We start from the raw sequence: 51,949 nt of genomic DNA, 5'->3' as shown, positions 1-51,949 counted from the left end.
CCTCCGCCTGCCCAGCCCTGGGCAACCCGCACCCAGCAGCTTGCCGTTTCATTGGGTTCAGCGTAGCGATCCCAGGGGAACTGGACCTTGACCCGGCCATGCTCGTCGCAGTGAATCTCTTCGCCGTCCGGGCCGACCACAAAGGCGACCTGGGGCCCATCGACACGGGGCTTGGGATTTGGCGTGGCGCGCCAGGGGGCATCGCCGGGGATCAGCATGACCTGGTTGTGGTAGCGGGTCATCCCGGCAGCGTCACCCTGCGTGATGCCATCTTCTTCCAGCGCCTGGGGCTGTTCGCCGTGGTGAAGAACACTGATGGCCTGCCAGTCGCGGTTGAGGCTGTCAGTGTCGTGGTCAGTCAGTGTAAAGCGCAGGCCGGGGGCGAGTTCGGGCAGGTCGCTTTCGGCACTGGCGGTGATCGCTTCCCGGCGCAGCTGTTCCAGGCGGATACGGGTAAAGGGCTCGCCGGAGGCGTCCTGCTTGTAGCGGCCAGGGTAGTCGTAGTGTTCGTAGTCCACTTGCTGGCCGTGCTGCTCGACGTCCCGGCCCAGGTGGTCGTGGAACTGCGCATAGGCGGGATTTTTAAAGCTGTAGTCTTTCAGCGTGGCGGACGAACTTCCCACCCGGGCGGTGTGGCTGAGCTTGCGTACATGACGTGTGGGTGCGGTGCCGCCAGCGCGGCTGTGGTACGTGCGCTCGCCGAGATGGGTCAGTACCTGCGGGTCGTCAGCAAACACCAGTCGGTGGGCGCCGCCGTCACTATCCTCGAACTCATGAAAGTAAAACAGGCCCTCTTCCGCGGCCAGGCGCTCGATAAAGGCAAGGTCGGTCTCGCGGTACTGCACGCAGTACTCGCGCTCGGCAAGCTCGCGGGTGACCGCAAAGGCCACGTCGCGGATGCCGCGCTCGTCGCACAGGGTATTGATGATGGTGAGCGGGTCGACTTTCTGGAAGATGCGCGAGTTGTGGCGCAGTGAAAGCCGCCATAGCGCCGGGCGCAGCACCAGGGAGTAGAAAGTACGGCGATGGCCGCGGTCGCCGCGGCCAAACTCGCTGACAATACCGTGCACCCGGCGCAGCGGTTCGCCGTCCTGCCAGATGGTGAGTGTTGCTTCACGATCCAGGAGGTCGGCAGCCTCCAGGCTGCCATCACGGCTGGCCAGGTTGAGCGCCAATTCGAAAGGCTGGGAGAACGCTTCGCGGTGGGTGAAGTCGATCACCGCGACATCATCCACCCCCGGTAGCCTTAGGGTGAACTGCAGGCCTGTCTCCGCCCCCATCCTTTCCGACATCATGCCGCTCCCCGGATCGTCAACTACTAATAAAGACGATCAGAATAGCGAGCCAGAAGCGAAGCGCAACCCTTGCAGGGCACGTCACAGCGATCTCTTACACGTGTAGGAGATCGCTTACAATGAGCGCCTTTGAGCCGTTATGTTTCCACTGTCGGCGCGCTGATAAGACGACTCGCCGCCTCGCTCAACGGTGCCAGCTGGTTAGCAATCAGGCGTAACTGGCTCTGGATGGGCCGGTAACGCGTGGCGGCGTTTTCCTCTTTGGCTGGGTCTTGGTCATCGAGCTGTGCGATCAGCGCCTCGGCCTGGGTCGACAGTGGGGTGATCGGCTGGCGATTTTGAAGCTGCTCGGCGAGCTGGTCGAGCAGTTCGCACATGCGCGTGGCGGCGGGCACAGACGCGCTGTCGTCCTCGTCGTCGGCTAGCTGGTGGCGATGGGCACCGAGTGCCGAAAGGTGGCTCAGCAGGGTGTTGGAGAGCACCAGAAAGCGCAGCCCGTTGTCGGCATCCTGCTTACGGTAATGCCCCGGCTCGTGAAGCATATTGGTGAGCAGCGTGGACAACGCCGCATCGGCGTTATGCGCATTGCGCCGTGCCAGGCGATACGCTAAATCGTCCTGCTTGCCTTCTTCGTACTGGTGAATGATTTCTTCCAGGTAGCGGCGATGGTTGGTCAGCACATGCGCGGCCTCGCGATTCAGCCGCCGACCTTGCCAATCGGGCAAAATGAAGAATACCGCCAGGCCCGCGATCAGGGCGCCAATCAGCGTATCGAACAGGCGCGGCCAGATAAGATCGAAGCCGTCACCCACCTGATTGAAACTGCACAGCACCAGCAGGGTGATCGAGGCGGTGGCGATCACGTAGTGCTTTTCGCGGTTGGCGAAGAACGATACCCCCGCGGCGACCGCGATCAAGCTTTGTACCAGTGGTTGCGGGAACAGGCTGATCGACGCCCAACCGACGATCAATCCCAACACCGTGCCCATGATCCGCTGAGAGAGGAAACGTCGTGTGGTGGCAAAGTTGGGCCGACAGACAAACAACGTGGTGAGCAGAATCCAAAAGCCCTGCTGAGGGTCAATCCACTGCATGATCCCGTAGCCGGTCATTAGCGCGATGGAGAGTCTCACTGCATGGCGAAAAGTGGGCGAGCCCAAGGTAAAGTTGAGCCGCACCCGTTTCCAGGCTTCCAGCAGGCTAGAGGGTGAACGGTCGTAAAGCGCGCTGTCACGGCGTTCGCTGCCGGTGTCCGGATTGTGCGCACTGGCAATCTGCGCTTCCAGGGTGGTCAGGTTGTCGGCCAGTGCGTTGAGCGGGCGCATGAGCGGGCGCCACTCGGGTTTTTCCCGGTCGTCAAGGTTATCAATCGAGGCGCGTAGATCAGCCAGGGCCTGCTCGCTTTGTTCGTGGCCGAACGGGCGGTTGAGCAGTAGCGACTTGGCTAGCTGACGGCAGGCACGACCTTGTTGATCAAGCAGCCGCTGGCAGCGAAACAGCACGTCATGGTGAAAAAACGCCTCGGTCAGGGCGCTATACGGGTAGTGAGTGGAGCTTGCGCGCTCGTGGATATCCTGGGCGATAAAGTAGATGCGTAGATACCGGTTGAGCTTCTGGTCACCCCGCTGGCCTTCCAGGCGACGAAAGATCATCTCCTTGGCCTGATTAAGTGCGGTGACGACCTTGCCGTTCTGACGTGCCAGCGCCACACGGCGGGCCTCGACATCCACGCCCCGGACCGGCTCGAACAAGGCCGACTTCAAGATCAGAAATTCCCCCAGCGCCTTGTATACCCGCGCCATGCTCTGCTTGACCGGTTGGCGCGAAAAAAGCGCACACCAGATGACCGAAATAACGCCGTACCAGGCGGCACCCGCCAGGAGCAAAAGCTGGCGGTAGGCGACATCTTCATCCACCCCGCCGTGCTGTTCAATGTTGATCATCGAATAGATCGACAGAATCAGTGTACCGGAGGCGATGGTGGCGTAGCGTTGGCCAATGGCCCCGAGCATGATCAGGGTAAAGGTCGACACTGCCAGCCACAGGGCAAACAGCCACGGCCAGGGGAACAGCCACTGTACGATGAACGACGCCGAGGCAAAGCAGGCAAGCGTCACCAGTAGCGCCTGAAAGCGACCCTCCCAGCTGTCGTCGGTTTCCGACAGGGCGCTGGCGATAATACCCAGAAACAGCGGGATGACCAGCGCGACATCGCCCAGCAGCGCGCTCAGCAGTAGCGCACCGCTGAAGGCGATAAACACGCGCAGGCTGTAGGCGAACTTATCCAGCGTCCAGAGGCGGCGCAGCGGTAAGGCGATGGGCATAGAGACTCTTATAGTTAGATACTAGACTTTAGTATAACGCTGTGGGCGGTGGATGTCGCCACTTCCGCTCCCAACGGTTGAGCGTTCTAAAAAATAGCGCACTAAAGCCCTATGATTGAAACAGTAACCTTTCGATACTCGGAGTGACTCTAAAAAAAACAGGATACTCCTATGGATCTCAAGCTGCTGCTGGACTGGCGTCTGCACCTCACGGTGATTGTGACGTCGATGTTTGCCGAGTGGGTCGGCATCGTACGTATTCCCCTTGGGCCAGGAACACTGCTGTTACTACCGCTGCTCTACGCCTTTGTAATTGGCGTACTGTTCAATCCTCATCTTTTCTCGACAATGGGCAAGGTCATTCCCAAACCGGTCAGCAATGCCGCAGGCCCGATCATTCTGGTCGCTATTTTGCCGTTTATTGCCAAGTTTGGCTCCACCATTGGTCCTGCCATTGAGCAAATTATTGCGGCGGGCCCGGCGCTGATACTCCAGGAACTGGGCAATTTGGGCACCATGCTGATCGCGCTGCCCTTTGCGGTCTTGGTGCTTAAAATGGGTCGGGAATCGATCGGGGCTACCTACTCTATCGCCCGCGAACCCAATATTGCCATTATTTCAGACCGTTACGGGCTAAGAAGTCCGGAGGGTATCGGCATCATGGGTGTTTATGTCGTGGGCACCATGTTTGGCACGCTCTACTTTGCCTTGATGGCGGGCTATATCGCCTCGCTAGATATTCTCGATATTCGTGCTCTGGCCATGGCCTGTGGGGTGGGCAGTGGCAGCATGGTGGCAGCGTGTTCGGCTGCCTTGGCCGAAGCGGCTCCGGCATCCAAGGATGAGCTGCTCGCCTTTGCCGGGGCCAGCAACCTGCTCACCTACGCCACCGGTCTGTATATCTCGCTATTTATCGCGCTACCGGTCACCGAGTGGATGTACAAGCGCTTAAAAGGTTCGCGTCAGGAGGTTAGCCATGAAAACTCATGAGAGTACGGTCGATCAGTTTGATGCCGAAGCGCTAAAAGAGCTGCGCCCGGAAAACCAGCTCGGCAAAACGGCTTTGGTACTGGCCGCCGTGTGTATCGCTGCGTGGTTTAGCAATATCGTCAACGGTTCGCCGCTGTTAGACGCGCTGCCCGGCATGCTGATTCTGTATGTGATGGTCATTATCGGTTTGGTGATTGGCCGTTTTTGCCCATTTTACCTACCCAGCGTGGCCTGGGTGTCGCTGGTGAGCATTATCGCAACGCTGCCCTTTTTTCCGGGTAACGGCTGGATAATCGCCCGATTGGCCGAAGTGGACTTTCTTGCGGTGGTCACACCGGTACTGGCCTACGCAGGGCTGGCGCTTACCGGTCGTGAGTTTGCCATGTTCAAGCAAACTGGCTGGAAGCTGGTGATTGTGGCCCTGCTGGTCTTTACCGGTACCTTTATTGGCTCTGCCGTTGTCGCCCACTTGATGCTTTAAGGACAAGACGATGACTGCTTCAGTAGACTTACCGGAGAATGAAGCGCTAATCGCCTGGCGCCACGATTTTCACCAACACCCGGAAACCGCCTTTGAGGAGCACCGCACCAGTGCGCGTATTGCCGAGCTGCTGACTGAGTGGGGATTTGAGGTAACCACCGGGATTGCCGGAACGGGTGTGGTAGCCGCTCTGGATGGTCAACAAGGTGAAGGTAAAACCATCGGCCTGCGGGCCGATATCGACGCCTTGGATATTCGCGAAGAGACTGCGCTTGCCTACGCGTCGCAAACGCCGGGCAAGATGCACGCCTGCGGCCACGATGGACACACAACGATGCTGTTGGGCGCTGCCTGGGCGTTAAAGCAGCAGCCGGATTTCAAAGGCCGGGTGGTGTTTATCTTTCAACCCGCCGAAGAGAACGCAGGCGGCGGCCGGGTGATGGTTGAAGAGGGGCTGTTTGAGCGCTTTCCCATGGATGCCGTGTACGGCTTGCATAACTGGCCGGGGCTGCCCGTAGGCGTCGCCGCGGTGCACGACACCGACGTCATGGCCGCCTTCGACATCTTTAGCCTGACGCTGACTGGCAAGGGCTGCCATGCGGCGATGCCCCATTTAGGTACTGATACGGTTTTGGCGAGCTGCCAACTGATCGGCCAGCTGCAAGGGCTGGTAAGCCGCGAAACGCCACCGGACAAATCTGCCGTGCTGAGCATTACCAGCATTAACGCGGGGGATACGTTTAACGTAATTCCCGAGCAGGTGGCGCTGCGCGGCACGCTGCGCTGCTTTGATATGACGCTTAAAGAGCACTTGGAGACGCGCTTTAAGCAGGCGATTGCCAGCCTGGCGGAGTTTCATGGCTTGACCGTTGAGCTGGATTACCAGCGCTGCTATCCCGCCACTATCAATACCCCTGAAAACGCGCAGCACTGCGCCTCGGTGCTGGAGCGCTTACTCGGTAGCGAGAACGTGATCCGCAACCCACCGCCCAGCATGGCCTCTGAGGATTTCTCGTTTCTACTTGCCGAGCGCCCCGGCGCCTATATCTGGATGGGCAACGGCGAGGCGTCCGCGTCGCTGCACAACCCGCGCTATGACTTTAACGACGCACTATTGCCGCTAGGCGCACGCTACTGGGTGGAGCTGGTAAGCGCACTGCTCGTCTAAATCGTTACTTTTTTTAACTACAAGCGTTATTCGCTCTCTGATGCCCAATGGGTAGGGGAGCGTCTACGCCAAATATCAACACCGAACACGGCGTTTCGTTACCCAAAAAGCGCTGTAGGGAGTTATAGAATGTCTTTAACCATTACAGTCATCGGGCTGGGGCAGATGGGCGGCAATATGGCGCTCACCCTTAAAGCAGCAGGGTTTGCAGTAACGGGTAGTGATCTATTTGAGCAGGCGCGGTCACGCCTCGCTGCCCAGGGGTTACCCGTCGTGGCGCCCGAAGAACTACCTGCAAGCGATGTATACCTTCTGTCGCTGCCGACTTCCGCCCATGTGCGCGAGGTGATCGAGCAATCACCGGGCTTACTCAGCCTAGCGCCGAAAGGCAGTGTGATTGTGGATACGTCGACAAGTGATCCTCAGGTTAGTCGCGAACTGGCTGAAAACGTCATCTCAGCGGGTCTTCAATGGCTGGACGCCCCCGTTAGCGGCGGCCCTAAAGGCGCTGCCAGCGGCAAGCTAGGGATGCTGTTAGGGGGCGATGAAAGCACTATCGAACGCGTATTGCCGATGCTGGAAGCCATGTCGGCTAAGCGTACCCATGTGGGCGGCCCGGGCAGCGGCCATGTGGTCAAGCTTGCCAATAATTACCTGTGTGCCGCGCACTTGTTAACCACCGCCGAAGCCGTTGCTATGGCAGCCAAGGCGGGTGTTGACCCCGCGGCCTGCTTGGCAGGCCTTAACAATGGTTCTGGGCGCAGCGCGGTCAGCGAGGTGAACTTCCCAGAGTGGGTGTTGAGTGAGCGTTTCGATTCTGGCTTTACCACCGGTTTGATGCGTAAGGATTTACGTTTGGCCCGGGATGCCGCTGAGCAACTGGATATCCCCTCGCCGCTGTTACAAGCCGTGGTCGATGCCTGGCACGCGAACCCCGAACAACCAACCGATAGCGATGATTTTAACCATATCACCACGCCGATATTAGCGCGTGCCAGCCAGGCGGAGGAGCCGTCATGAACGCACTTAGCCAACATGCCCAAGACCACCTTGCCACGCTGCTCGAAGGTTTTGGGTTAACGGCCACCACGCTGCTGAGCAACTGGGTTGATGGCGAATTAGTCGCGGGTGATGGTGAAATGATCAGCCTGATTAACCCAGCCACCGGCGAAACACTGGTGGGCTATCACGACGCGGGTGCTGGGCTTATTGAGCGTGCCACCCAAGCGGCACAGCGAGGCCAACGTGAATGGATGGCGCTCACCGCCAGCGAGCGCGGACGTCGCATGAACGCCGCCGTACGCGGCCTGGCGGGCCATGAAGAGGCGCTGGCTCAGTTGGAAAGTGTGGTGGCCGGTAAGCCGATTCGTGACTGCCGGGCTGAAGTCGGCAAAGTGCGCGAGATGTTCGAGTACTACGCGGGCTGGTGCGATAAGCAGCACGGCGAAGTGATTCCAGTGCCTACCTCGCATCTTAACTATGTGCGCCATGTACCTTACGGCGTGGTGGGGCAGATTACCCCCTGGAATGCCCCGATGTTCACCTGTGCCTGGCAGTTGGCCCCGGCTATTGCGGCGGGCAACGGCGTAGTACTGAAGCCTTCTGAGCTGACGCCCTTCTCATCGGTGGTGATTGCCAAACTACTCGAAAGCGGCGGGCTTCCTAAAGGGCTGATTAATATCGTCAACGGGCTGGGCAAGTCGACCGGCGCAGCACTGACCGACCACCCTGCCATCAGCAAACTGGTATTTGTGGGTTCCCCCCAGAGCGGACGCATGATTGCCGAAGCGGGCGCGAGGCGGCTGGTGCCCAGCGTGTTAGAGCTGGGGGGCAAATCCGCCAATATCGTGTTTGCCGATGCTAAGCTGGATGAAGCCGTTGCGGGCGCCCAGGCGGCCATTTTTGCCGCCGCTGGCCAAAGCTGTGTGGCAGGGTCGCGCTTATTGATTGAGCGCGGAATGTTTGAGCAGGTCACCACCCGCTTGGCGCGGGCGGCGGAGCAGATTGCGGTGGGCCTGCCCAGTGATGAAGCGACCCGGATGGGGCCGCTGCAGAATCGCCGCCAATTTGATCAGGTCACCCGCATGATTGATGCGGCGGTAGCCGCTGGTGCAACGTTGTTAACGGGCGGTAAACGACCAGAGGGATTACCTGACGAGGCTCAGGGCTATTTTATCGCCCCTACCGTGCTGGTCGATGTCACCCCTGATATGAAGATCGTCCAGCAAGAGGTGTTTGGCCCGGTGCTGGTGGCCATGGCCTTCGACGATGAGGCTCAGGCCATTCAACTCGCCAACGAAACACGTTTTGGCTTGGCTGGTGCCGTTTGGAGCCAGGACGTAGCAAGGGCACATCGCGTCGCCGGGCAACTGCGTGCGGGCACGGTATGGATCAATAGCTACAAGGCGATTAGCGTGATGTCGCCTTTTGGTGGCTTTGGCGATAGCGGCTTTGGTCGCTCCAGCGGTTTGGATGGACTGCGCGAATACACGGTGCCGCAAAGCGTCTGGGTGGAAACCGCCCCCGAAGCCAGCGTGGCGTTTGGTTACGGCAGTGGTGTTGGTTGATCGCTTACCGAGCCGGGGTTTCGGAATGCCTGCATCCAGCGCTGCAGGTGGCGTAGCAGCAGAATACTGGCCTTGGGCTGTTGGCGGCCTACCCGCGTGACCATGTGGGCCTGGGAGCGCTGAAAAAGTGGGTTATCTACGGGGCGCGCCACTAACGTGCCGAGCTCTAAATCGTGGGCGACGGCAAAGGCGGGCAGGAGGGTAATGCCCATGCCGCTACGCACATACTGGGCCAAGATCACCATTGAGTTGGTATTCATCGCCATGCGCGGGGCTATACGCGACTGCTGAAAGGCTTGGTCAACCATTTGACGCACCCCATGGGTAGTGTCCCACATGGCCATGGGCTGGTCGCTAAGCTGGGTAAGCGTGAGCGGTGCCGTTTGGCTGGTTAACGGGTGGTCGGGCGGCAGAATGGCCATGAGTGGCTGAGGCTTGGATGCCCAGAAGCGTAGCTGGGGGTGGGTTCGCTCATGGAACATCAAGCCGATGTGCGAGTGATCGTCGACAATGGCGTCAATAATGCCCGAGGTGCCTGCGGTATGGATATCGAGCTGAATGCCCGCATAGCGTTGGGTAAATTCATGCAGCGGGGATGCGACTAGGTCACTGACAAACCCTTCACCGACGGTAAGCGATATCTTGCCGGTTTCCATGCGCTGGTAGGATTCAAGTGACTCAATAAACCCTTCATCAAGGGCGCCGCGGCGTTCGCAGTATTCAAGCAACATTTCGCCTACCGGGGTAGGCGAAATGCCATCGCGATGACGTTCCATCAGGGTGGCTCCCAAGGCTTCTTCCAGCAATGCAATTTGCCGACTAACCGCCGAGGGAGCAATGTCCAAGCGCGCCGCTGCGCGGCGCACTGAACCAGACTCCAGGGTAACGCGGAAGTACACCAAGCGTTGATGAGGAATGTCCATCGATAGCTGTTAGACCCCTGCCGTTAGCTGATCCCCGTACCCTTTTGCCAATCGCGAAATGCTACAAATACTTGAGCAGTTTCTGCAGCTTGTTCATATCGGCGGAGTCGCCTACCAGGCGGACCTCGCCGTTGATCATGCCGTCGAGGAAGGCTTGCTGCGTGGGCTTCTTGAGGATGCGTAAAGCGGCCTCGTCGTCGCGAAAGCGCAGTTCAAGGTCCAGGTCGACCGGCAGTCCCTTACCAGAGGTAATGCTGGTTGGCGTCATCCGGTAATGGCGGGCAGTACCCAAATCTTCTGTGGCAATGCCCCAGTCAAGGCCGCGCATGCGTTCCAATTGTTCACGAAAGCGCGGCTTGCGGCGCAGGGCACGTTTGAGCAGAAAGCCCAACAGCCACAGCGTCAGCTTGAGCTTCATCAGGAAACGGCGTCCTTTAGCGCTTTGCCTGGCTTGAAGGCGACATTTTTGCTGGCCGGGATCTGCAGCGGCGCACCGGTCTGCGGGTTTTTGCCGGTACGCGCCGCACGCTCACGGACGGTAAAGGTGCCAAAACCAATCAGGGCAACGTCTTCGCCTTTGGAAACGCTGTTGGTAATTTCATCAAGGATCACGTTGAGGACTTGGCCCGCTTTGTCTTTGGACAGGTCGGCGTTTTCTGCAATGGCGGCGGCAAGTTCAGGTTTACGCATAAGGAAACTCCCTTTGTTTAATGATCGTGCAAGATACACTGTCGTGTTGTTGGTCAGGACACTGCAGGCCTGGCCGTCATTTCAGCCAAGCCGCCAGCGCCGCGAAATTTAGCCTAGCAGCGTAGGGGCTGCTCTGGAAAGCTCCACTTTCCTTTTCACGCAGCTGCCTGTCAATGCAAATCCAATCAAACGTCCGTCTCCATCTTCAGCGATTGCCGTCATGTCACCGCCTTCGCCTTCGATCCGCCAGCGTTCGGGTGGCTGGACAGGTGGGTAAGCAACCACCGGTAACAGGGGCGTTTTGACGATCACCGGCCATGCCCCAAAGCGCACCGCCGTGGGTGTGCCGGACAGGGTGGCGGCCAGCGCCTGGGCGCTGGCTTGCAGCGGCTGGACGTACATGGCGTTGACGCCATCGACGCAGGCAACGTCGCCCAGGGCGTCGATATCCGGGTGAGAGGTGCGCAGTTGCCGGTCCACCAGGATACCGCTGGCGGAAACCGTGAGCCCTGCTGTCTCGGCCAGAGCGGTACGCGGGGTCAACCCCGTCGCCATCAAGATGACATCGGCGTTGAGCGTGTCGTCGTTATCCAGCGTCAGCGTTACGCCGGGGGCATCATTAAGGGCCATGGTCTGGATGGTTCTGCCCAGGGCAAGATGGATGCCTGCGTCAACAAACGCCTCGCCGAGTGCGCGGCCCAGGGGGGCAGGCAACAAGCGGGAAAGCGGTGTGGCATCGGGGGCTATAACAGTGACGTCATGACCGCCCGCGTGCAGATCGTTGGCAAACTCGCAGCCGACCAGGCCTGCGCCGATCACCGCTACACGCGCGGGCGTTGTCCCCAGGGCATGATGAAAACGGCGGTAGTCGTCAAGGTCGTTGACGGTAAAGCAATGCGCTTTGACGGGGTCGGGTATCGCCATGGGCACCCGCGGTTCGGCGCCGGTGGCCAGCACCAGGCGGTCGTAGCCAAGCGCTTGGCCATCTTCCAGCCGCAGCGAGCGGTTCGCCACGTCAATCTGGCGGACGGGGGTATGAGGGATCACTCGAGCGTCAAGCGATTCGGCAAGCGCCGTGGCGTTGCGCTGTGCGAGCTTTTCGGGCGGCAGGCGCTTGGCGAAGCCGGTGGACAGCAGCGGTTTGGTATAGTCATCGCCGCTATCGGCGCTGATCAAGTGCAGGGTGCGTGTATCGCCTTTGCGGCGCAGCGCACGGGCAAGACCAACGCCCGCCATGCCAGTGCCAACAATAACGAGCTCAGCGTGTGATGAGGGCATCCGGGTATCCAGTGGTCAGTGGGACAAAAGCCTGTAAAGCCCACATGTTACACTAGGTGATCGTTTAATTGCCTGGAGCCTCTGGTGTCGCGTCACTGTGTTGGAACCGCCCCTGATCTGCCATGTTGGCGTCCCATTAGCGCGCTGCGTCCGGCGATGAGCGCGCCGTGGTGGCAATGGGTTGCCTCCACGGACTCACTGACGGCGCGTATTGTCTCCGCAGGGGGCGAGCGGCCTTTTCGCGTGCGTTTGTTGCGCCAGGGTGTCGGCTTTCCCCGGCCGCATGAGGCCCTGGCGCTGGGTATGCCAGCCCGGCGTTATGCGTGGCTCCGTGAGGTTGCCCTGTGCGTGGATGAAACGCCATGGGTCGTGGCGCGCTCGGTGGCTCCCCTCAAGGCGCTCGGGGGCCAGTGCCTGGAACGCCTGGGGGAGCGCTCATTGGGCAGTTGGCTGTTTCGCCAGCCGGACCTGGTGCGTAGCCCGCTGTATGCCACGCGCCATGCGCCTGGTTTTGCTTTCCCTGGCGATGATCGTATTAGCAGCCTGTGGGGGCGCCGCTCGGTATTTCAGAACGGCGGTAAGAATGGCGGGTTATCGCTGCTGGTGCAGGAATACTTTTTATCGACCATGACGGATGATCTTGCGCTGCCTTCGCGCTAGGCTAAGGCAGCGTCTCTTGGATGGGTGAGGTAAGCATGGATCGTTCTTTATTGCGGCCAACCGGGTTGAGTCGGCTGGCGGACTTCATACAGCTGATGCGCCTGGATCGGCCGATTGGCACCTGGCTGCTGATGTGGCCAACGTTATGGGCCTTATGGGTGGCTGCTGAGGGCGTACCCGGTCGCAATGTGCTGTTGATTTTTATCGCCGGGGTCTACGTCATGCGCGCGGCGGGCTGCGTGGTCAATGATTACGCCGACCGTCACGTCGACGGTCACGTCAAACGCACCAAGCATCGCCCCCTGGCCACCGGGCGGATCAGCGAGACCGAGGCGCAGCTGCTGTTTATCGGGCTGGTGGCCGCGGCCTTCATGCTGGTGCTGTTGACCAACTGGTTTACCGTACTGTTGTCGCTAGGCGGCGTGGTGCTGGCCTTCATCTACCCGTTCATGAAGCGCTACACGCATTTCCCCCAGGTGGTGCTGGGGGCGGCGTTTTCCTGGGCGATTCCGATGGCCTTCGGTGCAGTCCTGGGGTACGTGCCGGTAGAGGCGTGGCTGCTGTTCATCGCCAATGTACTGTGGACGGTTGCCTATGATACCCAGTACGCCATGGTGGATCGCGACGACGATATAAAGATCGGCATTAAATCGACGGCCGTGCTGCTGGGTAATGCCGACCGGCTGGTGATTGGGCTGCTTCAACTGGCCACGCTGGCACTGCTGGCCTGGGTGGGCGCGCGCATCGGGCTGGGCGGTTTTTTCTGGCTCGGCCTGGCGGGGATGGCGGCGACCTTCGTCCACCAGCAACGCTTGATCCGTCACCGTGAACGGGATGCCTGTTTTCAGGCGTTTCTGAATAATCACTGGTCCGGCCTGCTGGTGTTTGCCGGTATTGCGCTGAGTTGGTGGCCAGCGGCTGGCTAATCTCCGCCAGTGTCATAGAATTGTCATCAAGTCATGGTGTGATCGTCATGTACCTGTCACTGGATTACTTTCTATCGGACACCGTGAGGCTCTGGAATGACCGCCAAGACCGTCTTGATCGTCGATGATGAAGCATCCATTCGCGAGATGATCGCGGTGGCGCTGGAAATGGCCGACTACCGTGTTCTTGAAGCGGACAACGCTCAGGACGCCCACGCCATGGTCGTTGATCATCAGCCTGACCTGCTGTTGCTCGACTGGATGATGCCCGGTACCAGCGGCATCGAGCTGGCCCGGCGCCTCAAGCGCGAGGAAACCACCGCCGAACTGCCGATCATCATGCTCACCGCCAAGGGGGAAGAAGACAATAAGATACAGGGCCTCGAGGCGGGAGCCGATGATTACATCACCAAACCGTTTTCGCCCCGTGAACTCGTGGCACGCCTCAAGGCAGTGCTGCGCCGTGCAACACCGCGTGGTGTGGAAGATCCCATCGAAATTAATGGGCTGCTGCTTGACCCGGTGGGCCACCGGGTAAGTGCCAACGGTAAAGACCTGGATATGGGGCCGACCGAATACCGGCTGTTACAATTCTTCATGACCCACCAGGAACGGGCCTACACACGCAGCCAGTTACTCGACCAGGTGTGGGGAGGTAATGTGTACGTGGAAGAGCGCACTGTGGATGTGCATATTCGTCGGCTACGCAAAGCCCTGGGTGACGCGCATCAGAACTTGATTCAAACGGTTCGCGGTACCGGCTACCGCTTCTCCGCTCGAGCTTAACCGTGCGTTTGTGGAGCCGTGAACTGTGGCGTTTGCTAGGTTGGGCGCTACTCGGCACCTGTCTGGGCTGGCTGCTTGGCCTGCCGGGCCTGGGGTTGGCCGGTGGCTTCGCGATGTGTCTGGTCTACCATTTGCGGCAATTGCGCGCCGCCTACCGTTGGCTGACGCAGCGCCCGCAGGACGAGCCGCCCGCTGCAAGGGGCCTGTGGGGCGAATTGTTCGATCGTCTGTACCGTTATCAAAAAAGCCAACGCATTACCCAGAGCCGTCTCCGCTCGACGCTTGCCCGCATTCAGGAATCCTCGGAAGCCATGCGCGACAGCGTGGTGATGCTCGACCGCCACGGCGACCTGGAATGGTGGAACAGTGCTGCCAGCAACATGTTGGGGCTGCAAACCGCCCACGACCGCGGTCAACATATTACCAATCTGCTTCGCGACCCGCGGTTCATCAGCTATTTCAACGCCCGCGACTACAGTGAGCCGCTGACGCTCACGTCGCCGATCGATGAGCGTCGCATTCTGCAGTACCAGATTACTCTTTACGGTGACGACGAGCGCCTAGTCATGGCGCGTGATATTACGCGGCTGCATCAGCTAGAGCAGATGCGTCGCGACTTTGTGGCCAACGTCTCCCATGAGCTGCGCACACCGTTAACCGTATTGTCGGGCTACCTCGAAACCTATGGCGAGATGGCTGATCAGCTCCCCCCCCGTTTAGGGCGCAGCATCGGGCAGATGCAGGCCCAGACACAGCGCATGCAAAACCTGGTCAACGACCTGTTGCTGCTGTCGCGGCTGGAAATCGATCAGGGTGGACAGGATCATCAGCCCATGGACGTGACGTCCCTGTTAAACAGTGTCGGGGCCGATGCGCTGGCGCTTTCCGAGCATCAGCACACGCTCACCATTGAAGGCGACTACCCCGCGCAGTTGGTGGGCAGCGAGCAGGAAATCCGCAGTGCCATTTCTAACCTGGCGTTCAATGCGGTACGTTATACGCCCGCTGGCAGCGAGATTACGCTGCGCTGGAAAGCGTTCGGTCAGGGTGCTTGTATCGAAGTGTGCGACGACGGCGAGGGGATTGATCCAGTGCATATTCCGCGTCTTACCGAGCGCTTTTATCGCGTCGATAAAGGCCGCAGCACCGCCACCGGGGGCACCGGGCTTGGGCTTGCCATCGTCAAACATGTATTGCTTCGCCACGACGCCCAGTTGCAAATCGACTCGCATCCGGGCGAAGGTGCCCGTTTCCGCTGTGTTTTCCCCGCGACCCGCCTGAGCACATCTGCCACGCCGCCGCGTAGCGTCCCCACGGTTACATAGTTCGCGGCTGCGCTGCTGGGCATCCGCGTCACATGTGTCATTACGGCACATGCCTAGCGTATCCAAATGACACTCCTTGGCGATCAAGCGGTCTGGATAGAATTATTTAACTCTTTGTTATTATTGATGAATAATCCATTATTTGAATAGCTGGCACAGAGGCTGCTCTCTATTAGGTAAGACAGTATCTGTCACTGTAAGATGCAGAAAACTGTTGATACTTTTCTTTACGAAACAAAGAAAAGTAACTACGCTTAGACAGTAGCCCAATGCTGAGCAAGGATGTTCTGCATTAGCAGGGATGATTCAAGATTCATTGGATGAGTCTAGAAGGCGGTCACACTGCCAGTCAGGGTAACGTCCACGGTTGGAGTCCCGCAAAAGGATTGGAAGCTGGTAAGCACCACCGCCTAAAATGATCACTGTCGAAGACCCCGCCTTGGCGGGGTCTTGTTTTTGTCAGCCTTTCAACAACGTCAGCTTTCCCTTCTTTCAGCCTCTGTATACTGGCCTTGCGCATACGTCAAGAACGCTTGGTCACCGACCGGGCATGGCGATAATGGTCGTCCCACATCAGCACCGCCCCGGCCACGGCACCGGGAATCAAAAACAGGTTGGCCAGCGGGATCCACGTCAATAGCGTGACCAGGCCGCCGTAGCTTAAGCTTTGCCACCAGCGAGCCGATAGGCGACCGCGCATATCGCGAAACGCTACCTTGTTGTTATCCATCGGGTAATCCAGATAGGTGATGGCCATCACCCAGGCGGAAAATAGCGCCCATAGCAGGGGTGCCAACAGGTTAAGCCCTGGAATCCAGCCAATCACGAACAGCAGTGCGGCACGGGGCAGGATATAACCCAGCTTGACCATTTCGCGGCCCAGCGCATCAATGGTCGTTTTGGCCAGCCCCCGATCATCCTGAGGTTCACGCCCGGTGACCTGAACTTCAACTTTAGCGGCCAAGAAGCCGTAAAACGGTGCCGCAATCAAGCTGGTCACCAGCGTGAAGGTAAAAAACACCACGACCAACAGGCTAAGCACGAAAAGTGGCCAGATAAGCCACGACAGCCAGTCCAGCCAACTGGGCACCATACTCATCCAATGCGCCAACCAGCCCTCAAAGCGGCTTATCACAAAGCTGAACATGCTGACGTAGACCAGCAGATTGACCAGGATGGGTAAAAAGACATAACGCCTTAGCCCAGGCTTATAGACACAACGTGTGCCTCGGCTGATGGCAGTGAATGCATCTAGCATGAAAACGTGTGACTCCTCAATAATGACAACGCCCTGGCTGCCGTGCAGCCAGGGCGTATTGCATGAGGAATCAGGGGGCAGGTCAAGACTTTTTCGGTGCTGCCTGCTGGTCCAGTGTCTCAGGGTCGGTATGGCGGATATCCAGCCCCTTGACGAGGTAGACGACGTGCTCGGCCAGGTTGTTGGCGTGGTCACCCACCCGCTCCAGTGCGCGCAGCACCCACATGATGCTGAGTACCGAGGTGATCGAGCGCGAATCTTCCATCATGAAGGTCATCAAGGAACGCATGGCGCTGCCGTATTCACTATCGACAAACTCATCCTCACGCACGACCTGCATGGCCAGTTCGGTGTCGAAGCGGGCAAAGGCGGTCAGCGAATCGCGCAACATTTTACGCACGTGCTCGCTGATATGGCGCACTTCCACCAGCCCGCGAAGGGGGTTGCTGCTCTCGCTCAGGCTGAGCGCATTGCGGGCGATCTTGCTGGCTTCATCGCCGATCCGTTCCAGGTCAGAGGTAGCACGGATGACGGCGAGCACCAGGCGCAAATCCGAAGCGGCCGGCTGACGACGCGCGAGAATACGCGTGCACTCGTCATCAATCTGCAGTTGCAGGTCATTGACCTGACGGTCGTTGTCGCGGACTTTCTCGGCCAGCCGCGAGTCACTTTCCAGGAGCGCGAAGACGGCGTCCTGCACCTGTTTTTCCACCATGCCGCCCATGGCCATCAGGTGGGTCTTGAGTTCTTCCAACTCATGATTGAATTGGCGCGAGATATGCTGGCTGTGAGTATCGCTGGTAATGTCCATGGAGCCCTCCTAACGGGGTTGCGTAAACCTAAGCCATACGGCCGGTTATATAGTTTTCGGTTCGTTGTAGACGAGGATTAGTGAAAACGTGGTCGGTGGGTCCGTACTCTACAAGCTCACCCTGTTGCAGGAAGGCAGTGTAATCAGACACACGGGCCGCCTGCTGCATATTGTGAGTCACCAACACTAACGTTAGCTGAGATTTCAGATTTCGAATCAACTCTTCTATCTTGAGCGTCGAAATCGGGTCAAGCGCCGATGCGGGCTCGTCAAGCAGCAGCACGTCGGGCTGCACCGCCAGCGTCCGCGCGATGACCAGGCGCTGCTGTTGCCCGCCTGACAGCTGCCAGGCAGAGCGATGCAAGCGGTCCTTGACTTCATCCCACAGGGCTGCCGAGGTAAGCGCCCACTCGATGATGTCATCCCGTTGGCGCTTGGCGAGCCGTTTCTGCAAGCGCAGACCAAAGGCGACATTTTCGTAGATCGACATCGGAAAGGGGTTAGGGGTCTGGAACACCATACCCACCCGACGGCGCAGCTCTGTGACGTTCATTTCCGGCGCATGAATATTATGTCCTTCAAGGCTGATCTCACCGCTGTGGCTGACCGACTCATTAAGGTCATGCAAGCGATTGATTGCTCTCAAAAAAGTCGATTTGCCACACCCGGAAGGGCCGATAAAGGCCGTGACCCGGTGGCGCGGGACCTGCAGCGTTAGCCGTTGCAAAGCCGGTTTCCCTGCGTAGGCCAGGCTGAACTGGTCAATCTCCAGACAGCACTGATCCGCTGGGAAATGCGTCACGGGGGCCTGCGTGTCCTGATCGACGTGTCGGGATGTTAGCATTCGCTTCCTCGCTGACGACGTAGATGATGACGCAATAATATGGCAGTTAGGTTAAGCACCAGCACAATCAGCACTAATAACAGGGCCGTGGCATAGACCAACGGGATCGCTGCCTGGACATCCTCGCCATGAAAGGCGGTATCAAACAGATGATAGCCAAGATGCATAAACTTGCGTTCCAGGTGTAAGTAGGGAAATTCACCGTCGAGGGGCATTTGTGGCGCGAGCCTGGCGACACCCACCAGCATCAGGGGCGCAACTTCACCGGCCGCTCGTGCCACGGCCAAAATGACGCCGGTCAACATGGCGGGAGTGGCCATGGGCAGTACGATACGCTTCAACATTTCAAATCGCGTGGCGCCGAGGGCCACCGCCCCTTCACGCTGGGCATCGGGAATGCGCGCCAGTCCCTCTTCGGTGGCGACAATCACCACCGGCAGCGTCAGCAGGGCGAGGGTTAACGATGCCCATAACAGGCCACCGGTACCAAAGGTGGGGGACGGCAGCGCGTCGTCAAAGAACCACGCATCCAGCGAACCGCCGATGCCATAAACAAAGACCCCCAGGCCGAAGACGCCGTAGACAATCGACGGCACCCCCGCGAGGTTACGCACGCCAATGCGTACCAGGCGGGTGAGAGGCCCCTGGTGGGCAATCTCGTTAAGATAGATGGCGGCCAGCACGCCAAAGGGCGTGACAATCACCGACATCAAAATCACCATCAGCATGGTGCCGAAAATCGCCGGCCATACACCGCCGTCGGTGTTCGCAGCACGCGGCCCCTGACTTAAAAACTGCCAGACGTCGCTCCCCCATGCCTTCAATTTCTGGCCGACGTGCATGGCATTGGGCGCTTCAATGCGGAGTACGGTGGAAAGTGGCTGGCGTACGGTATTGCCCTGGGGCGTGCGCAAGATGAGCTGAAAGCGAGCGCGTTGAGGGGCTGGTAGCGGCAGCGCTTGTTGTACCTGCTCCCATGCATCACGGCCGCTGAAACGCTCACCGTTCACCTCAACCGCTTCCAGGTAGCCGATAAAGTCGCCCCAGGTACGCCGTTTCAGACGTAGCAATTCCGCGGGTTGTGTCTGCTGTTTGATAGTGTCGACAGGGACCCAGCGCCAGCGGGCGTCGTCGACATCGCGATTGCCCGTAAAGTAGAGGCGCTCGCTACCTGCCCGGTTGGGAAGCGGCAAGTCGCGGACCGCCTCGCCCGCCACCACATCGCCATTTTGCAGGGTGACTTCGTCCAATGCCGACGGCCAGAAGTGGCCCAGGCCGCGAGTCAGCAGTAACGCCAGCAAGGCACCCAGCATGAGCAATGAGAGGGCCACACAGCCCGCGCAGAGCCACGGCCAGATGCCCTGCTGCATGGCGCTTTTCAGCCACTTCATGACGTATTCCCCAGGTGCTGGTAGCGACGACGTAGCCTTTGGCGCACCAGCTCAGCCAGGGTATTGACCAGGAAGGTGAACAGAAACAGCAGCAGCGCTGCCAGCACCAGCATGCGATAGGTAGTGCCACCTGCGGTGGCTTCGGGCAGTTCAATGGCGATAGCCGCCGCCATGGTACGCATGCCTTCGAAGGGGCTGGCGCTGAGCAGCGCCGCATTGCTGCTGGCCATCAGCACGATCATGGTTTCCCCCACCGCGCGGCCCGCGCCGATCATGACGGCGGAAAACAGCCCCGGTCCGGCAGCGGCGAGCGCCACTTTAACCACTGCCTGCCAACGGCTTGCGCCCAGGGCCTGAGCTCCTTCCATCAGCGGGCGGGGCACCTCGGTGAGGGCGTCCTCGGCCAGGGAGTACACGCTTGGGATCACGGCGAAGCCCATTGCCAGGCCGACGATCAGCGCATTACGCGTGACATAGTCGAGGCCGAACGCGACATAAAGATACTGGCGAAGATCGCCACCCCAGAAGGTTTGCTCCGCCAGTGGCGTTAACCACAGAGCGAGGATGAACATGGCCATGAGCCACGGAATCAGCCATAGCGCTGCCCACGAAAGCGGCAGACGACGCTGCCAGCGGCGACTCGCCAGGTGCCAGACCAGACCGGCGAGCCCGGCGCTGAGCGGCAGCCAGACGATGACCACCAGGGTGCTGGCCAAATGGCGCTCGACCCAGGGAGCGAGCAGCATGCCGGCAATAAAGCCGATGACCACCCCAGGGATGGCTTCCATCATTTCCAGGGTTGGTTTAATGCGGCTGCGCAGTCGGGCCGACATGAAGAACGCCGTATAGGCCGCTGCCCCAAGTGCCAGCGGCAGCGCAAACAGTAATGCCATCAGGGCGGCCTTCAGCGTTCCCCACGCCAACGGCGAGAGCATGGCAAGGGAGGCCGCGCCGTCTGCCAGTAACAAGGGAGCGGCTTCCCAGACCAAGAACACCCCAATACCCAATATGGCCAGCAGCACGCCAATGCCACCGGCAGTGATGAGTCCGGTAGCGATGCGGTCCTGTAAGTGGCGAAGCGGCTGGGGAAAGAGCCGAGCGCGGGTCATGTGACTATCATGGGCAAGGCAGCGGTAGGATCAGCGTTTGGGGTTGCATGCGATCTCCTTACGTTACGTGACCATTATGACAGTTAAATGACAGGGCCTGTTTACCATGGACGCTGAGCCTCCAAGTCGTCCAGAGGCAGCGGAACGAAGCCCGACGCCCGGGTAATCAGTTGACCCTTAGCGGACAGGATGAGATCCAGAAACGCCCGCTCAGCGGTTGGCAGCGACTCGTCAGGCGGTCGATTGACGTAGACATACAGGTAGCGTGAAAGCGGGTAGTCGCCACTTTGAATGGCGGTTTCGCTGGGTGGCACGGCGTTACCCTCTTGAGTCGTCAGAGAGAGCGCCTTTACCGATGGCGTCAAATGGTTATAGCCGGAATAGCCCATGGCCGCATAGGACTCGCCTACAGCCGCAACGACCGCCGACGCGCCCATGTACTCGCTGATATCAGGCCGGAATTCACCGTCGCAGAGGACCCGTTGACGAAACAGACCATAGGTGCCTGAGGTGATATTACGCCCATGCAAGGCAATACGACCCCTTGGCGCTGTATCGTCCTGGGTCAGGGTTTTCCAGCGCGTTATCGAGTGCGGGCTTCCGCAGGCCTGGGTGGTCGAGAAAACCGCATCTACGTCCTCAAGCGTGATCGCCGACAATGGGTTGTGTCGATGTACAATCACTGTAAGCGCATCGCGGGCTACGCGCAGCTCCAGCGGAGGGTAGCCGTAACGTTCGATAAAGGCATCACGCTCTGCTTGGGTCATGCGCCGTGACATGGGGCCGATGCGCGTAGTGCCTGCGAGCAAGGCCGGTGGAGCGCTGGCAGAGCCGCTGGCTTGAAATTGCACATTGATTTGCGGATATTGAGTGGTCAGCGCTTCGCCCCAGCGCAGCATTAACCCGGCCATGGTATCCGAGCCGACAGCGCCCAGGGTGCCGCTTGCCGAAGGCCCCTGTGGCTGAGCCAAGCCGACAAGTGGCAAGCTGAGAAGCAGCCAGGCTAAGCCCAGTACTGCGCGATATTTCATGCGAAAAGCGAAACCGTTACTATTCAATCGAGTGCTCTCTTGTGATTAACTATCGACTTATTGCAATGCAGCAAGGTGCGCCTCAGATGGCCATCTGATTTTCACAATAATAAACCGACAAAGCGACCGACACATGACACTCCTGGATACTGATTTGGACGATGCACCTGCTCCTCAAGGACAACTGACCCTCAAGCTACTGGCCTCGCGTCAGGATACCAATGTTTACGGCGATATTTCCGGCGGTTGGCTGGTCAACCAGATGGACCAGGCAGCCGAGCTCGCCGCTGGCCGTGAAGCTGGCGGGCGAACGGCCACTGTGGCCATTGAAGCAATGGATTTTTTAAGCCCGGTGCGGGTCGGGTCAATGGTGAGCGTCTACACCCAGCTTCAAGAGGTGGGGCATAGCTCCATGAAGATTGATGTGGAGGTGTGGGTTCGCGCCCTCCACGAACAGCATCCGGACGAGCGTCAAAAGGTCACCGAGGCACGCTTTGTCATGGTGGCGCTGGACGACAATGGCCGCATCCGTGCGGTGCATGACTGAGCAGGGATTTCCTGCCACCTTCCTGAAAGCAACGGTGCTGAAAAAGGACGCTTGAATGAGCGTCCTTTTCGTAGGCCTGTGCGTTGCGTAAACGCCTAAGCGCCTACGTTATCACGGCTTTTCAGATACGCGTACTCGCCGACATCGCTGAACGGGCGGACGATTTTCTGGAACGCCGAATAGGATTCATACACCCGGCGTGATGCTTCATCATCTTCGACCTGACGCTGTATGGCAGCCTGAGAGCTTTCATAGAGCGCCGCCATGACGTCTTCGGGGAAGGTGCGTAGCTTTACGTCGTGTTCGTCCACCAGGGCTTCGAGCGCCTGGGCGTTGCGGAAGGCGAACTCACTGTACATGGCCAGGTTCGAGGCGCGGGCGGCTTCGGTGACGACGGCTTTCAGGTCGTCGGGCAGCGCGTTCCAGGCGTCAAGGTTGATGGTGCCCTCCAGCACAGCCGAAGGCTCGTTCCATACTGAGGTGTAGTAATAGTCCGCCACCTGATGCAGGCCGAAGGCCAGGTCGTTATAGGGGCCGACCCAGTCGGCGGCATCCAATACGCCGGTTTGCAGCGAGGTAAAGATCTCCGAGCCTGGCATGTTGACGGTGCTCACCCCGATGCCGTTCATCGCTTCACCGGCTAGTCCCGGCAAGCGTAGTTTGAGGCCCTGCATATCGTCCAGCGAGTTGATCTCCTTCTTGAACCAGCCCGCCATCTGCGGTCCGGTATTGCCGACGGCAAAAGGCTTCAGGTTATGCTCGGCGTAGAGCTCATCCCACAGTGCCTGGCCGTCACCGTGATAAAGCCAGGCGTTCATTTCGGTGGTGGTCATGCCGAAGGGCACGGCCGTGAAAAACTGCGAAGCGGCGACTTTTCCACGCCAGTAATATGACGCCGAGTGGCCCATTTCCGCAGTGCCCGCCGCCACAGCATCGAAGACTTCAAGCGCAGGTACCAACTCGCCCGCGCCGTGGACGGTAATTGTCATGCGGCCGTTGGAAAGCTGCTCGACGCGGCGTGCAAAATCGTTGGCGCCGGTGCCCAGGGCAGGAAAGTTTTTCGGCCAGGAGGTGACCATGTCCCAGTTGTAGGTGTCGTCGGCGCGCGCCTGGGACGTGGATACGAACGGGGCCGCAGCGGCCCCTGCGACGCCAAGGCTGGCGGTTTTGAGAAAGTGACGGCGTTGCATGATGAGCAAGACTCCAAACGTAATGTTGCTATTTTTATGGGGCGCACGGGCGCCGTGTCCGCCCGCAAGTATGCGTTAAGGCGAATTTTGCCCGCAAGTTTTCTGATTAATCGTCGCTGGCATCTTTCATGCGATTGGCATGCCGCACCAGCCAGTAGCAGCCCCCAAGGGCCAACACTGCCGCGGCCAGTGAGGCAATTTGCCAGGGGTCGATGGTTTCCATATCCAGCACCATGAACTTGCGCACCAGCGCCATGATGGCAATCAGCACGACAATCTCGACATGGATAAAGCCTTTGCCACTGGTCATCGTGCGCACAATGGAATTGTTGAATTCCATGGCAATCAGCACGGTAAGAATCATGTCGAATAGCGCTTGAAACACGCGATAGTCGAAGGGGTCACGGCTTTGAATGAATAACAGCTGGACTACGTGAATGACCAGGTAGTACATGGCAACCAGCACGGCCCCGGCGATGGCCAGGGTCAGTATCAACGAGATGATGCGTTCAAAACGGTGGTAGCCGCTCAAGGCTGACCAGCCGTTGCACACTTCGGGAAATAGACGTTTCAAGCGTTGTTTCATAAGGCTCTCTGTGGGGCAGTAGGGGCGCAAGCCAAGATGCGAAAAGAATGCGTCACGAGTCGTTTATAGCGGGGTCAGCTTGGCAAAGCCTAACACCAGCCATTTAACGCCCTCGCCTTCAAAGCTGACCTGGACCCGGGCGCGGGCACCTTCGCCTTCCGCGTTAAGGATGATGCCTTCACCGAAGACCGGGTGCTCTACCCCCTGGCCAACATGCAGGCTGGGCAGGTCGTCGCTGCCCTCGACGCTTTGCTGGGCAAAGGAGGTGCGTGAGGCGGTGACCGGACGGGAAACATGCCCGCGCAGGCGCACTTCTTCGAGCAGGTGCGGGGGCAGTTCGCGCAGAAAGCGCGACGGGCGCGGAAACACCTCTTTGCCATGCAGACGGCGGGTTTCGGCGTGGGTGAGGTACAGCTTCTGCATCGCGCGGGTCACGCCGACGTAACACAGCCGACGTTCTTCCTCGAGCCTGCCCGGCTCCTCCAGTGACATCTTGTGCGGGAACAGCCCTTCCTCGACGCCCGCAATAAATACCACGGGGAATTCCAGGCCCTTCGCCGAGTGCAGCGTCATCAACTGGACGCTGTCCTCGAACTCTTCGGCCTCGTGGTCACCGGCGTTGAGTGCCGCTTCGGATAGAAACGCCTCCAGCGCCGCCATGCCCTCACCGGCTTCCGGGGTCTCGAAGGCATCGCCGTGGGTGAAGGCCCGGGCGGCGTTGACCAGCTCTTCGAGGTTTTCGACCCGTGCCTGGCCTTTCTCGCCGCGTTCGCTTTTATGATGTTCGATCAGGCCCGTTTTGGCGGTCACGTGGTCGATGATGTCGTGCAAGGGCAGTCCGGCGGCGTCGTTATCCAACTGCTCGATCAGGTTGGCAAACGCCTGCACGGCATTGGCCGCGCGGCCTTTCAGCGTGCCGTCGTTTATCGCGTCGTGCAGCGCCTGCCATAGCGGGATATTATGTTCCCGGGCGCGCAGGCGGACGATTTCCACCGTGCGGGTACCAATGCCGCGGGTGGGCACGTTGATCACCCGTTCAAGGGACGCATCGTCATCGCGATTGAGCAACAGGCGCAGATAGGCCAGGGCATTCTTGATTTCCAGGCGTTCGTAGAAACGGTGCCCCCCGTAGATACGATAGGGCATGCCCTGGCGTATCAGCGTCTCTTCCAGCAGCCGTGACTGGGCATTGGAACGGTAGAGAATCGCCATATCGCGCCGGTTGAGGCCTTCGTCGACTTTTTCCTTGATGGTGTCGACGATAAAGCGCGCTTCTTCGAGGTCGTTAAAACCGGCGTAGACGGAGATGGGGTCGCCTTCGACGCCGTCGGTCCACAGCTGTTTGCCCATGCGCTGGCTGTTATGACTGATCAAGGCGTTGGCGGCATCGAGAATCGCGCTGGTGGAGCGGTAGTTCTGCTCAAGGCGGACCGTACGGGTCTCGGGGAACTCCTGCTCGAAGCGGCGGATGTTTTCGACCTTGGCCCCGCGCCAGCCGTAGATCGACTGGTCGTCGTCGCCGACCACGGTCATCGGCGTTTGCATACCAGTGAGCAGCTTTAGCCACGCATATTGTAGCGTGTTGGTGTCCTGAAACTCGTCGACCAGCAGGTGGCCAAACCGCTCGCGGTAATGGGCCAGCAGGGCGGGGTTGTCGCGCAGCAGTTCAAGGCTTCTGAGCAGTAACTCGCCGAAATCAACCAGCCCGCCGCGTTCGCAGGTCAGCTGGTAGCGCTCGTAGAGTTCGACCATCTGGCCCAGATAGCCATCGCCGTCCACATTGACCTGATGCGGGCGCAGGCCTTCTTCCTTACAACCGGAAATGAAGTGTTGTACCTGGCGGGGCGGAAACCGTTCGTCGTCGATGGCGTAGTCTTTCAGCAGGCGTTTTACCAGCCGTAGCTGGTCGTCGGCGTCGATGATCTGGAAGTGCTGCGGCAGCCGCGCGTCCTGCCAGTGGGTGCGCAGCAGGCGGTGGGAAATCGAGTGGAAGGTGCCCACCCATACGTGGCGCAACGACAACCCCAGCAGCGCTTCCAGCCGGGTACGCATCTCGCGTGCGGCCTTGTTGGTAAAGGTCACGGCCAGCAGCGCGTAGGGCGACAGGCCCTCGGCCTGCATCAGCCAGGCGATACGGTGTACCAGCACGCGGGTTTTGCCCGAGCCCGCGCCTGCCAGTACCAACAGATTGCCTTGAGGGGCGCTGACCGCTTCGCGCTGGTCGGAGTTAAGCTGATCGAGTATCGCCGTGACGTCGTCCATATAAGCCGCTGCCGGGTCGAAAAATGGGCCGTCAGTTTAGCACAGCCACAACGATAACTTGGCGTTCACGAGTCTTCCGGGAAACGCAGCGAGTTAAGGCTCTTCTTCACCGACTTGAGCTGCTCGGCGAGTTTCGGGCCACGGGTCTTGGCCACGCCCACCGCGAGCACGTCGACCAGTACCAGATGCGCGATGCGCGAACTCATCGGCGTGTAGATTTCGGTGTCTTCGTGCACGTCAATATACAGCGGCAGCGTGACCTCTTCCGCCAGCGGCGAGTCGCTGGGGCACAGGCCAATCACCGTCGCCCCCGCCTCCCGGGCCAGGCGAACGCTTGCCACCAGCGCCTTGGTGCGCCCGGTTTGCGAAATGGCCACCACCACATCGCCTTCCTTTAGCGTCACTGCGGACATGTTCTGCATGTGGGGGTCGGCATAGGCGGAGGTGGAAATCTGCAGGCGGAAAAACTTGTGCTGGGCGTCAAAGGCCACCGCGCCTGAGGCGCCGAAGCCGTAAAACTCGACGCGGTTGGCCATCGCCAGGGCATTGACCGCGCGGCCCAGGGCATCGTTATCCAGGCGGTCCCGTACCGAAAGCAGGGTGCCCACCGTCGAATCGAAAATGCTGTGCGAGAACTCGGCGACGGAATCGCTATCGTTCATCGAGAACTGGGCAAACTGGCTGCCGGTGGCCAGCATCTGGGCGAGCTGGAGTTTAAAGTCCTGGAAGCCATTGCAGCCCAGCGCGCGGCAGAAGCGCACCACGGTGGGCTCGCTGACCTTGGCCTCGGTGGCAAGGTCGACGATCCGCATATGGATCACTTCCTCGGGATTGCGCAGTACAAACCGCGCCACTTTCTGCTCGGAGCGGCGAAAGTGCTCCATGCGGCGTCTCATTTCATCGAACAGGGCGCGACTCACGTGTAGCTCCTTAAAATAAAGCCGAGTAGCTCACTATATGGGCAAGCAAAGCATGCAGCCACCGTTGGGGTGGCGTTAGACGACTCTTTTTTCTAAGTGGTCATCATTTTGTCAAGTAGGTTATAGTAAAAACTGAAGTGCCGCACTGCATCATCTAACAGTCGTCACGGATGCAGGTGGACGTAGGCATATTCACCTGGAGGAACGTCGATCATGCGTAATGTCGAACGCATCACCTCGGTCAAGAGCGAACTGCTCGATATTTTCATGAGCATGGAAGTGGACGAACACGCCCAGCGTCGGCGGAGTGCCGCGCAACGCAACCTACGCGCACGGCGGGGGATCGAACTGCATCGGGAGTTTCAAGCGCTATCGCGGGATATTGCCCCCTTGCCGGATGAAGACGAACGGCAAGATAGCGAACTGCACTGATACGGCACTGAGAAAGGTGCCCAACGGCGATGCCTGACGTGAGGCCTCGCCGTTTAAAGCATCCTCATAGGCGCTTGGCTCTGCAAAGCGCAAAGCCAAGCTGGCCCGATTTAAAGGATACCCGCCAGGAACACCACGATAACGCCAATCGGCGCGATAAAGCGCGCGACGATATTCCATACGCTGAGCCCTGTTGCGGACAGCGCCAGTTCCTGCTCGACGCTCTTGCGATCCAGGCACCATGCGACAAACACAACGGCGCCGAGGCCGGTGAGTGGCAGCAGAATCTTCGCGGTGAAGGTATCCAGCAAGTCGAAGATGTTCAGCCCGAAGAACAAGACATCCGACCACAGGTTGAACGACAGCAGCGCCGCGATACCCAGTAGCCATATCACAATGCCGCTGACCAAGGTCGCCGGAACCCGCGACAGCGAGGTGCGCTCTTCAAGCATCTCGACGGTGGGTTCGAGCAACGAAATTGCCGAGGTCAGCGCGGCAAAGGTCAGCAGCAGGAAGAACATCAGCCCCAGAATGACGCCGCCGGTAATGTTGCCAAACGCGATAGGCAGGGTAACGAAGATCAGCCCTGGGCCTTCGCCAGCGCTCAGGCCATTGGCAAACACGATGGGGAAAATGGCCAGACCGGCCAGCAGCGCAATGGCGGTATCAATGATGATGACCGTGCGTGCCGTGCTCAGCAGGTTGACGTCTTCGCCCAGGTACGAGCCGTAGGCCATCATGATGCCCATGCCCAGTGAAAGCGTGAAGAACGCCTGACCCATGGCGGCCAGCACCACGCCGCCATTCAGCGCACTCCAGTCAGGGCTGAACATGAATTCCAGCGTTTCACCGAAGTGGCCGGTGGTCATGCCATAACCCACCAGGATCAGCATCAAGATGACCAGGGCAGGCATCAGGGAGCGCACGGCACTCTCCAGCCCCTTGGTCACGCCGCGGGCCACAATGCCGATGACCAGCAGCATGAAGGCGCTGTGCCACAGCAGCAGCGTGCCGGGGCTGGCCAGCATGCCGTTAAAGATCGCGCCTATGCTGTCGGCATCCTGGCCGCTGAAGGTGCCCATGACCGAGCTCAGCGTATAGTTGAGCGACCAGCCACCAATCACGCTGTAGAACGACAGGATCAGGAAGCCGGCGAGGACGCCGCTGATACCGACCAGCGCCCACCCCTTGGACTTGCCGCTTTGGCTGGCCAGTTCTTTCATGCTGTCGATAGGGTTTTTCTGGCCGCGTCGCCCGATCATCCATTCGGAAAGCAGAATGGGCACGCCCACCAATGCCACGCAGGCAAGGTAGACCAGTACGAAGGCTGCGCCACCGCTTTCGCCCACCAAATAAGAGAAGCGCCAAATATTGCCTAGGCCAACCGCCGAGCCAGCGGCGGCTAGCACAAAGGCCATCTTGGATGACCACTGCGCATGTGCAAGTTTTGCCATACATCACCTGTTAAAAAATTGATTGTAATAAGTCGTTGTCGGCGCGTTGCACCGTTATTCGAAAAAGGCACTGACAGAAAATTGCCAGTGTCGTTTTCGAAAGTATGCGCAATTTATCCGATCAGTGCCGTGCATGCCAGTCAGCACCGCTAAAAAGCCAGGTTAAAACAGTTGGCTCTGCTTTTCATTGGCAAAGCGGCCAAGCGGTGGCAGTGGCGTCGTATCCTGAAGGTCGTTATAGAACTGACGAGCGAGCGTCGGGGACTCGCGATTATCCGCGGTATGCACAAATAAGAAAGGGGTTTTCCCCTGATTTATCCACAGGCCAAGGCGTGATTTCCAGGCATTGAAGTAGCCAACATTAATGGTTTTGTCAACATGGCCAATAAAGCGAATCACAGGGTGATTCGCTGTTGAAAGCACGTGTAACGGGAGTTTCGGCTTTTCTTGCTGGGCGTGGGCCAGGCCAGGGTGATCGTTTGCCGGGGTCGAGAACAGCGGACGCACGTCGAGCATCACACGGTTCGCCCGATAAGTTATCAACAATCGGTTAAGGGCTTTCTCGGCGGCGCCCTTGTGGAAAAAATCAGGGTGACGCACTTCCACGGCACAGGCTAGATGCGCAGGCCAGGCGGCGAGCAGCGCTTCCAACTGGGGTAATTCATCGGGGCCAAAATCGCGGGGTAACTGAACCATGGTAGGGCCTAAGCGATCGTGAAGTGGGGCAAGGGCGTCTAAAAAGGCCCAGGCCTCTTCCAGGCGCGTTAAGCGCTGATCGTGAGTAACGCTGGCAGGAAGCTTAAAGCAAAAACGAAAGTTTGCGGGCGCCTGGCGTGCCCAGCCCGCGATCGTCTCCGGCTTGGGTGTGCCGCTGTAAAAGGTGGTGTTGCCTTCGACGCTGGAAAACACCGCCGCATAATCGCTGAGCAGGTCGGTTTTGGCGTAACGCGGATAAAGCGTGCCCGACCAATCCTGGTTGGACCACATGGGCAAGCCGATATAGAGCGGGCACGTCATGGTATTGAATCAGTCTCGAGAAAGATGGCGCTTAATGTAACAGTCGGACAAGTGACGCTGCCAACGCTTGTTGGGGCTGAACAAGCACGGATGGCATTTTGATGAAGCTAAGGGAAGAAAATATGCAATTGTCGGCGTAACAGGCGCGTTACTATCTACCCAGGCTTTATGATCAAGGAGCGCACGATGAGCGCAGCGCACGTCAGCAGCGAAGATATTCGCGACCAATTTTCCAAGGCCATGTCGGCCATGTACCAGCAGGAAGTCCCCCAATACAGTGCCCTGCTGTCGCTGGTCGCGGCGGTGAATGAGGAGGTGCTGGCGGCGTCGCCGACGCTGCGCGAGACGCTCGCCGCCGATAATGCCCTGGCGCGCCTCGGCGTGGAGCGTCACGGGGCGATTCGCGTTGGCACTGCCAATGAGCTTTCGCTACTTCGCCGCATGTTCGCGGTGATGGGCATGCAGCCCGTGGGTTACTATGACTTGGCCGCAGCCGGTGTGCCGGTCCATTCAACGGCGTTTCGCCCGGTCGACGATGCGGCGCTGTCGCGTAATCCCTTCCGCGTGTTCACCTCGCTGCTGCGCCTGGAACTGATCGAGGATCCCGAGCTGCGCCGACAGGCCAGCGAGATTCTCGATGCACGCCGTATTGTCACCCCGCAGGCGGAAGCCCTGATAGAGCGTTTTGAACGCCAGGGTGGGCTAACCGCTGCACAGGCTGAGCAGTTTGTCCATCAAGCATTGGAAACGTTTCGCTGGCACGAACAGGCCACGGTCGACCTGGCGACCTATCAGCGCTTGCAGCAGGAGCATCGGCTGATTGCGGACGTAGTGTGCTTCAAGGGCCCGCATATCAACCACCTGACGCCGCGTACCCTGGATATCGACGAGGTGCAGCGGCGTATGCCACAAGTGGGCATCGACCCCAAAGCGATCATCGAAGGGCCGCCGCGCCGTCGTTGCCCCATTCTGCTGCGCCAGACGAGCTTCAAGGCCCTGGAAGAGCCGATTTCGTTTGCCGATGCCGTCCAGGGGCATCACACCGCACGCTTTGGTGAAATCGAGCAGCGCGGCATCGCGCTAACCCACGCTGGACGCGCGCTGTACGACCGCTTGCTTGGCGAGGCGAAACAGGCAGCGGAGGCGGATAACGCCGCGCACCAGGCCCGCTTGGCGGCGGTGTTTGAGGCCTTTCCGGATGACGAAGCGACGCTGCGGCGCGAAGGGTTGGCGTTTTTCCACTACCACGCGGTACCTGGTGCGCAAGTGGAAGAACCGGTCGATGTCGATGACGTGGAACGGTTAATGGCACAAGGCAAGCTGACGGCCACACCGATGATTTATGAGGATTTTCTACCGGTCAGCGCGGCGGGTATCTTCCAGTCGAACCTGGGCGACAAAGGGCATGACGGCTACGCGCGAGAGGCCAATCAGCAGCAGTTCGAGCAGGCGCTCGGCATGCCGGTTATCGATGAAGTCGCTCTCTACGCCAAGCGCCAGCAGGCATCGCTTGAGCAGGCGCTTGCGCAGCTAGCTGGTAATGTTGGTGCGGATTAAGCGTGCTTTCTCAAGCAATAGCGGCAGATGACAATTCAGTAGGGTGTCACGGTCGATTCGGGCCGCGTTGGTACTGATGTTGATAGCCCCCAGTAACTTGCCCTTGGCGTCAAACGCGGGCACTGCCAATGAACGTAGGCCGGGATCAAGTTCTTGGTCGGCAATGGCATAGCCCTGCTGACGAACTTCTAAAATGCATTGTTTGAGCTCGTCTTTATCGATTACGGTTTTTTCTGTATAGCGAGTGACTTCTAGCCGCGACAGGAAAGCATCAAGTTCGTTTTCGGGGAGTTGGGCGAGCAGTACCCGCCCCATGGATGTGTACGCTGCGGGTAAGCGTGTTCCTATGGAGAGTGTAATGCCCATTAACCGGTGGGGAGCAGCTGAGCGGGCCACGTAGATAACCTCGTTGCCATCCAACACGGCAAGCGAAGAGGACTCGCCGCTCTCCTGGGTAATATCTTCCAAGTATTGTTGAATGACGCTGCGGTAGTCATTGGCCGATAAAAAGGCATAGCCAAGCTGTAGCACACGGGGCGCAAGCTCAAAGTAGCGCTGCTGTTTGCGTACGTAGCCTAACGCGTGCAGCGTCAGCAGAAAGCGTCGCGCTTTGGCGCGATTCATGCCGGTGCGTGAGGCCACTTCGCTTAATGTCATCCGCGGGTGCGCATCGTCAAACGCCAGGATGACATCCAAACCGCTGGCAAGCGCCGTGACAAAATCGCGGTCATCGGGATCTAGTTTGTCTTCCTGAGCCGTTGCGTCCATGGGGTCGATAGGCCATTTAGAGGGATTTAACTGAGCAATATAACACGCTGTTCGAATAACGAACAAATGCGCATTTTTGTGTACTTTCAGCTCATTACGATGCATTGATAACACGTTATAATGATGCTTCGAGCTTACACATGATGACGACCCAGCGCTGAGAGGATATCAATCAATGAGTCAGCCAAAAGTAACGGTACTTCATGGCCCCAACCTGAACCTTCTAGGGGTTCGTCAGCCCGATGTGTACGGGTATGAAACGCTTGAAGATGTGAACAACGCTTTGCGCAAGACCGCGATAATGGCGGGCTGGGAAATCAACTGTTTCCAGAGCAATCATGAAGGCGAACTGATCGACGCGATTCATGCGGCACGTCTCGATGGAACCCTGGCCATCATCATCAACCCGGCTGCCTATACCCATACGTCCGTTGCTATCCTGGATGCGCTCAATGCCTTTGAAGGCAAGGTGATCGAGGTGCACATCTCCAATGTTCATCAGCGTGAAAGCTTTCGGCATCATTCCTATGTCTCGCTGCGTGCCGATGGGGTCATTGCGGGCCTTGGCACCCAGGGCTATCAAGCAGCGCTCGACGCTATTCTGGCAGCAAACGATTAAGCGTTGACGCCCTACACGGCGAGCAATCCCGCAAGTGTCATCCCCCCGATGATCAAGCTAAGCGTAAAGAAGGACGCCACCGTCGCCACCAGCATGGCGGTGGCGCTGATGCCACCGAGACCGTAGCGCTGACCGAAGAGTGGATAAATGCTGATCATCGGCGCGGCGGCGAACAGCAGCGCACCGGCAACGTAAATTGGCTCGATATCGGGGATCACAAGAAACGCCACCAATACTGCCAGGGGATGAAGGATCAGCTTGCCGATCACGATCTGGCCTACGTCGCGCGCCATGCCCTTGCCGCGCAGCCCGAACAGCGACCCGCCAATCACAAACAGCGCCGCAGGCCCTGCCGCGTCGGCAAGCATGTGGATCGCTTTATCAACAGGGCCTGGTATGACGAGCCCGGTCAGCGCAATCAGTATGCCCACCGCGAGGCCGATCAATACCGGGTTTTTGGCCAGGTTTTGTGCTGTCTGACGAACGGTTTGCCACAGGCTGGCGCCTTGCTGATTGCCCATTTCAGCAAGGATCAGCGCTGTCGGGATAATCAGCAGATTTTCAATCAGCATATTGAGCGCCAGGAGCACCGCGGCGGGGGAGCCGATGACCATGGCGGCCACCGGGTAACCGACAAAACCGCTATTGGCCGCGGCCATGCCCAGTGCCTGCATGGCGCTGACGTTGAGTGGTTGGCGCTGTAGCCGGTAGCAAAGCCACAACCCTGCGCTGAAAACGACGATGGAGCCCAGGCCGTAAGCGATCAGGTAGTCGAGTCTCAGTATCTCTTCCAGCGGCTGCTGGGTTAACGCGCGAATCACGAGCGCCGGGAGCGCGCAGTAGAGTACAAATACGCCCACCCCCTGCAGCTGCTCGCGCTGGATAATACCGCTCCATCTCGCTGCGTAGCCTACGCCAATCAGCAGGAATATGGGGGTGGTGATTCCCAGTATCGCGAGCATGGCAGCCCCTTGACGCATGAAGGCAGAGGATTAGGTTCGAATGGCGAATAATTGTACGCTATTTCGCCGTCGCTTCATGGCATGGAGTGAATAGAAGGCGCAACCAGCTGCTCTATGTAATATGTACGCAGCGGTATCACGTGCGGGTCGATCTGGTTGGCGGGGATACGCCCGGCGGTGAAAAAGCGAAACGCATCCACGCCCTGAAACACGAACAGATCAACGCCGGAAAGCGTTCTGGCGCCGGCCTGATAAGCGGCATTTAACAGTTCGGTGTGGGCGGGGATGTACACCGCATCAAAGACCCAGTGCTGGGCGCCCAGCCCGGCGGTATCGATGGGGCAGCCGGGGTGGTTGATATGGCCAATCGGCGAGCAGTTGACCACGCCCTGCCAATGGGGCAGTGCCTGCGGCACCTGCGCTGACGTGATGCACGTCGCGTGAATGCCCATGGCGTTGAGGTCGCGGCTGAGGTTTTCTGCCCGGGCGCGGTCATGTTCAAGAATGTGGATACAGCTGACCGCGAGTTCACCCAGCGCGCAGGCCACCGCACGGCCGACCCCTCCGGCGCCTATCAGTAGCACATCGCCCGCTGGCCGATCGCCGAAAGAGTGGCGGTAGGCGCTGATAAAGCCGGTGTAATCGGTGTTTTCAGCGCGCAGGCCGTCTTCATCGAAAAGTAGCGTATTGGCGGTGCCGACCCGGCGCACGCCCTCGCCGCGAATATCGGCCAATTGCGCGGCTTTTTCCTTGAAGGGGAAGGTCACGTTGGTGCCCCGGTAGCCCTCAGCGCGCAAGGTGTGTATGGCATCGGGAAAGTCAAAATCCTCGACGCCCAGGCTATCCACCAGATCGTAGCGTACCGACTCGCCCAACGAGGCGCCCAGGCGCTCATGCAAATCCGGGGATTGCGATTTGGCAATGCCCTCGCCTACCAGTCCGAGTTTGATCATGCTTGGGGGTCTCCCGACGTGTGGTCTGCTGTGTCTTGGGCAATGCCGTCAATTTCCGCTTCCAGGCGCTGCTGCGCGGTGACGCGCACAAAGGCATTCGGCGCGCCGAGCCCCTGATACCCCTCACGCTGCACCAGTTCGAAGAAGAACGCCTGACGGCCGGGCTGGGTATACAGCTGATGAAAGTCGCCGTCGCTGTCCTGGTCAAAAAGGATATGATGATCCTTCATCCACTCCAGGGTTTGCGTCGGCAGGTCGAACCGCGCGGCCAGGTCACGGTAGTAGTTACCCGGAATCGGCAGTACCGGCGTGCCTGCCTGCTGGAGCGCTGCGCTGGTTTCACGCATGGAGCTAGTGCGCAGGGCGACGTGATGGATCCCCGAGCCGCCGTACTGGCGCACAAAGCGATTGCTGGCGGTATCCGGCGAGGCGCTGGCGTTAAGCGCCAGGCGAAAGCGGCCGTTATGGTTCTGCAGCACCTGGCTCTGGATCAGCCCGCGGGGGTCGGTGACATCGAAGGAGGGCGTGGGCGCCAGCTGGAAAATGGCGCGGTATTGCAGCATCAGCGAGAGATAGTCGTGGTAGGAGAGCGCCACGCTGATATGGTCGATATCCACCAGCGACCCCTGAGGAACCGGCTGTACATCGACAGGGAACTCGCGGTCCCAGGTGCGGCTAAGCTGCGAGTCGTCGATGATATAGGAGAGGCTGCCATCCACATTGCGCAGCGCGCTCATGCGGTGGCTGGCACCCACCTCTTCAGGCTCGACAATATCGTAGCCCAATTTGTCAGCCCGCTTGAACGCCTCATAAGCGTTGCCCACGCGCAGGCCGATGGCGGTGATGGCGGTGGCGTCGCGCCCGGGCGCGCGGCCGGTGAAGCTCGCGTCAGTGTTGAGCACCAGGTTGACGTCACCCGCCGCCCAGCGTTCGGCGTTGAGCGAGTGGTGACGGCCCACGCAGGCCATGCCCAGCGCGGCAAGCAGCTCGCGTAGCGAGGCTAGATTGTCAGGCTCGACGGCGATTTCCAGAAAGGCGACCGACTCGATCGGCTGTGGCGCGGGAATCCCGCTGTCGGCCTGCATGCTGCGCAGCAAATGATACGAGCGCAGCCCGTCCCGGGCCGTCTGGTCGCTGTGACCCATGCGGAACACATCGTTGAAGATCTCGTGGGAGAGCGGGCCGTCGTAACGGGTTTCCTGCAGCATGGTCATGAAGCTATCCATGTGCAGCTCACCCTGGCCGGGGAAGCAGCGATAGTGGCGGCTCCAGGACAGGTGATCCATGGAGAGGCGCGGCGCATCGGCGGTCTGTACCAAGAAGATGCGATCCCCCGGAATACGGCCGACGGTGCCAAGCTCGGTCTGGCGGGAGAAAATATGGAAGGTATCCAGCACCAGGCCGACATTGGGGTGCGCGGCGCGGCGCACCACTTCCCAGCTGTCGCGGTAGTCGTGAATGTGCCGGCCCCAGGCCAGTGCTTCATAAGCCACGCGCAGATTACGTCGTGCAGCACGCTCGCCCAGCGCATGGAAGTCGTCGGCGGCGCGGCTCAACCCCGGCAGCGAATCGGGATGAACGGTACTGCATACCATCAACAGATCCGTGCCAAGTTCTTCCATCAGGTCAAACTTGTGCTCGGCGCGGTCAAACGCCCGCTCCCGCGCGCGCCCCTGTAAACCTTCAAAGTCGCGAAACGGCTGCAGGGTGACCAGCTTGAGCCCGCGGGCGCGAATCAGCTCGCCCGCCTCTCGCGGCGTGCCGGGAAACGCTGTGAGGTCGTTTTCAAACAGCTCAAGCCCCTCGAAGCCGGCCTGGGCAATGGCGTCGATCTTCTCTTCCAGCGAGCCGCTCAGGCAAACCGTGGCGATGGATGAGTACATGGCATCACGCTCCTTTGATTGATGAACATCAGTAGCCCGCCAGGCGCGGCAGGAAGGTGACCAGCTCGGGCACGAAGGTAATCAGCAGCAGGATCAGGAACTGCACGGCCAGCATGGGCAGAATGCGCCGGATAATGGGGCCCATCCCTACCCCAGAGACTGAGTCGGCCACAAACAGGCAGAGCCCCATGGGTGGTGTGATCAGGCCCATCATCAGGTTGAAGATCACCACGATGCCGAAGTGCAGCGGGTCGATACCCAGTGCCATGGCAACGGGGTGCAGAATCGGCACCAGTACCAGAATGGCGGCGATGCCTTCCAGAAACAGTCCCACCACCAGCAGTAGCAGTATGACGGCGATCAGGAAGGTCCATTGGGTGTCGATGCTCATCAGCGCCCACTCGGTGAGCATGTTGGGCACGCGTTCGAAGGTGAGCACCCAGTTGGCCGCCGCGACGGCGCCCATGATGACCATGATTACCGCGCTGTCACGCATGGCACGGGCGAAGATGCCGGGCAGATCCACCAGCTTGATATTGCGGTAGAGCACCACACCCAGAATCAGCGCGTACACCACGGCAAAGGCCGCCGCCTCGGTGGGCGTGACGATACCAGCGAGAATCGACCCGACCACAAACACCGGCATCAACGCGGGCAGCAGGCCGTGGAGAAGGGCGTGGCGACGTGACGGCTGTTCTGAACGAGTGGCGCCCAGGTCGCCGGCGAAAAAGTAGACGTAGATGGAAAGGCCCAGCGCCAGCAATAGCCCGGGTACGATACCCGCCAAAAACAGCCCCGGTACCGAGACACCCGACACCGTAAGCGCATAGATGATGACCGGAATGCTTGGCGGAATAATCGGGCCGATCACCGACGAGGCCGCCGTGAGCGCAGCGGAGAAATCGCGGGGGTAGCCTTCTTTCTCCATCGCGGGGACGAAGACCCGCCCCAGCGCCGAGGTGTCGGCAATTGCAGAACCCGAGAGGCCGGCAAAAATCACCGACGCCCAGATGTTGACGTGCGCCAGTCCCGCTTTCAGGCGGCCGACAATGGCAGTGGCCAGGTTGATAATGCGATGGGTAATGCCCGCTTCGTTCATCAGCTCGCCGGCCAGAATGAACAGCGGTATCGCCAGTAGCGGGAAAGACTCCATACCGCCGAAGAACTGCTGCGCGACGATACGGATGTGGTAAGGCAAGTCACCGGTACCCATCAGCACCGTCAGCGTGCCGAGAATGGCAAAGGCAAACGGCACCCCAAGCAGGATGAGAGCCAAGAGCAATATAAATATCACGATGCTGCCTCCTCATCGGCGTGCCTGGTCAAACGGCGTGCGCCCATTACCAGGGCAGAGACACTGAGCAGCCCGCCGCCAACCAGCATGGAGGCTTGAAAGAGCCACATCGGCATCCCGGTGCTCGACGATGTACGCCCACCGCGGGAGGCGATGAACTCAACCGCCGACATCATCAGGCCGATGCCGATCACCAGTACCGCCAGGTCGACGGCGACGGCCTGCCAGCGCACCCAGCGCGGCGGCAGCAGGCGGCGAATCAGGTCAAAGCCGATGTGTCTGTCCTGCAGGTAGGCCCAGGACATGCCGAACATCAGGCCATAGATCATCAGGTAGATGGCGGTGTCTTCTCCCCAGGTAATGGAAGCACCGACGGTATAGCGCGCAAAGGCATTGCCTGCGACCAGTAGAAAAATCAGGATCATGGCAAGCCCGGCCAGGCTGCCATTGAACAGGATCAGGCCACGATGTAGCCGGGCAAGAAGATGAGACATGAAAGCACCTTCGATCGTTAGTCAGGTACGCAGGGTCGCGGGTGGGCCTCAAGAGCCCACCCGCAAAGCGCTTTGGTCAAGCGGGGGTTAGAAGCGTGCGGCTGCATCTTCCACGGCGGAAGAAAGACGCTCGATCCACTCGGCATCATCGCCCAGCTCATCGCGCAGGTATGCCTGAACCGGTGGCTGAGCCGCTTCGCGGAAGGCCTCCATCTGCTCGGCGGTGGGCTGGGTGATTTCCATGCCCTCGGCTTCCAGCTTGGCGATACCCTCTGCCGAATTGAACTGCTGAATGGCACGGCCGGTAGTGCCGGCGACCACAGCGGCGCGTTTCACGGCGGCCTGTTCTTCTTCGCTAAGCGACTGGAAGATCTCATCGTTGATCAGGATGTGATCCACGCCGTAGACGTGGCGGTCCAGCGTGAGGTAATCCTGAAACTCGTAGAAGTTGTTGCCGTAAATCACCGAGATGGGATTCTCCTGGCCGTCGACCACGCCGGTGGCAAGCGCCGTCGGCACCTCACCCCAGGCGATGCCCTGCGGCTCAGCGCCCAGTCCCTCTACCATTTCCTGATAGAGCGGAATGGTTTGCACGCGGAATTTCAGGCCTTCCATATCCTCCGGTGAGTGGATCGGGCGCACGGAGTTGGTGAAGTGGCGAAAGCCCGTCTCGCCGTAGGCCAGCGTACGCAGGCCGGTCTCTTCCAGGCAGTGCTCGGCCAGGGCGGTGCCGAATTCGCCGTCCATCACTTCCCAGGCCACCGGCGCAGACGGGAAGGTATAAGGAATATCGGTAACGGCGACGGCTTCGCAGAAATTGGCGTAGGCGCCGGAAACCATTGAGATGGTGATGGTGCCATCCTGAGTACCTTCAATCAGCTCGGTCTCACCGCCCAGCGAGCCAGCGGGGTAAAGCTCCACGGTAAGGTCGGTTTCGGCTTCCACCAGGTTTTTGAACACCTGCCCGGCGGCGCCTTTTTTTGAGGTCGTCCAGTCGTCCGGGTCCACGTGGGCAAAGCGCAGCGTTTGCGCGGAGGCATGCGCCGCGCCGATGAGCGTGGCAGTGGCGATGGCAGCGGTCAGCGTGCGTTTCACGGACACGTTGGTGGTAGCGAGTGGTAAAGACATTGTTGTTGTCCTCTTGTCGGGCCGTTGTCATGGGGAGTGAAAAAGCCTTGAGCAAAGGCGTGCCAGGCCAATTCATTCTGTCCTTTCGAACAATGTACGAAATGGTACGTTCAGTCAAGCTGTGGCATACTAGACGAAAGACGACCACGACAATAAAAGGCATGCTCCATGACAGCGACTTCGGCTACGGCCAGCCCTAGAGACACACGGCGTCGGCGCAAGAATGACCCCGAATCCGTGCGCGCCGATATCCTCGCGGTAGCCACCCGCGAATTCTCCGAAAAGGGTCTTTCTGGGGCGCGGATCGATGAGATCGCCGAGAAGACCCGCGCCTCCAAGCGCATGATTTATTATTACTTCAGCGATAAAGAGACGCTCTACCTGCACACCCTGGAGGCTGCCTATCAGAAGGTGCGCCTGCAGGAAGCCGAGCTTGACCTGGATCACCTGGCACCGCTCGAGGCGCTCTGTCGGCTGGTGAGGTTCACGTTCTGCCATCACGCCAAGAATCCTGACTTTATTCGCCTGGTGATGATCGAAAATATTCACCACGGCCGGTTTCTGGCGCAGTCCGAACTGATTCAGTCGCTCAACGCAGGGGTGATTGATGTGCTTGGCGATGTCTATTCGCGGGGCGTCACAGCGGGCTGTTTTCGCGAGGGCCTGGACCCGAGGGAACTGCATTGGCTGATCAGCGCACTGTCATTCTTCAATGTTTCAAATCAGCACACCTTCTCGCGTATTTTTGACTGGCAGCAGGCGGCGCCGGAGAACCAGCAGAAACTGGAAGACCACGTTACCGATATGGTGCTGCGCTACGTACGGGTCGACCGGGAAGCGCCCTGATCGATGACGTAGGTCACCGCTCATGACGATGGCGGGCACGTCAGTGATTGCAAGTTAGCGTCTGCCTATTTAGCGTATAGTTCGAATCGCGAACATGTGTGCAAATTCGTTCCTGCCGAGTCGTGACTTTGTGAACGGTGCCGCGGGTTCTGAACAACGCTAACAGGAGGCTTGACGCCCATGCCGGCCGGATTTTTAAAGCACCCCTTCATGAGCCAGCGCGCCGTCGCTGAATGTGACGACGACGCCATGGTTCGCGCCATGCTGACCGTTGAGTTGGCCCTGGCCGAGGTTCAGGAAGCCAGTGGCGCCATCCCGCATGGCGTGAGCCAGCAAATGCGTGAACAGCTTGCGCGTGCCGACCTTGATGCCTCAGAGATTGCCCAAGGCATCGCCAGCGGCGGCAACGCGGCGATTCCCTTCGTCAAGCAGGGCCGTGCGCTGCTCACCGATGATCTCAAGCGCTACTGGCATCAGGGGGCGACCAGCCAGGACGTAGTCGACTCCGCGCTGATGCTGCTGCTCAAGCCACGCCTGGCAGCACTCGATGAGTTGCTCTTGCGCTGTCGTTCGGCCGCGCTGGCGCTGATGGAGGCACACATCGACACGCCCATGGTGGGGCGCACCCTGATGCAGCAGGCGCTGCCGATGACCTTCGGGGTGAAGGTGGCTCACTGGGCTATCGGTCTGGAGCAGGCGCGCCGCCGTTTATTCGCCGTCGAGCTTCCCGTGCAGTTGGGTGGGGCGGTCGGCGTTCACTCGGGGTGGGATAACCTCGGGCTTGAGTGGATGGATGCGTTAGCCGAGCGGTTAGGCCTGGCGGTGCCGGTGCTGCCCTGGCATACCGATCGCTACCCTATCCATGCCCTTGGCACGGCCCTGGATGCAGTCGCCGGGGCAGCCGAGAAAATCGCCCTGGATGTGTCGCTGCTCACCCAGACCGAAGTCGGCGAAGTCGCGGAACCCACCGCGCCGGGGATGGGGGAGTCATCCTCGATGCCCCACAAGCGCAATCCGGTACGCAGCGCGCTGATTCGCGGCGCGGCGCGGCAAGTGCATGGTCATACCAGTGTGTTGGTCAACGCCACTGCCCAACCGCTTGAGCGGGGACTAGGCGAATGGCACGCGGAGTGGGCGCCGCTTACCGAGAGCGCGCTGCTGGTCGAAGGCGCACTGGAGCAAGTGGCGGTGTTGCTTGAAGGGTTGGAGGTGAACACTACCAACATGCACCGCAACCTCGCGGCTACCGGCGGCGGCATCATGGCCGAGCCGGTGGCGCGGCTGCTGGCCCCCACGCTGGGCGTGGAACAAGCCAAAGCGGTCAGCGCGGAAGCAGCTGAAACTTCACGCCGGGAAGCACGCCCCTATTCAGAGGTACTGGCCGAGCATCCTGATGTGAAAGGCGCCGTTAACCCCGATTCGCTGCGGGAAGCCTGCGACCCCGCTTTATACCTTGGTAGCAGCGCCGCCCAGGTCATGCGCACCAGGAAGTGGCTCGCGTCCTCGTCAGCGCATTGAAAAACAAAGCGTTAAGTTCGGCTGTGGACGGGGCGATGGGACCGGGGGCGCGTTTAGGGGAGCCGCCGGGTTTGACCCAATGGGCATTCGGCAGTAACTTGTTCGTATAAAGAATCTATGTTCGCCTAACGAACAATTACCGATGAGTCAGTAATGTCCAGCTAAGAGGCACCCATCATGGCCGAGTTTCTCAGCCTGCATGACGCGGTAGCGCGCTTCGTCGAAGACGGCGCCACCGTGGCCATGGAAGGCTTTACCCATCTGATTCCTTTTGCGGCGGGCCACGAAGTCATCCGCCAGGAAAAGCGTGACCTGACGCTGATCCGCATGACCCCCGATATCATCTACGATCAGTTGATTGGCGCAGGCTGCGCCAAAAAGGTGATCTTCTCCTGGGGCGGCAACCCCGGCGTGGGCTCGCTGCACCGCCTGCGCGATGCGGTTGAGAAAGGCTGGCCGCACAAGGTCGAGATTCTTGAGCATAGCCACGCCGCCATGGCCTGCGCCTTTGAGGCGGGTGCCGCCGGTCTACCGCTGGCGGTTTTTCGCGGCTACATCGGCAGCGAGCTGCCCAGCGTCAACGACCAGATCAAGTTCATCGAGTGCCCGTTTACCGGGGAGCGCCTGGCCGCCGTGCCGTCGGTGCGCCCGGATGTGTCGATCATCCACGCCCAGCGGGCGGATCGGCAGGGCAATGTGCTGGTGGAAGGCATTGTCGGCGTCCAGAAGGAGGCGGTACTGGCGGCCACGCACAGCATCGTCACGGTGGAAGAGATCGTCGATGACCTTGATGCACACCCCAATGCCTGCGTGATTCCCGGCTGGGCCATCAGCGCCATTGCTGTCGCCGAGAAAGGCGCGCTGCCCTCCTACACCCACGGCTATTACGGCCGCAGCAACCGCTTCTATAAAGAGTGGGATGCCATCGCTCGCGATCGCGACACCTTCACCCGGTGGCTCGACGACAACGTTTACAGTGTAGGGGAGAACAGCAAATGAGTCTCGAATATACCTCTTCTGAAATGATGTCGGTGACCGCCGCACGGGCGCTGGAAAACGGCATGACCTGCTTTGTGGGCATCGGTCTGCCCTCGGAAGCCGCCAACCTGGCACGGCTGACCCATGCCCCCGACGTGGTGCTGATCTACGAATCCGGCACGCTGCAGACCAAGCCCGATATTCTGCCGTTATCTATTGGCGATGGCGAGCTGTGCGAATCGGCGCTGACCACCGTGGCGGTACCGGAGATGTTCCGCTACTGGCTGCAGGGCGGCAAAGTCGACGTGGGCTTTTTGGGCACCGCGCAGATCGACCGCTTTGCTAATCTGAATACGACACTGATCGGCGATTACAAAGCGCCCAAGGTGCGCCTGCCGGGCGGTGGCGGCGCGCCGGAAATCGCCACCAACGCCGGTGAAGTCTTCATCACCCTGAAACACTCCAAGCGCGCCTTTGTGAAAGATGTCGACTTTGTCACCACCCTAGGCTTTGGCCGCGACGGCAAGGGGCGCGACAACGTGCCCAATATCGGTAAGGGCCCCACCCGCGTCATCACCGACCTGTGCGTGATGAAGCCCGACCCTGAGACAAAAGAGCTGGTGGTGGTGTCGCTGCATCCAGGCGTGAGTCGCGAGGACGTCATCGACGCGACTGGTTGGGAAGTGAGCTTTGCCGAGCAGCTTGAGAGCACCCCAGAGCCCAGCGAGAACGAGCTGACGATTTTGCGTGAGCTCAAAGCACGCACCGAGCGGGCCCACGGGGGCGAATAAGGAGCTTGTCATGAGCAATGTCGAAATGAACGACGTCTATCTCTGTCACCCGCGTCGTACGGCTGTCGGTCGCTTTGGCGGTACGCTTGCCAGCGTGCGCCCGGATGATTTTGCCGCGACGATTTTCAAGGCCGTACTGGCGGAAGCGCCGACTCTCGATCCCGCAGCGATCGAAGAAGTCTTCATGGGCTGTGCCAATCAGGCCGGGGAAGATAACCGCAACGTGGCGCGCATGTCGTCGCTGCTGGCGGGCCTTCCTGCCTCGGTGCCCGGCACGACCATGAATCGTCTGTGCGGCTCAGGTATGGACGCGGTGGGTACCGCGTTTCGCGCCATTAAAGCCGGTGAGATGGCGCTGGCGCTGGCAGGCGGCGTGGAGTCCATGTCCCGTGCGCCCTACGTCATGGGCAAGGCCGACAGCGCCTTCGCCCGCGGACAGAAGATTGAAGACACCACCATCGGCTGGCGTTTTATCAACCCGCTGATGAAGAACGCCTACGGCGTCGAGTCCATGCCGGAGACCGCCGAGAACGTTGCCGAGCAGTTCGACATTTCCCGGGAAGACCAGGACGCTTTTGCACTGCGCTCCCAGCAGAAAGCCGCCGCGGCACAACAGGGTGGACGTTTCGCGCAGGAAATTACCGCCATCGAGATTCCCCGCCGCAAGCAGGAACCCCTGATCTTCGATCAGGACGAGCACCTGCGGGAAACCACCTTCGAGAAACTCGCTGGCCTGCCCACGCCCTTCCGCGATGGAGGCAGTGTCACGGCGGGTAACGCCTCGGGCGTCAACGACGGCGCCGCCGCCATGCTGGTGGCCAGCGGCGCGGCGGTCAAACAGCACGGCCTTGCCCCGATGGCCAGAATCATCGGCATGGCCACGGCGGGCGTCGAGCCGCGCATCATGGGCTACGGGCCGGTCCCGGCCGTCAACCGGCTGCTGGAACGCACCGGCGTAAGCCTCAATGACATCGATATTATCGAACTCAACGAAGCCTTTGCCGCCCAGGCACTGGCGTGTATGCGCGACCTGGGGTTGGCCGACGATGATCCTCGCGTCAACCCGAACGGTGGCGCGATTGCCTTGGGGCACCCGCTGGGCATGTCCGGTGCCCGCCTATTGCTGACCGCCGCCCACGAGCTGCAAAACAGCGGCAAGCGCTATGCGCTGTGCACCATGTGTGTAGGCGTGGGTCAGGGTATCGCGACGTTGATTGAACGCGTTTAACGGAGACCGTCATGGCATTTCATAGCATCAATGGCCGCAGCGTCGCGTACCGGCTGCTCGGCGCAGACGTAAACCCGCTGGTTGTGCTGGCGCACCCGCTGGGCATGAGCCAGTCGGTTTGGGACGATGTGATTCCCGCGCTGCTGCCCCGCTACCGGGTACTGACCTGGGATCTCCCCGGTCACGGTGCCAGCCAGGCGGTCAGCGGAGAACAGATCACGCCCGCTGATTTAGCCGCTGAGGCGCTGGCATTGGCAGAGCTGGCGGGCGCTGAGCGCTTTCACTTTGCCGGTACCTCCATTGGCGGTGTCGTCGGCCAGCAGTTGATTGCTGCGCATGGCGACCGCCTGCTCTCCGCGACGCTGACCAACACCGGCGCGGTGATCGGCAACCCGGAACTATGGAACACCCGTGCAGGCCGTGTGCGCCAGGAGGGCCTGGCGGCGGTGTCTGAAGAAATCGTGCCGCGCTGGTTTGCGCCAAAGGCGTTTGAGGCAAGCCCGGCGCTGAAAGCGGGCTGGTGCACCCAGATGGGCCGTGGCGACGATGAGTCCTACGCCCAGCTGTGTGAGATGCTTGGCCGCGATACGTTCACTGGAAGGCTCTCGGGTAAGAGCGCCCTTCATAAGGTCGTTCCTAATAAGGTCAAAGTACAGCTGTTTGGCGGAAGCGAAGACCTGGCCACGCCGCCCGCGACGCTGGAAGCCCTGGCGGCAGAGCTCGATGACGCACCGCTGGAGATTTTTGACAGTGTCGGCCATGTACCCTCGGTAGAAGCCCCGGCGCTGTTCGCGCAAAAGCTTCTCGGGGTGCTGGCAACGGATCTGGGCGATGTGGCCAACCACGGCGTGGCGTACGCGACCGGCCTGGAAACCCGCAAGCAGGTATTGGGAGAAGAGCATGTAGCGCGCTCTACCGCCAACGCCAACAGCCTGGATACCCCCTTCCAGCAGATGATTACCCGCCTGGCCTGGGGCGAGCTGTGGAGCAACGACGATTTAACCCGCCGCGAGCGCAGCATGATCACCACCGGGATTCTCGCCGCGCTAGGGCGCGAAGAGCTAACGCTGCACTTGAAAACCGCCATGCGTATTGGCCTAACGGAGGCGGAGCTGCGCCAGGTGCTCATGCACGTGGCGATTTACGGCGGCGTACCGGCAGCTAATCATGCTTTTGCCCTCGCTAAGGAGTTGGGCTGGGGCGAGTAGGCGAGTGATGTTAACGAACGAGAGGTAAGGGTGATGAGCAACGACAACAAACGCTTTGTAGCACGCGACCGAGATTGGCATCCGCCTGCCTACGCACCGGGCTATAAAACCTCGGTGCCGCGCTCGCCGCAGCAGGCGCTGGTGAGCATGCAGCAACCCACTGTGTCTGAACTGACCGGCCCCGATTTCAGCCATCTGCGCATGGGGCCCCATGATAACGACCTGCTGATGAACTTTTCACAGGGGGAGGGGCTGCCCCAGGGGGAGCGGATCATCATGCATGGTCGCGTCGTCGATCAGTTCGGCAAGCCCGTACCGCATACCCTGGTCGAGATGTGGCAGGCCAATGCCGGTGGCCGCTATCGGCATAAAAAGGACGCCTACCTGGCGCCTTTGGATCCCCATTTCGGCGGCGTCGGTCGCTGCTTGACCGACGATCAGGGTTTTTACCGTTTCCGCACCATCAAGCCCGGCCCCTATCCCTGGCCCAACGATGTGAATAGCTGGCGCCCGGCCCATATCCATGTCTCGGTGACCGGGCCCTCAATCTCTACTCGTTTGATTACGCAGATGTATTTTGAAGGTGATCCGCTGATTCCGCTTTGCCCCATTGTGCATACGCTCAGCGATCCTGAGGCAGTGGACACCATGATCGGCCGGCTCGATATGGCGCACAGTAAACCGATGGACTGCCTGGCCTATCGCTTTGACATCGTGGTGCGCGGCGAGCTGCAAACCTACTTCGAAAACCAGTAAGGCCAGGGGGATAATCATGCAACAACCCGCTATTCAGCCCAACACGCAGCCGACCAGCGAGCTGATGCTGCGCGAAACGGCGTCGCAAACAGCCGGCCCCTATGTGCATATTGGTCTGGCGCTCGCCGCAGCCGGGAACCCCGTTCGGGATGAAGAGATCTGGAACGAGATGGCCAAGCCTGACGCCGAGGGTGAGCTTGTCGAGATCGTGGGCACCGTGATCGACGGCAATGGCGACTTGGTGCGGGATGCGTTTCTAGAAGCCTGGCAGGCCGACGCCAACGGCAACTACCAGCCCGATTACGACCTCGGCAAGCCGTTCAATAGCTTCGGCCGTACCGCTACCACCTTTGATCACGGCAGCGAGTGGTCGCTGACCACCATCAAGCCCGGCGCGGTGAAACACCCCAGCGGTCAACTGATGGCGCCGCACATTAACCTGGCGGTCTTTGCCCGGGGGATCAATATTCACCTGCAAACACGGCTTTACTTCGATGATGAGGCTGAAGCGAACGCCCAGTGCCCGGTGCTCACGCGTATTGAGTCACCGACGCGCCGCCAGACCCTGATCGCCAGGCGCGAAGAGGTGGACGGCAAGGTGCGTTATCGCTTTGATATCCGCCTGCAGGGCGAAGGCGAGACGGTATTTTTTGATTTTTGATACATGCCTGAAGTGCATACAACGATGAGGGCAGCCAATATGGCTGCCCTTTTCAGTCTGGAAATAAGGAAGACGCCCTCTATCGTTACGTTACGCAGAGCAGCTTTGCTTTAACTCCATTGCGGCGTTGTAGATGTCGTTGGCAGCGCCGCCAATGTCCTCCAGGTAGTCATCAATGGTCTGCTGCAACACCGGGCCCCATTCAGGATCTTCCAGCGCGTCGTCGATGACGACGAACTCATGCCCTGCCTCGACGGCTTCTTCGCGCCCTTGGCGTATCATCTCGTCGTAAACTTCCGCCGCGCGAAGCGACCACTCCAACCCGCTGTGGTCATCAATCACCTGCTGCAAATCGGCTGGCAGGCGGTCGTAGCTGCGCTGGCTCATGGTGGCGAACAGCGAAAGGTCATACAGGGGAACTTCGGTATGGTACTGCGCCAGTTCGTTCAGCCGGAAGGTCTTCATGCCTTCCCAGTTGAAGCTGAGGCCGTCGACGACGCCACGCTGCATGGCGGTAAACACATCTGGCGCTGGCATACCCACCGCCTGGGCGCCCAGGCGTTCGAACATGTCACCCACCACCGGCGTAGGGCGGCGTAGGCGAAGCCCCTCGAGGTCTGCCGGTGTTTCAATCCGTTGATCCTTGGTATGCAGATAACCTGGGCCGGTCGTGAACAGGAACAGAGGGCGCGTGTCGGCGTACTCCTCCTCAAAGTGGCCTTGATCGTAAAGTGATTGAAGAATACAGGCACCCTGGCGTGCACTTGATGATACCCCCGGCAGCTCAACCACCTGGGTCAGAGGAAAGCGGCCCGCCGTGTACCCTTGAGCAGAGGCGCCAATATCGGCGATACCTTTCACGGCGCTTTCATAGGTCTTGTCTGATTTGGCTAGGGTCTGGCTGGGGAAAATTTCCACGCTCAACTGACCGTCGGAAGCTTCTTCGACGCTTTCCGCCCAGGCCTGAAACAGCTCGCGGTCGATCATGGAACCGCCCGGCCAGACGTGCGCCACCCTGAGGGTGGTGCTGGCTTCCACGGTGGAGGCGGCGAGTGACGCGGCGAACAGGCCAAACAGTGTCGCCTTGGCTAAGTGTTGGGACGGCTTTTTCATTGTCGTTATCCTCATATCTAGTCAACGGGAGTACGTTCTTGTGATTGTTCTTGTAAACGCTCTTGTGACGGCTTAGAGATCCAGCACAAGCGTTTTGCTCTTGGCTCTGGAGCAGCAGGGCGTGAACTGATCGTTGGCCGCGTGCTCATCGTCCTCCAGGTATAAATCCCGGTGGTCGGGTTCGCCTTCAAGCACACGGGTCAGGCAAGTGCCGCAGACCCCCTGCTCGCAGGACACCATGATCTCGATGCCATTTTCAGCCAGCACCTGGTGGACGGTTTTATCGGCGGGGACGGTAAAGGCGGCGCCGCTGCTGGCGATACGCACCTCGAAGCTACCGTCGTCTTCCGAGGTTGTCTCCGCGCCGGCAAAGTACTCGGTGTGCAGCTGGTCGTCTGGCCAGCCGCATTGTTTACCCGTCGAGATGACGGCATCGATAAAGCCGCCAGGGCCGCAGACGTAGAGCTGGGCATCAGCGTCTGGCTCACTGAGCAGTTTTTCCAGGTCAAGGGTTGGGGACGCGGCGTCATCGTCGAGATAGAAGTGCGTTCTATCGGCAAAACTTGATGCCTCGATGCGCTCGCGAAAGGCCATGCGCTCGGCGGAGCGCGCACAGTAGTGCAGCTCGAAGTCTGCCTCGGTGCGCGCCAACCGTTCTGCCATGCACAGCAACGGGGTGATGCCAATCCCGCCCGCCAGCAGATACGTTCGTTTAGCTGGCTTGAGCGGGAAGTGGTTTTTAGGGGCGCTGATGAGCAGGAGGTCGCCCTCTTTCACCTCATCGTGCATGGCGACGGAGCCTCCTCGGGAGGCTTCGTCTCGCAATACGCCGATCAAGTAGCGATCCCGCTCCTCCGAGTGATTGCACAGCGAGTACTGTCGTATCACGCCCTCCTTGACCTGCACGTCGATATGAGCGCCTGCGCTAAAGGGCGGAAGCGGACGGCCATGAGGGTCGGCAAGCTCGAAGGTGGCGATGCCCAGCGCCTCCTCATGGCGAGCTTTTACCTCGACAATAAGCGATAGAGAGGGGTGGCTCATGCCGTTGCCTCCTGGGGTTGCTCGGCCTGCTCCTCTTTTAAGATGCGATCAATAATGCGGCGCGCTTGTACGCCCCCACCGTCAATATTGAGTTTCAGCAGTTGGCGGTCGGGGTATTTGAGCAGGTTGCGCTGCTGTGCCTCGAGCATCTCAAGGTCCTCTTCGAAGATCTTGCCCTGGCCCTCTCGAATCCTGTCGGTGAGCGCCTGATCTTCGGGTTTGAAGTTGCGGGCCATGCCCCAGAAGTACCAGATAGAGGTATCGGTCTCCGGGGTGATAAAGTCGACCACGATACTTGAGGCTTTGACATTGGCCGGTGCCTTGGCCCCGCCATTGCCTGCGTGGGCCACGCCGACGTCGATTAACACATGGCTGGGCGGGGTAAAGCGGCAGATCTGCCAGCGGTCTACGGGAACATCGTCGGCCAGCCCGTTCCCCTTGAGGGCGGCCTGCCAGAAAGGCGGCGCGGGTATGTTTTCCATTTCACGGCTGGTGACCACTTCATCGCCGTTAACGGTTGTTTCCGGCGCTGCCTCTTCTATCTCGGGTTGGCCAATGCTGGAGGCGTGCACATAGGTCTCATGGGTAAGGTCCATGAGGTTGTCGATCATCAGGCGATATTCACACTGAATATGGTAAAGGCCGCCGCCATAAGCCCAGTCGGGGTTATTGGCCCAGTGCAGTTCGGGAATCAGATCGGCGTCAGCTTTCTCGGGGTCGCCGGGCCAGATCCAGATAAAGCCATGGCGTTCCTCGACGGGATAGGCGCGGTTGCTTGGAAAGCCGCGAACCCGCTGACCGGGCATGCTGTCGCATTTGCCGCTGCAGTTCATCTCGAGGCCGTGGTAGCCGCATACCAGCTTGCCATCACGGACAAAGCCCAGTGAGAGCGGCGCGCCGCGATGAGGGCAGAAGTCCTCCACGGCAGCAACGCGACCTTCATCGCCACGGAAGAAAACTAGTTGCTTATTGCAAATAGTTCGCCCGAGCGGCTTGTCGGAAAGCTCATCAGGGGTGCAGGCGACGTACCATGTGTTCATTGGATAGGGGGCTTGTTGTGTCACGGTCAACTCCTTCTTGGTATTGTTTATGGGTATCTGAATTTTTGTTATTGGATCCAAAGTAAAGGCTAGAAGGGTTTTTACCGTCAACCTATACTTTCGTAGCGTGCGCTGGTTCACCGCTAAATCTTGTTGATATGAGAGAAAAACCACATGAGTGACAACGATAAAAGCCTGGTCAGTCGGCTCCGCAAGCTGATAGGTGCGGGCCATTACCACCCAGGAGAGCGTCTTGGAGAAGAGGCGGTAGCCGAGCAGTTCGGCGTTTCAAGAACGCCTGTTCGCCTGGCTTTTCGGACGCTGGAGCAGGAGGGGTTGCTCCAGCGTGCGGGCAAGCGGGGGTTCATGGTGCGTGAGTTTACCCAGGCCGATGTGCACTGCGCCGTTGAGGTCCGCGGGGTGTTGGAGGGGCTGGCCGCCCGGCGCCTGGCGGAGCGGGGCATGCCGCAAGATGTTGTCGAGTCACTGGATTTTTGGATCCAAAAAGGCAGGCAGCTACTGCATAAAGGGTACCTTTTGGAAACCGATATCAATCAATGGAGCGATATCAATTCACACTTCCATGGAAGCATTGTGGGAGCTGCCGATAGCCGTGTGGTGGCCGATGCCATTTCGCGTAATAACCATCTGCCATTTGCTGCCGCCGACTCCATCATTATCGATAGCGAGGATTTGGGGCGAGAGTTCAAGAAACTGCAGTTGGCCCAGTTTCATCATGAGCTTATATTTCAGGCACTTAAATCATGGGAAGGTGCCCGTGCGGAAATGCTGATGCGTGAGCACGCGCTGATTGGGCTGCGTTATCCTGAACTTCTGGCTGATAAC

50 protein-coding genes (1 of these 50 only partly in view) are annotated in these 51,949 nt (G+C 59.7%); 22 read left to right on the top strand and 28 right to left on the bottom strand.

What is annotated here, in order from left to right:
- Both tssI and yccS read right to left on the bottom strand, forming a co-directional pair.
- The coding region (gene tssI, locus ADS46_RS03960; RefSeq protein WP_156524469.1) for a type VI secretion system tip protein TssI/VgrG at nt 1-1,280 on the bottom strand (1,280 nt) is incomplete at its 3' end.
- A 152-nt stretch (nt 1,281-1,432) separates the two neighbouring features.
- A complete protein-coding gene (yccS, locus tag ADS46_RS03955; protein ID WP_066316501.1) occupies nt 1,433-3,619 on the bottom strand; it encodes a YccS family putative transporter in 2,187 nt (728 codons plus the stop codon).
- Nucleotides 3,620-3,790: 171 nt separating this feature from the next.
- Here yccS and ADS46_RS03950 point away from each other — a divergent pair, with 171 nt between their 5' ends.
- Genes ADS46_RS03950 through ADS46_RS03930 form a run of 5 tightly spaced genes read left to right on the top strand, consistent with a single transcriptional unit; the run spans nt 3,791 to nt 8,825 of the window.
- Nucleotides 3,791-4,609, top strand: a complete 819-nt coding sequence (locus ADS46_RS03950; protein ID WP_066316499.1) for a DUF3100 domain-containing protein — start codon at nt 3,791-3,793, stop codon at nt 4,607-4,609.
- Nucleotides 4,596-5,090 carry a hypothetical protein gene (locus tag ADS46_RS03945; protein ID WP_082925973.1) on the top strand — a complete coding sequence of 165 codons (495 nt, stop codon included), beginning with the start codon at nt 4,596-4,598 and terminating at the stop codon, nt 5,088-5,090. The genes ADS46_RS03950 and ADS46_RS03945 overlap by 14 nt, the downstream gene beginning before the upstream one ends.
- Nucleotides 5,091-5,100: 10 nt before the next feature.
- The gene (locus tag ADS46_RS03940) at nt 5,101-6,258 is read left to right on the top strand and encodes a M20 aminoacylase family protein (RefSeq protein ID WP_066316496.1); all 1,158 of its coding nucleotides are present in this window, start codon (nt 5,101-5,103) and stop codon (nt 6,256-6,258) included.
- A complete protein-coding gene (locus ADS46_RS03935; RefSeq protein ID WP_420706088.1) occupies nt 6,259-7,278 on the top strand; it encodes an NAD(P)-dependent oxidoreductase in 1,020 nt (339 codons plus the stop codon).
- Nucleotides 7,275-8,825: an aldehyde dehydrogenase family protein gene (locus tag ADS46_RS03930; RefSeq protein ID WP_066316490.1), complete on the top strand. Its 1,551-nt coding sequence runs from the start codon at nt 7,275-7,277 to the stop codon at nt 8,823-8,825. The genes ADS46_RS03935 and ADS46_RS03930 overlap by 4 nt, the downstream gene beginning before the upstream one ends.
- On the opposite strand, the gene ADS46_RS03925 is transcribed toward ADS46_RS03930, so the two are convergent.
- From ADS46_RS03925 to ADS46_RS03910, 4 genes are all read right to left on the bottom strand, one after another.
- Nucleotides 8,804-9,748 (bottom strand): LysR family transcriptional regulator, encoded by a 945-nt coding sequence (locus tag ADS46_RS03925; protein ID WP_066316489.1) that lies wholly within the window; start codon nt 9,746-9,748, stop codon nt 8,804-8,806. The genes ADS46_RS03930 and ADS46_RS03925 overlap by 22 nt on opposite strands.
- A 61-nt stretch (nt 9,749-9,809) precedes the next feature.
- Nucleotides 9,810-10,166, bottom strand: a complete 357-nt coding sequence (locus ADS46_RS03920; protein ID WP_066316488.1) for a hypothetical protein — start codon at nt 10,164-10,166, stop codon at nt 9,810-9,812.
- Nucleotides 10,166-10,477 carry an HU family DNA-binding protein gene (locus ADS46_RS03915; RefSeq protein ID WP_172822115.1) on the bottom strand — a complete coding sequence of 104 codons (312 nt, stop codon included), beginning with the start codon at nt 10,475-10,477 and terminating at the stop codon, nt 10,166-10,168. Before ADS46_RS03915 ends, ADS46_RS03920 begins: the two co-directional genes overlap by 1 nt.
- Before the next feature lie 69 nt (nt 10,478-10,546).
- Nucleotides 10,547-11,716: an NAD(P)/FAD-dependent oxidoreductase gene (locus ADS46_RS03910; RefSeq protein ID WP_066316485.1), complete on the bottom strand. Its 1,170-nt coding sequence runs from the start codon at nt 11,714-11,716 to the stop codon at nt 10,547-10,549.
- Nucleotides 11,717-11,872: 156 nt separating this feature from the next.
- Here ADS46_RS03910 and ADS46_RS03905 point away from each other — a divergent pair, with 156 nt between their 5' ends.
- From ADS46_RS03905 to phoR, 4 genes are all read left to right on the top strand, one after another.
- Nucleotides 11,873-12,376 (top strand): chorismate--pyruvate lyase family protein, encoded by a 504-nt coding sequence (locus tag ADS46_RS03905; protein ID WP_082925972.1) that lies wholly within the window; start codon nt 11,873-11,875, stop codon nt 12,374-12,376.
- A gap of 35 nt (nt 12,377-12,411) precedes the next feature.
- Nucleotides 12,412-13,302: a 4-hydroxybenzoate octaprenyltransferase gene (gene ubiA / locus ADS46_RS03900; protein ID WP_066316549.1), complete on the top strand. Its 891-nt coding sequence runs from the start codon at nt 12,412-12,414 to the stop codon at nt 13,300-13,302.
- Between the two features lie 96 nt (nt 13,303-13,398).
- Complete coding sequence (gene phoB / locus ADS46_RS03895; RefSeq protein WP_066316481.1) at nt 13,399-14,088, top strand: phosphate regulon transcriptional regulator PhoB; 690 nt, start codon at nt 13,399-13,401, stop codon at nt 14,086-14,088.
- Between the two features lie 2 nt (nt 14,089-14,090).
- Entirely contained in the window at nt 14,091-15,413 is a 1,323-nt protein-coding gene (phoR, locus tag ADS46_RS03890) for a phosphate regulon sensor histidine kinase PhoR (RefSeq protein ID WP_066316480.1), read from the top strand.
- Between the two features lie 523 nt (nt 15,414-15,936).
- Here the strand turns inward: phoR and cysZ are convergent.
- The 6 genes from cysZ to ADS46_RS03860 all read right to left on the bottom strand — a co-directional run bounded on the left by cysZ (nt 15,937) and on the right by ADS46_RS03860 (nt 21,857).
- Nucleotides 15,937-16,671: a sulfate transporter CysZ gene (gene cysZ, locus ADS46_RS03885; protein WP_066316479.1), complete on the bottom strand. Its 735-nt coding sequence runs from the start codon at nt 16,669-16,671 to the stop codon at nt 15,937-15,939.
- Between the two features lie 82 nt (nt 16,672-16,753).
- Nucleotides 16,754-17,482, bottom strand: coding sequence for a phosphate signaling complex protein PhoU (phoU, locus tag ADS46_RS03880; RefSeq protein ID WP_066316478.1), 729 nt, complete (start codon nt 17,480-17,482; stop codon nt 16,754-16,756).
- Nucleotides 17,483-17,510: 28 nt separating this feature from the next.
- The gene (gene pstB / locus ADS46_RS03875; RefSeq protein ID WP_066316477.1) at nt 17,511-18,326 is read right to left on the bottom strand and encodes a phosphate ABC transporter ATP-binding protein PstB; all 816 of its coding nucleotides are present in this window, start codon (nt 18,324-18,326) and stop codon (nt 17,511-17,513) included.
- Nucleotides 18,320-19,717 (bottom strand): phosphate ABC transporter permease PstA, encoded by a 1,398-nt coding sequence (gene pstA, locus ADS46_RS03870; protein ID WP_066316476.1) that lies wholly within the window; start codon nt 19,715-19,717, stop codon nt 18,320-18,322. Before pstA ends, pstB begins: the two co-directional genes overlap by 7 nt.
- Complete coding sequence (locus ADS46_RS03865) at nt 19,714-20,826, bottom strand: ABC transporter permease subunit (protein WP_066316472.1); 1,113 nt, start codon at nt 20,824-20,826, stop codon at nt 19,714-19,716. The genes pstA and ADS46_RS03865 overlap by 4 nt, the downstream gene beginning before the upstream one ends.
- Nucleotides 20,827-20,927: 101 nt before the next feature.
- Entirely contained in the window at nt 20,928-21,857 is a 930-nt protein-coding gene (locus ADS46_RS03860; RefSeq protein ID WP_066316546.1) for a PstS family phosphate ABC transporter substrate-binding protein, read from the bottom strand.
- A 133-nt stretch (nt 21,858-21,990) separates the two neighbouring features.
- Between ADS46_RS03860 and ADS46_RS03855 the strand changes: the two genes are divergently transcribed.
- Nucleotides 21,991-22,404, top strand: coding sequence for an acyl-CoA thioesterase (locus ADS46_RS03855; RefSeq protein ID WP_066316470.1), 414 nt, complete (start codon nt 21,991-21,993; stop codon nt 22,402-22,404).
- A gap of 95 nt (nt 22,405-22,499) precedes the next feature.
- Here ADS46_RS03855 and ADS46_RS03850 read toward each other — a convergent pair whose 3' ends face one another.
- From ADS46_RS03850 to hexR, 4 genes are all read right to left on the bottom strand, one after another.
- Complete coding sequence (locus ADS46_RS03850; RefSeq protein WP_066316468.1) at nt 22,500-23,594, bottom strand: TRAP transporter substrate-binding protein; 1,095 nt, start codon at nt 23,592-23,594, stop codon at nt 22,500-22,502.
- A 106-nt stretch (nt 23,595-23,700) separates the two neighbouring features.
- Nucleotides 23,701-24,180: a phosphate-starvation-inducible PsiE family protein gene (locus tag ADS46_RS03845; RefSeq protein ID WP_066316467.1), complete on the bottom strand. Its 480-nt coding sequence runs from the start codon at nt 24,178-24,180 to the stop codon at nt 23,701-23,703.
- A 63-nt stretch (nt 24,181-24,243) separates the two neighbouring features.
- Nucleotides 24,244-26,442, bottom strand: a complete 2,199-nt coding sequence (uvrD, locus tag ADS46_RS03840) for a DNA helicase II (protein WP_066316465.1) — start codon at nt 26,440-26,442, stop codon at nt 24,244-24,246.
- Nucleotides 26,443-26,507: 65 nt separating this feature from the next.
- Entirely contained in the window at nt 26,508-27,362 is an 855-nt protein-coding gene (gene hexR / locus ADS46_RS03835) for a transcriptional regulator HexR (protein ID WP_066316464.1), read from the bottom strand.
- A gap of 213 nt (nt 27,363-27,575) precedes the next feature.
- Between hexR and ADS46_RS03830 the strand changes: the two genes are divergently transcribed.
- The gene (locus tag ADS46_RS03830) at nt 27,576-27,794 is read left to right on the top strand and encodes a PA3496 family putative envelope integrity protein (protein ID WP_066316463.1); all 219 of its coding nucleotides are present in this window, start codon (nt 27,576-27,578) and stop codon (nt 27,792-27,794) included.
- A gap of 110 nt (nt 27,795-27,904) precedes the next feature.
- On the opposite strand, the gene ADS46_RS03825 is transcribed toward ADS46_RS03830, so the two are convergent.
- A complete protein-coding gene (locus ADS46_RS03825; protein WP_066316462.1) occupies nt 27,905-29,248 on the bottom strand; it encodes a sodium-dependent transporter in 1,344 nt (447 codons plus the stop codon).
- Between the two features lie 162 nt (nt 29,249-29,410).
- The gene (locus ADS46_RS03820) at nt 29,411-30,265 is read right to left on the bottom strand and encodes a DUF72 domain-containing protein (RefSeq protein ID WP_066316459.1); all 855 of its coding nucleotides are present in this window, start codon (nt 30,263-30,265) and stop codon (nt 29,411-29,413) included.
- 186 nt (nt 30,266-30,451) lie between these two features.
- Here ADS46_RS03820 and ADS46_RS03815 point away from each other — a divergent pair, with 186 nt between their 5' ends.
- Nucleotides 30,452-31,822, top strand: coding sequence for a VOC family protein (locus tag ADS46_RS03815; RefSeq protein ID WP_066316457.1), 1,371 nt, complete (start codon nt 30,452-30,454; stop codon nt 31,820-31,822).
- On the opposite strand, the gene ADS46_RS03810 is transcribed toward ADS46_RS03815, so the two are convergent.
- Nucleotides 31,796-32,590, bottom strand: coding sequence for an IclR family transcriptional regulator domain-containing protein (locus ADS46_RS03810; protein ID WP_066316543.1), 795 nt, complete (start codon nt 32,588-32,590; stop codon nt 31,796-31,798). The genes ADS46_RS03815 and ADS46_RS03810 overlap by 27 nt on opposite strands.
- A gap of 175 nt (nt 32,591-32,765) precedes the next feature.
- Here ADS46_RS03810 and aroQ point away from each other — a divergent pair, with 175 nt between their 5' ends.
- Nucleotides 32,766-33,209: a type II 3-dehydroquinate dehydratase gene (gene aroQ / locus ADS46_RS03805; protein WP_066316454.1), complete on the top strand. Its 444-nt coding sequence runs from the start codon at nt 32,766-32,768 to the stop codon at nt 33,207-33,209.
- Between the two features lie 11 nt (nt 33,210-33,220).
- Here the strand turns inward: aroQ and ADS46_RS03800 are convergent, their stop codons facing one another.
- From ADS46_RS03800 to ADS46_RS03775, 6 genes are all read right to left on the bottom strand, one after another.
- Nucleotides 33,221-34,171, bottom strand: coding sequence for an AEC family transporter (locus tag ADS46_RS03800; RefSeq protein ID WP_066316449.1), 951 nt, complete (start codon nt 34,169-34,171; stop codon nt 33,221-33,223).
- A gap of 74 nt (nt 34,172-34,245) precedes the next feature.
- Nucleotides 34,246-35,124, bottom strand: a complete 879-nt coding sequence (locus ADS46_RS03795; RefSeq protein ID WP_066316446.1) for a shikimate dehydrogenase family protein — start codon at nt 35,122-35,124, stop codon at nt 34,246-34,248.
- Nucleotides 35,121-37,007 (bottom strand): bifunctional sugar phosphate isomerase/epimerase/4-hydroxyphenylpyruvate dioxygenase family protein, encoded by a 1,887-nt coding sequence (locus ADS46_RS03790; RefSeq protein ID WP_066316444.1) that lies wholly within the window; start codon nt 37,005-37,007, stop codon nt 35,121-35,123. The genes ADS46_RS03795 and ADS46_RS03790 overlap by 4 nt, the downstream gene beginning before the upstream one ends.
- A gap of 28 nt (nt 37,008-37,035) precedes the next feature.
- Entirely contained in the window at nt 37,036-38,301 is a 1,266-nt protein-coding gene (locus ADS46_RS03785) for a TRAP transporter large permease (RefSeq protein WP_199825187.1), read from the bottom strand.
- Nucleotides 38,298-38,795, bottom strand: coding sequence for a TRAP transporter small permease (locus tag ADS46_RS03780; protein WP_066316440.1), 498 nt, complete (start codon nt 38,793-38,795; stop codon nt 38,298-38,300). The genes ADS46_RS03785 and ADS46_RS03780 overlap by 4 nt, the downstream gene beginning before the upstream one ends.
- 87 nt (nt 38,796-38,882) lie before the next feature.
- Nucleotides 38,883-39,923: a DctP family TRAP transporter solute-binding subunit gene (locus ADS46_RS03775; protein WP_066316437.1), complete on the bottom strand. Its 1,041-nt coding sequence runs from the start codon at nt 39,921-39,923 to the stop codon at nt 38,883-38,885.
- 168 nt (nt 39,924-40,091) lie between these two features.
- On the opposite strand from ADS46_RS03775, the gene ADS46_RS03770 reads away from it, so the two are divergent.
- The 8 genes from ADS46_RS03770 to pcaG all read left to right on the top strand — a co-directional run bounded on the left by ADS46_RS03770 (nt 40,092) and on the right by pcaG (nt 47,909).
- Nucleotides 40,092-40,769: a TetR/AcrR family transcriptional regulator gene (locus ADS46_RS03770; protein ID WP_066316436.1), complete on the top strand. Its 678-nt coding sequence runs from the start codon at nt 40,092-40,094 to the stop codon at nt 40,767-40,769.
- 180 nt (nt 40,770-40,949) lie between these two features.
- Nucleotides 40,950-42,287 (top strand): class-II fumarase/aspartase family protein, encoded by a 1,338-nt coding sequence (locus ADS46_RS03765; RefSeq protein ID WP_066316435.1) that lies wholly within the window; start codon nt 40,950-40,952, stop codon nt 42,285-42,287.
- Nucleotides 42,288-42,464: 177 nt separating this feature from the next.
- Nucleotides 42,465-43,286 (top strand): CoA transferase subunit A, encoded by an 822-nt coding sequence (locus ADS46_RS03760; protein WP_066316433.1) that lies wholly within the window; start codon nt 42,465-42,467, stop codon nt 43,284-43,286.
- Nucleotides 43,283-44,056 carry a CoA-transferase subunit beta gene (locus ADS46_RS03755; protein WP_066316431.1) on the top strand — a complete coding sequence of 258 codons (774 nt, stop codon included), beginning with the start codon at nt 43,283-43,285 and terminating at the stop codon, nt 44,054-44,056. The genes ADS46_RS03760 and ADS46_RS03755 overlap by 4 nt, the downstream gene beginning before the upstream one ends.
- A 25-nt stretch (nt 44,057-44,081) precedes the next feature.
- Nucleotides 44,082-45,284, top strand: coding sequence for a 3-oxoadipyl-CoA thiolase (gene pcaF / locus ADS46_RS03750; protein WP_066316541.1), 1,203 nt, complete (start codon nt 44,082-44,084; stop codon nt 45,282-45,284).
- 11 nt (nt 45,285-45,295) lie between these two features.
- Nucleotides 45,296-46,492 carry an alpha/beta fold hydrolase gene (locus tag ADS46_RS03745; protein ID WP_066316428.1) on the top strand — a complete coding sequence of 399 codons (1,197 nt, stop codon included), beginning with the start codon at nt 45,296-45,298 and terminating at the stop codon, nt 46,490-46,492.
- Between the two features lie 33 nt (nt 46,493-46,525).
- Nucleotides 46,526-47,248, top strand: coding sequence for a protocatechuate 3,4-dioxygenase subunit beta (gene pcaH / locus ADS46_RS03740; RefSeq protein ID WP_066316427.1), 723 nt, complete (start codon nt 46,526-46,528; stop codon nt 47,246-47,248).
- A 16-nt stretch (nt 47,249-47,264) separates the two neighbouring features.
- On the top strand, nt 47,265-47,909 hold the full coding sequence (pcaG, locus tag ADS46_RS03735; protein ID WP_199825186.1) for a protocatechuate 3,4-dioxygenase subunit alpha: 645 nt from the start codon (nt 47,265-47,267) through the stop codon (nt 47,907-47,909).
- Nucleotides 47,910-47,999: 90 nt separating this feature from the next.
- Here pcaG and ADS46_RS03730 read toward each other — a convergent pair whose 3' ends face one another.
- The 3 genes from ADS46_RS03730 to ADS46_RS03720 all read right to left on the bottom strand — a co-directional run bounded on the left by ADS46_RS03730 (nt 48,000) and on the right by ADS46_RS03720 (nt 51,103).
- Nucleotides 48,000-49,022 (bottom strand): TRAP transporter substrate-binding protein, encoded by a 1,023-nt coding sequence (locus ADS46_RS03730; RefSeq protein ID WP_066316425.1) that lies wholly within the window; start codon nt 49,020-49,022, stop codon nt 48,000-48,002.
- Nucleotides 49,023-49,094: 72 nt separating this feature from the next.
- Nucleotides 49,095-50,063, bottom strand: a complete 969-nt coding sequence (locus ADS46_RS03725) for a PDR/VanB family oxidoreductase (RefSeq protein ID WP_066316423.1) — start codon at nt 50,061-50,063, stop codon at nt 49,095-49,097.
- Complete coding sequence (locus tag ADS46_RS03720) at nt 50,060-51,103, bottom strand: aromatic ring-hydroxylating oxygenase subunit alpha (protein WP_066316422.1); 1,044 nt, start codon at nt 51,101-51,103, stop codon at nt 50,060-50,062. The genes ADS46_RS03725 and ADS46_RS03720 overlap by 4 nt, the downstream gene beginning before the upstream one ends.
- A gap of 174 nt (nt 51,104-51,277) precedes the next feature.
- Here ADS46_RS03720 and ADS46_RS03715 point away from each other — a divergent pair, with 174 nt between their 5' ends.
- A protein-coding gene (locus tag ADS46_RS03715) for a GntR family transcriptional regulator (protein ID WP_066316418.1) crosses the window boundary here: on the top strand, nt 51,278-51,949 show its 5' portion. 6 nt of this gene lie beyond the right edge of the window; 672 of the gene's 678 nt are visible here — the first part of the coding sequence; its start codon is at nt 51,278-51,280; its stop codon lies off the right edge, out of view.

It is taken from the genome of Halomonas sp. G11 (assembly GCF_001663515.1).
Lineage (GTDB): Bacteria > Pseudomonadota > Gammaproteobacteria > Pseudomonadales > Halomonadaceae > Vreelandella.
Note: the sequence above shows the minus strand (reverse complement) of the source record. Positions and strands in the feature narration are given on the sequence as shown.

Coding starts and splice junctions, on each gene's coding strand:
- yccS (WP_066316501.1), bottom strand. CDS start 3,619: ATGCCCATCGCCTTACCGCTGCGCCGCCTCTGGACGCTGGATAAGTTC.
- ADS46_RS03950 (WP_066316499.1), top strand. CDS start 3,791: ATGGATCTCAAGCTGCTGCTGGACTGGCGTCTGCACCTCACGGTGATT.
- ADS46_RS03945 (WP_082925973.1), top strand. CDS start 4,596: ATGAAAACTCATGAGAGTACGGTCGATCAGTTTGATGCCGAAGCGCTA.
- ADS46_RS03940 (WP_066316496.1), top strand. CDS start 5,101: ATGACTGCTTCAGTAGACTTACCGGAGAATGAAGCGCTAATCGCCTGG.
- ADS46_RS03930 (WP_066316490.1), top strand. CDS start 7,275: ATGAACGCACTTAGCCAACATGCCCAAGACCACCTTGCCACGCTGCTC.
- ADS46_RS03925 (WP_066316489.1), bottom strand. CDS start 9,748: ATGGACATTCCTCATCAACGCTTGGTGTACTTCCGCGTTACCCTGGAG.
- ADS46_RS03920 (WP_066316488.1), bottom strand. CDS start 10,166: ATGAAGCTCAAGCTGACGCTGTGGCTGTTGGGCTTTCTGCTCAAACGT.
- ADS46_RS03910 (WP_066316485.1), bottom strand. CDS start 11,716: ATGCCCTCATCACACGCTGAGCTCGTTATTGTTGGCACTGGCATGGCG.
- ADS46_RS03905 (WP_082925972.1), top strand. CDS start 11,873: ATGAGCGCGCCGTGGTGGCAATGGGTTGCCTCCACGGACTCACTGACG.
- ubiA (WP_066316549.1), top strand. CDS start 12,412: ATGGATCGTTCTTTATTGCGGCCAACCGGGTTGAGTCGGCTGGCGGAC.
- phoB (WP_066316481.1), top strand. CDS start 13,399: ATGACCGCCAAGACCGTCTTGATCGTCGATGATGAAGCATCCATTCGC.
- cysZ (WP_066316479.1), bottom strand. CDS start 16,671: ATGCTAGATGCATTCACTGCCATCAGCCGAGGCACACGTTGTGTCTAT.
- phoU (WP_066316478.1), bottom strand. CDS start 17,482: ATGGACATTACCAGCGATACTCACAGCCAGCATATCTCGCGCCAATTC.
- pstB (WP_066316477.1), bottom strand. CDS start 18,326: ATGCTAACATCCCGACACGTCGATCAGGACACGCAGGCCCCCGTGACG.
- pstA (WP_066316476.1), bottom strand. CDS start 19,717: ATGAAGTGGCTGAAAAGCGCCATGCAGCAGGGCATCTGGCCGTGGCTC.
- ADS46_RS03865 (WP_066316472.1), bottom strand. CDS start 20,826: ATGACCCGCGCTCGGCTCTTTCCCCAGCCGCTTCGCCACTTACAGGAC.
- ADS46_RS03860 (WP_066316546.1), bottom strand. CDS start 21,857: ATGAAATATCGCGCAGTACTGGGCTTAGCCTGGCTGCTTCTCAGCTTG.
- ADS46_RS03855 (WP_066316470.1), top strand. CDS start 21,991: ATGACACTCCTGGATACTGATTTGGACGATGCACCTGCTCCTCAAGGA.
- ADS46_RS03850 (WP_066316468.1), bottom strand. CDS start 23,594: ATGCAACGCCGTCACTTTCTCAAAACCGCCAGCCTTGGCGTCGCAGGG.
- ADS46_RS03845 (WP_066316467.1), bottom strand. CDS start 24,180: ATGAAACAACGCTTGAAACGTCTATTTCCCGAAGTGTGCAACGGCTGG.
- uvrD (WP_066316465.1), bottom strand. CDS start 26,442: ATGGACGACGTCACGGCGATACTCGATCAGCTTAACTCCGACCAGCGC.
- ADS46_RS03830 (WP_066316463.1), top strand. CDS start 27,576: ATGCGTAATGTCGAACGCATCACCTCGGTCAAGAGCGAACTGCTCGAT.
- ADS46_RS03825 (WP_066316462.1), bottom strand. CDS start 29,248: ATGGCAAAACTTGCACATGCGCAGTGGTCATCCAAGATGGCCTTTGTG.
- ADS46_RS03820 (WP_066316459.1), bottom strand. CDS start 30,265: ATGACGTGCCCGCTCTATATCGGCTTGCCCATGTGGTCCAACCAGGAT.
- ADS46_RS03815 (WP_066316457.1), top strand. CDS start 30,452: ATGAGCGCAGCGCACGTCAGCAGCGAAGATATTCGCGACCAATTTTCC.
- ADS46_RS03810 (WP_066316543.1), bottom strand. CDS start 32,590: ATGGACGCAACGGCTCAGGAAGACAAACTAGATCCCGATGACCGCGAT.
- aroQ (WP_066316454.1), top strand. CDS start 32,766: ATGAGTCAGCCAAAAGTAACGGTACTTCATGGCCCCAACCTGAACCTT.
- ADS46_RS03800 (WP_066316449.1), bottom strand. CDS start 34,171: ATGCTCGCGATACTGGGAATCACCACCCCCATATTCCTGCTGATTGGC.
- ADS46_RS03795 (WP_066316446.1), bottom strand. CDS start 35,124: ATGATCAAACTCGGACTGGTAGGCGAGGGCATTGCCAAATCGCAATCC.
- ADS46_RS03790 (WP_066316444.1), bottom strand. CDS start 37,007: ATGTACTCATCCATCGCCACGGTTTGCCTGAGCGGCTCGCTGGAAGAG.
- ADS46_RS03780 (WP_066316440.1), bottom strand. CDS start 38,795: ATGTCTCATCTTCTTGCCCGGCTACATCGTGGCCTGATCCTGTTCAAT.
- ADS46_RS03775 (WP_066316437.1), bottom strand. CDS start 39,923: ATGTCTTTACCACTCGCTACCACCAACGTGTCCGTGAAACGCACGCTG.
- ADS46_RS03770 (WP_066316436.1), top strand. CDS start 40,092: ATGACAGCGACTTCGGCTACGGCCAGCCCTAGAGACACACGGCGTCGG.
- ADS46_RS03765 (WP_066316435.1), top strand. CDS start 40,950: ATGCCGGCCGGATTTTTAAAGCACCCCTTCATGAGCCAGCGCGCCGTC.
- ADS46_RS03760 (WP_066316433.1), top strand. CDS start 42,465: ATGGCCGAGTTTCTCAGCCTGCATGACGCGGTAGCGCGCTTCGTCGAA.
- ADS46_RS03755 (WP_066316431.1), top strand. CDS start 43,283: ATGAGTCTCGAATATACCTCTTCTGAAATGATGTCGGTGACCGCCGCA.
- pcaF (WP_066316541.1), top strand. CDS start 44,082: ATGAACGACGTCTATCTCTGTCACCCGCGTCGTACGGCTGTCGGTCGC.
- ADS46_RS03745 (WP_066316428.1), top strand. CDS start 45,296: ATGGCATTTCATAGCATCAATGGCCGCAGCGTCGCGTACCGGCTGCTC.
- pcaH (WP_066316427.1), top strand. CDS start 46,526: ATGAGCAACGACAACAAACGCTTTGTAGCACGCGACCGAGATTGGCAT.
- pcaG (WP_199825186.1), top strand. CDS start 47,265: ATGCAACAACCCGCTATTCAGCCCAACACGCAGCCGACCAGCGAGCTG.
- ADS46_RS03730 (WP_066316425.1), bottom strand. CDS start 49,022: ATGAAAAAGCCGTCCCAACACTTAGCCAAGGCGACACTGTTTGGCCTG.
- ADS46_RS03725 (WP_066316423.1), bottom strand. CDS start 50,063: ATGAGCCACCCCTCTCTATCGCTTATTGTCGAGGTAAAAGCTCGCCAT.
- ADS46_RS03720 (WP_066316422.1), bottom strand. CDS start 51,103: ATGAACACATGGTACGTCGCCTGCACCCCTGATGAGCTTTCCGACAAG.